This window comes from Methanobrevibacter sp., from assembly GCF_045112895.1.
GTDB lineage: Archaea > Methanobacteriota > Methanobacteria > Methanobacteriales > Methanobacteriaceae > Methanocatella.
In genome coordinates this window covers 1-56,434 of record NZ_JBGUIH010000004.1, presented here as the reverse complement: position 1 = coordinate 56,434, position 56,434 = coordinate 1, and the positions used below count along the sequence as shown (strand labels likewise).

At 36.2% G+C, this 56,434-nt stretch carries 62 protein-coding genes and 2 tRNA genes; 44 read left to right on the top strand and 20 right to left on the bottom strand.

Annotated elements, in window-relative coordinates; translation table 11 throughout:
• Positions 1-110 precede the first annotated feature (110 nt).
• The 3 genes from ACJMLD_RS00955 to ACJMLD_RS00945 are packed head-to-tail and all read left to right on the top strand — an operon-like array spanning position 111 to position 1,560.
• Positions 111-668 (top strand): 50S ribosomal protein L15e, encoded by a 558-nt coding sequence (locus ACJMLD_RS00955; protein ID WP_405267100.1) that lies wholly within the window; start codon positions 111-113, stop codon positions 666-668.
• 36 nt (positions 669-704) lie between these two features.
• Positions 705-1,127 (top strand): RNA-binding protein, encoded by a 423-nt coding sequence (locus ACJMLD_RS00950; protein ID WP_405267098.1) that lies wholly within the window; start codon positions 705-707, stop codon positions 1,125-1,127.
• Positions 1,128-1,170: 43 nt separating this feature from the next.
• The gene (locus tag ACJMLD_RS00945) at positions 1,171-1,560 is read left to right on the top strand and encodes a hypothetical protein (protein WP_405267095.1); all 390 of its coding nucleotides are present in this window, start codon (positions 1,171-1,173) and stop codon (positions 1,558-1,560) included.
• Positions 1,561-1,576: 16 nt separating this feature from the next.
• On the opposite strand, the gene ACJMLD_RS00940 is transcribed toward ACJMLD_RS00945, so the two are convergent.
• Positions 1,577-2,392 carry a transporter substrate-binding domain-containing protein gene (locus ACJMLD_RS00940; protein ID WP_405267093.1) on the bottom strand — a complete coding sequence of 272 codons (816 nt, stop codon included), beginning with the start codon at positions 2,390-2,392 and terminating at the stop codon, positions 1,577-1,579.
• A gap of 505 nt (positions 2,393-2,897) precedes the next feature.
• Between ACJMLD_RS00940 and ACJMLD_RS00935 the strand changes: the two genes are divergently transcribed.
• Together ACJMLD_RS00935 and ACJMLD_RS00930 are read left to right on the top strand one after the other, a co-directional pair.
• The gene (locus ACJMLD_RS00935) at positions 2,898-3,662 is read left to right on the top strand and encodes a CPBP family intramembrane glutamic endopeptidase (RefSeq protein ID WP_405267091.1); all 765 of its coding nucleotides are present in this window, start codon (positions 2,898-2,900) and stop codon (positions 3,660-3,662) included.
• Positions 3,663-3,747: 85 nt separating this feature from the next.
• Entirely contained in the window at positions 3,748-4,440 is a 693-nt protein-coding gene (locus tag ACJMLD_RS00930; RefSeq protein WP_405267089.1) for a hypothetical protein, read from the top strand.
• 75 nt (positions 4,441-4,515) lie between these two features.
• Here ACJMLD_RS00930 and ACJMLD_RS00925 read toward each other — a convergent pair.
• The 6 genes from ACJMLD_RS00925 to ACJMLD_RS00900 form a co-directional block, all read right to left on the bottom strand.
• Positions 4,516-4,589, bottom strand: a tRNA-Lys gene (locus ACJMLD_RS00925).
• 164 nt (positions 4,590-4,753) lie between these two features.
• The gene (locus ACJMLD_RS00920) at positions 4,754-5,086 is read right to left on the bottom strand and encodes a DMT family transporter (RefSeq protein ID WP_405267087.1); all 333 of its coding nucleotides are present in this window, start codon (positions 5,084-5,086) and stop codon (positions 4,754-4,756) included.
• An 84-nt stretch (positions 5,087-5,170) separates the two neighbouring features.
• Positions 5,171-5,305 (bottom strand): hypothetical protein, encoded by a 135-nt coding sequence (locus ACJMLD_RS00915; RefSeq protein ID WP_405267085.1) that lies wholly within the window; start codon positions 5,303-5,305, stop codon positions 5,171-5,173.
• Between the two features lie 167 nt (positions 5,306-5,472).
• Positions 5,473-5,634, bottom strand: coding sequence for a hypothetical protein (locus ACJMLD_RS00910; RefSeq protein WP_405267083.1), 162 nt, complete (start codon positions 5,632-5,634; stop codon positions 5,473-5,475).
• On the bottom strand, positions 5,634-5,807 hold the full coding sequence (locus ACJMLD_RS00905; protein ID WP_405267082.1) for a hypothetical protein: 174 nt from the start codon (positions 5,805-5,807) through the stop codon (positions 5,634-5,636). Before ACJMLD_RS00905 ends, ACJMLD_RS00910 begins: the two co-directional genes overlap by 1 nt.
• A gap of 344 nt (positions 5,808-6,151) precedes the next feature.
• A complete protein-coding gene (locus ACJMLD_RS00900) occupies positions 6,152-6,682 on the bottom strand; it encodes a YgjV family protein (RefSeq protein ID WP_405267080.1) in 531 nt (176 codons plus the stop codon).
• Between the two features lie 390 nt (positions 6,683-7,072).
• Here ACJMLD_RS00900 and ACJMLD_RS00895 point away from each other — a divergent pair, with 390 nt between their 5' ends.
• From ACJMLD_RS00895 to ACJMLD_RS00880, 4 genes are all read left to right on the top strand, one after another.
• A complete protein-coding gene (locus ACJMLD_RS00895) occupies positions 7,073-7,522 on the top strand; it encodes a MarR family winged helix-turn-helix transcriptional regulator (protein ID WP_405267078.1) in 450 nt (149 codons plus the stop codon).
• Between the two features lie 79 nt (positions 7,523-7,601).
• The gene (locus ACJMLD_RS00890) at positions 7,602-8,081 is read left to right on the top strand and encodes a bacterioferritin (RefSeq protein WP_405267076.1); all 480 of its coding nucleotides are present in this window, start codon (positions 7,602-7,604) and stop codon (positions 8,079-8,081) included.
• On the top strand, positions 8,071-8,847 hold the full coding sequence (locus ACJMLD_RS00885; protein ID WP_405267074.1) for an MBL fold metallo-hydrolase: 777 nt from the start codon (positions 8,071-8,073) through the stop codon (positions 8,845-8,847). Before ACJMLD_RS00890 ends, ACJMLD_RS00885 begins: the two co-directional genes overlap by 11 nt.
• A gap of 162 nt (positions 8,848-9,009) precedes the next feature.
• A complete protein-coding gene (locus tag ACJMLD_RS00880) occupies positions 9,010-9,360 on the top strand; it encodes a carboxymuconolactone decarboxylase family protein (protein ID WP_405267072.1) in 351 nt (116 codons plus the stop codon).
• 17 nt (positions 9,361-9,377) lie between these two features.
• Here the strand turns inward: ACJMLD_RS00880 and ACJMLD_RS00875 are convergent, their stop codons facing one another.
• A complete protein-coding gene (locus ACJMLD_RS00875; RefSeq protein WP_405267070.1) occupies positions 9,378-10,307 on the bottom strand; it encodes a CPBP family intramembrane glutamic endopeptidase in 930 nt (309 codons plus the stop codon).
• Between the two features lie 176 nt (positions 10,308-10,483).
• Here ACJMLD_RS00875 and ACJMLD_RS00870 point away from each other — a divergent pair, with 176 nt between their 5' ends.
• The 4 genes from ACJMLD_RS00870 to ACJMLD_RS00855 all read left to right on the top strand — a co-directional run bounded on the left by ACJMLD_RS00870 (position 10,484) and on the right by ACJMLD_RS00855 (position 14,518).
• On the top strand, positions 10,484-10,750 hold the full coding sequence (locus tag ACJMLD_RS00870; RefSeq protein WP_405267068.1) for a hypothetical protein: 267 nt from the start codon (positions 10,484-10,486) through the stop codon (positions 10,748-10,750).
• A 20-nt stretch (positions 10,751-10,770) separates the two neighbouring features.
• The gene (locus ACJMLD_RS00865; RefSeq protein ID WP_405267066.1) at positions 10,771-12,918 is read left to right on the top strand and encodes a heavy metal translocating P-type ATPase; all 2,148 of its coding nucleotides are present in this window, start codon (positions 10,771-10,773) and stop codon (positions 12,916-12,918) included.
• A gap of 89 nt (positions 12,919-13,007) precedes the next feature.
• The gene (locus tag ACJMLD_RS00860; protein WP_405267064.1) at positions 13,008-13,757 is read left to right on the top strand and encodes an ABC transporter permease; all 750 of its coding nucleotides are present in this window, start codon (positions 13,008-13,010) and stop codon (positions 13,755-13,757) included.
• 8 nt (positions 13,758-13,765) lie between these two features.
• The gene (locus ACJMLD_RS00855) at positions 13,766-14,518 is read left to right on the top strand and encodes an ABC transporter ATP-binding protein (RefSeq protein WP_405267062.1); all 753 of its coding nucleotides are present in this window, start codon (positions 13,766-13,768) and stop codon (positions 14,516-14,518) included.
• Here the strand turns inward: ACJMLD_RS00855 and thiD are convergent, their stop codons facing one another.
• The 3 genes from thiD to proS are packed head-to-tail and all read right to left on the bottom strand — an operon-like array spanning position 14,519 to position 17,340.
• Positions 14,519-15,253, bottom strand: coding sequence for a bifunctional hydroxymethylpyrimidine kinase/phosphomethylpyrimidine kinase (gene thiD / locus ACJMLD_RS00850; protein WP_405267061.1), 735 nt, complete (start codon positions 15,251-15,253; stop codon positions 14,519-14,521).
• Positions 15,254-15,928 (bottom strand): 2-phospho-L-lactate guanylyltransferase, encoded by a 675-nt coding sequence (cofC, locus tag ACJMLD_RS00845; protein ID WP_405267059.1) that lies wholly within the window; start codon positions 15,926-15,928, stop codon positions 15,254-15,256. It abuts the gene before it with no gap.
• 8 nt (positions 15,929-15,936) lie between these two features.
• Positions 15,937-17,340 carry a proline--tRNA ligase gene (gene proS, locus ACJMLD_RS00840; protein WP_405267057.1) on the bottom strand — a complete coding sequence of 468 codons (1,404 nt, stop codon included), beginning with the start codon at positions 17,338-17,340 and terminating at the stop codon, positions 15,937-15,939.
• A 125-nt stretch (positions 17,341-17,465) separates the two neighbouring features.
• Between proS and ACJMLD_RS00835 the strand changes: the two genes are divergently transcribed.
• Genes ACJMLD_RS00835 through ACJMLD_RS00820 form a run of 4 tightly spaced genes read left to right on the top strand, consistent with a single transcriptional unit; the run spans position 17,466 to position 19,866 of the window.
• Positions 17,466-18,509 (top strand): NAD(P)-dependent glycerol-1-phosphate dehydrogenase, encoded by a 1,044-nt coding sequence (locus ACJMLD_RS00835; protein WP_405267055.1) that lies wholly within the window; start codon positions 17,466-17,468, stop codon positions 18,507-18,509.
• A complete protein-coding gene (locus ACJMLD_RS00830; RefSeq protein ID WP_405267053.1) occupies positions 18,509-18,946 on the top strand; it encodes a UPF0179 family protein in 438 nt (145 codons plus the stop codon). Before ACJMLD_RS00835 ends, ACJMLD_RS00830 begins: the two co-directional genes overlap by 1 nt.
• Positions 18,947-19,633 (top strand): ribose-5-phosphate isomerase RpiA, encoded by a 687-nt coding sequence (gene rpiA / locus ACJMLD_RS00825; protein WP_405267051.1) that lies wholly within the window; start codon positions 18,947-18,949, stop codon positions 19,631-19,633.
• An 8-nt stretch (positions 19,634-19,641) separates the two neighbouring features.
• Positions 19,642-19,866, top strand: coding sequence for a hypothetical protein (locus ACJMLD_RS00820; RefSeq protein WP_405267049.1), 225 nt, complete (start codon positions 19,642-19,644; stop codon positions 19,864-19,866).
• A gap of 44 nt (positions 19,867-19,910) precedes the next feature.
• Here the strand turns inward: ACJMLD_RS00820 and ACJMLD_RS00815 are convergent, their stop codons facing one another.
• Entirely contained in the window at positions 19,911-22,907 is a 2,997-nt protein-coding gene (locus ACJMLD_RS00815; protein ID WP_405267047.1) for a NosD domain-containing protein, read from the bottom strand.
• Between the two features lie 331 nt (positions 22,908-23,238).
• Between ACJMLD_RS00815 and ACJMLD_RS00810 the strand changes: the two genes are divergently transcribed.
• The gene (locus ACJMLD_RS00810; protein WP_405267046.1) at positions 23,239-24,981 is read left to right on the top strand and encodes a right-handed parallel beta-helix repeat-containing protein; all 1,743 of its coding nucleotides are present in this window, start codon (positions 23,239-23,241) and stop codon (positions 24,979-24,981) included.
• Positions 24,982-25,039: 58 nt separating this feature from the next.
• Complete coding sequence (locus ACJMLD_RS00805; RefSeq protein WP_405267044.1) at positions 25,040-25,444, top strand: secondary thiamine-phosphate synthase enzyme YjbQ; 405 nt, start codon at positions 25,040-25,042, stop codon at positions 25,442-25,444.
• A 159-nt stretch (positions 25,445-25,603) separates the two neighbouring features.
• Here ACJMLD_RS00805 and pheT read toward each other — a convergent pair whose 3' ends face one another.
• Both pheT and ACJMLD_RS00795 read right to left on the bottom strand, forming a co-directional pair.
• Positions 25,604-27,262: a phenylalanine--tRNA ligase subunit beta gene (gene pheT, locus ACJMLD_RS00800; protein ID WP_405267042.1), complete on the bottom strand. Its 1,659-nt coding sequence runs from the start codon at positions 27,260-27,262 to the stop codon at positions 25,604-25,606.
• A 24-nt stretch (positions 27,263-27,286) separates the two neighbouring features.
• Positions 27,287-27,643, bottom strand: a complete 357-nt coding sequence (locus tag ACJMLD_RS00795) for a hypothetical protein (protein ID WP_405267040.1) — start codon at positions 27,641-27,643, stop codon at positions 27,287-27,289.
• A gap of 159 nt (positions 27,644-27,802) precedes the next feature.
• On the opposite strand from ACJMLD_RS00795, the gene ACJMLD_RS00790 reads away from it, so the two are divergent.
• The gene (locus ACJMLD_RS00790; RefSeq protein WP_405267038.1) at positions 27,803-30,517 is read left to right on the top strand and encodes a valine--tRNA ligase; all 2,715 of its coding nucleotides are present in this window, start codon (positions 27,803-27,805) and stop codon (positions 30,515-30,517) included.
• A 58-nt stretch (positions 30,518-30,575) separates the two neighbouring features.
• Here ACJMLD_RS00790 and ACJMLD_RS00785 read toward each other — a convergent pair whose 3' ends face one another.
• Genes ACJMLD_RS00785 through ACJMLD_RS00775 form a run of 3 tightly spaced genes read right to left on the bottom strand, consistent with a single transcriptional unit; the run spans position 30,576 to position 32,791 of the window.
• Positions 30,576-30,980, bottom strand: a complete 405-nt coding sequence (locus ACJMLD_RS00785) for a PH domain-containing protein (RefSeq protein ID WP_405267036.1) — start codon at positions 30,978-30,980, stop codon at positions 30,576-30,578.
• A gap of 23 nt (positions 30,981-31,003) precedes the next feature.
• A complete protein-coding gene (locus ACJMLD_RS00780; RefSeq protein ID WP_405267034.1) occupies positions 31,004-32,185 on the bottom strand; it encodes a tetratricopeptide repeat protein in 1,182 nt (393 codons plus the stop codon).
• A gap of 42 nt (positions 32,186-32,227) precedes the next feature.
• Complete coding sequence (locus ACJMLD_RS00775; RefSeq protein WP_405267032.1) at positions 32,228-32,791, bottom strand: sugar O-acetyltransferase; 564 nt, start codon at positions 32,789-32,791, stop codon at positions 32,228-32,230.
• Positions 32,792-32,890: 99 nt separating this feature from the next.
• Between ACJMLD_RS00775 and ACJMLD_RS00770 the strand changes: the two genes are divergently transcribed.
• From ACJMLD_RS00770 to ACJMLD_RS00695, 16 genes are all read left to right on the top strand, one after another.
• Positions 32,891-34,657: an FUSC family protein gene (locus tag ACJMLD_RS00770; RefSeq protein ID WP_405267030.1), complete on the top strand. Its 1,767-nt coding sequence runs from the start codon at positions 32,891-32,893 to the stop codon at positions 34,655-34,657.
• 151 nt (positions 34,658-34,808) lie between these two features.
• A complete protein-coding gene (gene aroA, locus ACJMLD_RS00765) occupies positions 34,809-36,128 on the top strand; it encodes a 3-phosphoshikimate 1-carboxyvinyltransferase (RefSeq protein ID WP_405267029.1) in 1,320 nt (439 codons plus the stop codon).
• Entirely contained in the window at positions 36,125-36,754 is a 630-nt protein-coding gene (gene nth / locus ACJMLD_RS00760; RefSeq protein ID WP_405267027.1) for an endonuclease III, read from the top strand. Before aroA ends, nth begins: the two co-directional genes overlap by 4 nt.
• A gap of 140 nt (positions 36,755-36,894) precedes the next feature.
• Complete coding sequence (gene cysK / locus ACJMLD_RS00755) at positions 36,895-37,842, top strand: cysteine synthase A (protein WP_405267025.1); 948 nt, start codon at positions 36,895-36,897, stop codon at positions 37,840-37,842.
• Positions 37,843-37,903: 61 nt separating this feature from the next.
• Positions 37,904-38,617, top strand: coding sequence for a serine O-acetyltransferase (gene cysE, locus ACJMLD_RS00750; RefSeq protein WP_405267024.1), 714 nt, complete (start codon positions 37,904-37,906; stop codon positions 38,615-38,617).
• Between the two features lies 1 nt (position 38,618).
• Entirely contained in the window at positions 38,619-38,993 is a 375-nt protein-coding gene (locus ACJMLD_RS00745) for a transcriptional regulator (RefSeq protein WP_405267022.1), read from the top strand.
• 73 nt (positions 38,994-39,066) lie between these two features.
• Positions 39,067-39,138 (top strand) — tRNA-Cys (locus ACJMLD_RS00740).
• A gap of 31 nt (positions 39,139-39,169) precedes the next feature.
• Positions 39,170-40,516, top strand: coding sequence for a cysteine--tRNA ligase (gene cysS, locus ACJMLD_RS00735; RefSeq protein ID WP_405267020.1), 1,347 nt, complete (start codon positions 39,170-39,172; stop codon positions 40,514-40,516).
• A gap of 231 nt (positions 40,517-40,747) precedes the next feature.
• Positions 40,748-42,046 (top strand): O-acetylhomoserine aminocarboxypropyltransferase/cysteine synthase family protein, encoded by a 1,299-nt coding sequence (locus tag ACJMLD_RS00730; RefSeq protein WP_405267018.1) that lies wholly within the window; start codon positions 40,748-40,750, stop codon positions 42,044-42,046.
• A 56-nt stretch (positions 42,047-42,102) separates the two neighbouring features.
• Positions 42,103-43,311, top strand: a complete 1,209-nt coding sequence (gene nifS / locus ACJMLD_RS00725) for a cysteine desulfurase NifS (protein ID WP_405267016.1) — start codon at positions 42,103-42,105, stop codon at positions 43,309-43,311.
• A 2-nt stretch (positions 43,312-43,313) separates the two neighbouring features.
• Positions 43,314-43,685: a Fe-S cluster assembly scaffold protein NifU gene (gene nifU, locus ACJMLD_RS00720; protein WP_405267014.1), complete on the top strand. Its 372-nt coding sequence runs from the start codon at positions 43,314-43,316 to the stop codon at positions 43,683-43,685.
• 54 nt (positions 43,686-43,739) lie between these two features.
• Positions 43,740-44,105: a desulfoferrodoxin family protein gene (locus ACJMLD_RS00715; protein ID WP_405267011.1), complete on the top strand. Its 366-nt coding sequence runs from the start codon at positions 43,740-43,742 to the stop codon at positions 44,103-44,105.
• Between the two features lie 86 nt (positions 44,106-44,191).
• Positions 44,192-44,707 carry a hypothetical protein gene (locus ACJMLD_RS00710; protein ID WP_405267009.1) on the top strand — a complete coding sequence of 172 codons (516 nt, stop codon included), beginning with the start codon at positions 44,192-44,194 and terminating at the stop codon, positions 44,705-44,707.
• A 14-nt stretch (positions 44,708-44,721) separates the two neighbouring features.
• Complete coding sequence (locus ACJMLD_RS00705; RefSeq protein ID WP_405267008.1) at positions 44,722-46,983, top strand: OB-fold nucleic acid binding domain-containing protein; 2,262 nt, start codon at positions 44,722-44,724, stop codon at positions 46,981-46,983.
• A 13-nt stretch (positions 46,984-46,996) separates the two neighbouring features.
• Positions 46,997-47,869: a double zinc ribbon domain-containing protein gene (locus ACJMLD_RS00700; RefSeq protein WP_405267006.1), complete on the top strand. Its 873-nt coding sequence runs from the start codon at positions 46,997-46,999 to the stop codon at positions 47,867-47,869.
• 14 nt (positions 47,870-47,883) lie between these two features.
• Positions 47,884-48,855 carry a zinc ribbon domain-containing protein gene (locus ACJMLD_RS00695; RefSeq protein WP_405267222.1) on the top strand — a complete coding sequence of 324 codons (972 nt, stop codon included), beginning with the start codon at positions 47,884-47,886 and terminating at the stop codon, positions 48,853-48,855.
• Here ACJMLD_RS00695 and ACJMLD_RS00690 read toward each other — a convergent pair.
• Positions 48,852-49,145 carry a winged helix-turn-helix domain-containing protein gene (locus ACJMLD_RS00690; RefSeq protein ID WP_405267004.1) on the bottom strand — a complete coding sequence of 98 codons (294 nt, stop codon included), beginning with the start codon at positions 49,143-49,145 and terminating at the stop codon, positions 48,852-48,854. The genes ACJMLD_RS00695 and ACJMLD_RS00690 overlap by 4 nt on opposite strands.
• Positions 49,146-49,307: 162 nt before the next feature.
• Between ACJMLD_RS00690 and ACJMLD_RS00685 the strand changes: the two genes are divergently transcribed.
• From ACJMLD_RS00685 to rrp42, 8 genes are all read left to right on the top strand, one after another.
• Positions 49,308-49,928, top strand: coding sequence for a zinc ribbon domain-containing protein (locus tag ACJMLD_RS00685; RefSeq protein WP_405267002.1), 621 nt, complete (start codon positions 49,308-49,310; stop codon positions 49,926-49,928).
• A gap of 48 nt (positions 49,929-49,976) precedes the next feature.
• On the top strand, positions 49,977-50,687 hold the full coding sequence (gene rnp3, locus ACJMLD_RS00680) for a ribonuclease P protein component 3 (protein ID WP_405267000.1): 711 nt from the start codon (positions 49,977-49,979) through the stop codon (positions 50,685-50,687).
• Positions 50,677-51,033, top strand: a complete 357-nt coding sequence (locus tag ACJMLD_RS00675; protein ID WP_405266998.1) for an Rpp14/Pop5 family protein — start codon at positions 50,677-50,679, stop codon at positions 51,031-51,033. The genes rnp3 and ACJMLD_RS00675 overlap by 11 nt, the downstream gene beginning before the upstream one ends.
• A 219-nt stretch (positions 51,034-51,252) precedes the next feature.
• Entirely contained in the window at positions 51,253-52,086 is an 834-nt protein-coding gene (gene psmA, locus ACJMLD_RS00670; protein WP_405266996.1) for an archaeal proteasome endopeptidase complex subunit alpha, read from the top strand.
• A gap of 33 nt (positions 52,087-52,119) precedes the next feature.
• Positions 52,120-52,821: a ribosome assembly factor SBDS gene (locus ACJMLD_RS00665; RefSeq protein ID WP_405266994.1), complete on the top strand. Its 702-nt coding sequence runs from the start codon at positions 52,120-52,122 to the stop codon at positions 52,819-52,821.
• Between the two features lie 19 nt (positions 52,822-52,840).
• Positions 52,841-53,755, top strand: coding sequence for an exosome complex RNA-binding protein Rrp4 (rrp4, locus tag ACJMLD_RS00660; protein ID WP_405266992.1), 915 nt, complete (start codon positions 52,841-52,843; stop codon positions 53,753-53,755).
• Between the two features lie 23 nt (positions 53,756-53,778).
• On the top strand, positions 53,779-54,474 hold the full coding sequence (gene rrp41 / locus ACJMLD_RS00655; protein WP_405266990.1) for an exosome complex exonuclease Rrp41: 696 nt from the start codon (positions 53,779-53,781) through the stop codon (positions 54,472-54,474).
• Positions 54,475-54,486: 12 nt separating this feature from the next.
• A complete protein-coding gene (rrp42, locus tag ACJMLD_RS00650) occupies positions 54,487-55,272 on the top strand; it encodes an exosome complex protein Rrp42 (protein WP_405266988.1) in 786 nt (261 codons plus the stop codon).
• Here the strand turns inward: rrp42 and ACJMLD_RS00645 are convergent.
• Complete coding sequence (locus ACJMLD_RS00645) at positions 55,269-55,898, bottom strand: molybdenum cofactor guanylyltransferase (protein ID WP_405266987.1); 630 nt, start codon at positions 55,896-55,898, stop codon at positions 55,269-55,271. The genes rrp42 and ACJMLD_RS00645 overlap by 4 nt on opposite strands.
• 16 nt (positions 55,899-55,914) lie before the next feature.
• The coding region (locus ACJMLD_RS00640; RefSeq protein WP_405266985.1) for a hypothetical protein at positions 55,915-56,434 on the bottom strand (520 nt) is incomplete at its 5' end.

Genomic DNA, 56,434 nt, shown 5'->3' with positions numbered 1-56,434 from the left:
ATAAAACAAATATTTGATTACTGTTATTTTTAACAGGCGATAAATTACTTTTTTTGGGATAAGTTCCCATATGGATGTGGCCTTCGTGGCTGAACAAAAAGGTGTTATTTATGTATAAATATATTAGAGACGCATGGAAAAACCCAGATGAGTCCTACGTACGTGAACTCATGTGGCAAAGAACTCCTAAATGGAGAAGACAAAAGGCAGTTCAAAGAATTGACAGACCAACCAGGCTCGACAGAGCTAGAAGCTTAGGTTACAGAGCTAAAAAAGGTTTCGTTTTAGTAAGAACCAGAGTAAGACGTGGTGGAAGAAGGAAAACCCGTCGTTTCAACGGTCGTAAACCTAAAAGAATGGGTGTAAACAAAATTACCCAAGCAAAATCCATTCAAAGAATTGCTGAAGAACGTGTGGCTAAAAAATACCCTAACTTAGAAGTATTGAACTCCTACTGGGTATGGTCAGACGGAAGATACAAATATTACGAAGTAATTTTAGTTGATCCAAACAGTCCTTCTATCATCAACGATGATAAAATCAATTGGATTTGCTCCAAAAAACACACTAACAGAGCTCTCAGAGGCTTGACCAGTGCTGGTAACAAAGGACGTGGAATCAAATCTAAAGGAAAAGGATCTGAACAAGCTAGAAGAAGAAAAATCTAATTCTTCTTTTATTTTTCTTTCCTTTTTTTGATTAAAATGATTCATAACATCAAATTCAGGGCTTTCGTTTATGAAAACGAAAGCATTGACGATATTTCTCAAGCTATTTTAAATCTACTTCCCGAAGCCGAAATAGAAGCTGAAGAGGCTGAAGGACTATTGGAAGATAAGATTATCATTTTATCAGGCATAGTATCTAAAAAACGATACACAAAGACTTTTTTTAACAAACTTCTAGGATCCGTTGATTTGGAAAAATTGAATGATGACTTAGAGCGCAAGATGGATGAAAAGGGTAACTGGTTTTTAAGATTTGATAAAGAGGACGCTCTGGATGAAAAATTAACTATTTTAGATAAAGGCGATGCAATTCATCTCAAAATTAAGATTGCTGCTTTTCCTGCTAAAAAACAGATTGCAGTTGATAAGGTAAGGGAAGCAATTTCCAATATTCAGTAAAATTTATTTTAAATTTAATCCAATATACAATTAAGGTGATTAAATGGAAAAGCAAAGCTATTATTTAATAATCTTGTTAGTTGCCTTGGTAATCTGTTTTGGGGTGTTCTGGTTCCAGTTCAACAATGATGTGGCAACATTCATGATTGTCAATGAAACTGAAGTTCATGAAAACGGTTCGTTTTCAGGAATGCTGATGGATGCATATAGTTATGGCGTTCCAAACCAAACAATTACTTTCCACAAGCCAGGATATGAAATGGGTACTCTTGTTGATGTGGTTACCGATGAAAATGGTGAATTCACGATTGAAAATGCAGAGTATCTTCCCGATGCCGGCAAGGACAATTACTATGGTGATTTTACGTTTGCTGGCAATGGCAAATATCAGGGATGCACCTATGAGGGCAATGTTACCGTAGTTCCTAATTAAAATAAAAAAAATGAGATTAAGGATATATCAATTGTTCGGATATCCCATAATCACTGTAATTTTGAGCTATCTTATCGACAGTTCCGTCTTCAAACATTTCATCCAATGTTTTCTGGACTTGATCTTTTAGCTCATCGTTTCCTTTTTTAAATGCAACACCATATTTTTCATATTTTAAAGGCGGATTCAGGATTTTAAAAGAGTCGTCTGAGTATTTATTTGTAATATGGTATTTTGCACATCCCATATCAACAATCAGCGCATCACAAATCCCGGAATCTAAATCCATAAATCCTGTTTCATAATCAGCTATTTCGTTTATTTCTCCAAATGTTTCTTTCAATGTTTTATTTTCGTCGAGTGTATCCAAAGCGCTGCTTGTAGATTCGACTTCAAGGGTTTTTCCCTTCAAATCATCAAGTGAGTTTATATTGGAATCTGATTTTACGACAACTACTTCGGAATTGTTGAAATAAGGGTCAGACCAGGTAAAATCATTTTCCCTTCCGTCAATGGTAAATTCGCTCCAGATGCAATCAACAGAATTGGAATTGAGTTCAACTTCCTTGGTATCCCATGAGATTATTGGCTGAGCTTTAAATGTCCAGTTGTTTCTTTTTGCAACTTCCTTTGCAAGGTCCAAATCAAAGCCGGCATATTGCCCATTTTCTGCCTTATATCCGAATGGCGGAAACTTATCACTGAATCCTACAACAAAGGTCTCATCATCGTTTTCGTCTGCATTGGCATCGCCCCAAAAATCAAAGGCGCTTACAGCACCAATCATTAAAAAGATGGTTAATGTTAAAACAAATATTGCTTTTTTATTCATTGCAATCTCCCTTTCAATAAATGAATTATTATATTTCAGAATAATTATTAAATCTATGTATAATGGTTTATGGCTCGATTTATTTATAGATTAGTGTATTGTAAATCAGACACTATAAAGGAAATGTTACCTCAATTCATGATTAACGGTTGTCTTTTGATATTTGTAAAAATATAACTCAATATTTAACAGCAAATGAAAATCCTGGTATAAACAAATAATTCAAAAATTATTTGCATTTAAGAGTCTTTAAAATTTTATTGGTGTTTTTCAAATTATTTTTTTTCATTTGTAAGAAATATTAGACCTCATTAAGGCAAATGCTTGCAGATTAATGCAAATGTTATATATGACTAATTTGTAACATATAATTATGACAATGAATGATAGAATATCTGATTATATCACGTTTCCGAAAACCTTTGAGAACTATAGGTGGTACAAACCGATACTTGTTTTTATTGTAAGTCTCATAATAATGCTCATACTTAGTGCAGTAATATTAGTGGTTTTTTACCTACTGGTTGGATTTGATTTTGTAAGGTTAGTTTTCCAGGGAGGATATGAAGCATTAACCTCTCCACTGGCGATACTCTTTACTGATTTGCTTATTATTATATTTATCCCTGCATTATATCTTGCATCAAAAGTTGTTAAGGATAGGCCGTTTTCTTCCTATTCCTCTTCACGTGGGGGATGGAATTTCAAACTTTATTTCAAGGCATTGGTAATTCCGGTAATATTGTACATAATATATATGGGCGCATATACTGCCATTACAGGACCAGAAGGCACATATAATTTCTCAATAGCGTTTCTTGCTGTAATCTTGATTTCTGTACCTCTTCAATCTATTGCGGAAGAATATATATTTCGTGGATTGATTATGCAGACATTGGGTTCATGGTTTAGAATTCCTGTTTTGGTGATAGTTCTTCAGGCCATAATATTTGCACTGGGCCATGGATATAATAGCATAGGTGTTTTTGAAACATTAATTTCAGGTCTTGGTTTTGGATTTTTTGCCTGGAAAACAAATGGTATAGAAGTAAGTTCAGCACTTCACACAGCAAATAATTTTTCCGTTGGCTTATTTGTCATGCTTGGACTACAGGCATCAACTTCCTCCCCGCAATTAGGGGAAGTTGCAGTAACAATCGTCTTTTTAATAATGCTATTCATCATAATGTATTATGTTGGCAAGAAAACCGACTGGTTTGGCGAAATCCCAGAAAACTCCCAAAATGTAGGATTATTCAATTATGAATAATCTTTCTTTTTATTTTAAAAATCCCTTACAGAATGGTTGAAAATAATTCAAAAATTATAAATATGTTCAAGCATTATCTAATAATATGATAGAAACAGACTGGTTTAAATTTGAAGACAGGGATTATGATTTCCCGTTCTATAACAAGAATCCATACATTCCCAAATGGGGTTGGATTGTTTTATTCTTTGTGTTTTTCATTGGATTTTTCTTGTCAATATCCGACAAGATTCACTTTTCAATATTGGGATGTATAGTGTTTATTGTTCCTGTATTGTATTTTTTGAAATGGGATTATAAGGCGATATTTAGAATGCCTTCCCGCAGAGATTTTGTTCTTATAGTGGCTCTTTTTGCCGGATATATGATATATGCATTGGTTGTCGGTTCAATATTGGAGCAAGTTGGAATAGTCAGCAGCGGAACCGTTGATCCAGAATCCATAGATGTCATGTCGCTATTTGCTTCAATATTTTCAATATTGGGTGAAGAATTCATTAAGTTCATTCCATTCATGTTTTTCTTGAGAGTGATTTACAAATATTCAAATAACCGTAAATTATCCGTAATCATTTCCGTTGCTTTAATAATGGTAATGTTTGCATCCATACATGCGTATGATCCTATCATGTTCATATTTGCACTCTTCATACAGGGCTTTGGCTCAATATTTGAGTTCTATGGATACATTAAGACTAAGAACATCATGGTTCCATATCTTACTCATTTATTAACGGATGAGTTTATTTTCATAATGTTATTGCTTGGATTTATCTAAAAATTATGGTATCGTAAAGAAATAGCATGTTAAAGTAATTCAGTTTATAAAGCTGAAGTTTTGAAAAACAAAAAATGGGCCCGACGGGAATTGAACCCGCGACGACAAGGTTAAGAGCCAAGCGCTCTGCCAGACTGAGCTACGGGCCCCATTGAAAAAATTTTTTACAAGAATACGATATTATTTATCATTTACTATATTTAACTATTTTGTTTTTATTTAAGTCCAACATCAGAATCCAAATCTAAAAAAATCATTGTTGTAACTATCAAAATCAACTACTAAATGAAAAGAAAAAAATATGTTAATGTTATTAGTGAATAGTCATATTTGAGAATAAATTCAGCACTCCCACTCCAATAATGATTAATAAAAGCCCAATGATTGCAGCCCAATCCGGTGTTTGTTTAAATGCAATAATGCCGACAAGTGTCACAAGCACTATTCCTAATGCTGACCAAATTGCATAAGCAATTCCAATTGGAACTGTTTTTAAGCAGTTGCTAAGGCAATAAAATGAAAGTATATATAGTATGATTGACGCTATGGTAGGTAAAAGTTTGCTAAAGCCATTAGAAACTTTTAATAGTGTTGTAGCGCTTGTTTCAAATAAAATGGCAAGTAAAAGAAAAATCATATTATTCATTTTAGATAACTCCTGTCCTATTAAATCTTTTTTCTATTAACAAATATAATTATGGTTTAAGCATCCATAAATTTCTTTTCAATGTTAAGTTTCTTCAATCACACCAATCAAAGGAAGATGTTCGAAAATCATTACTAAAGATTTCACCAAAAATAAGGAAATAGTCCTATCCGGAGTCGAACCGGAGTCACAAGTTCCAGAGACTCGTATGATTGCCATTACACCATAGGACTAGAAATTACATTAAGTTTTAGAATCCAATTCATCAAAAAATATCATAAATTTTGAATTCTATTAATTTGTATATTATTCATTGATATAAAATTTTTCTATTTTTTTTTGAAAGTAATGAAGAATTATGGAGACTTCAGGGGTTACATAATTAATCACAATTTATTTTTAATATCATCCAATTCTTGTTCTAATTTATCAACTTTATCCTTATATTCCTTTAATTCTTGTGACATTTCAATTATCCTATCAGTATTTATATCAATCATGTCACTATTGGTTGAGATTTTATCAGTGTTGTCATTAACCGTATACATTAGATTGGAAAAACTTTTCTTAAAGTAAAGCCCAATCCATACTCTAAAATTAAAAATGGAATTCCCTGACTAAAATTGCAGTAATGTATGGTGAAAAAAGATCCTCCACCATTGGAATAGAGCACATAGCTAAAACGCCAATTGTTTCCTATTTCAATTGTAAGACCAATCATAGCAAGAATGAAAGCAAATGTCGAACCCCATTTCGAATTTGATTCATTTATGTTCTCCTAGGTTTATTTGTAAAAATTACACTAAATGCAAGAACAACATCCATATAATGTTGGATATTGCAATCAGATGGAATAAAAGATGGTTCTCTCTTGGAGTATACCGCATAACTGAAACGTCAGATATTGCCTAATCCCCTGCTGCACCAACCATTGTGAGGATAAATGCAATATGGAATTCCTTTGTGTTTGCTTCACTATCTTTTTTTACCTATTATATTATGTTTTTTTTAATAAATAATTAATTAAAAATTGAGGAAATAGTTATATGTCAAAACTTAATAAACTTACGCATTAGCATAATTTAATTCACGTTCACGAACCAATTTGAAGTAAGAAATACATCCTATTGAAACAGTAATGAGTTGTATAATCACTGATGTGAAGTCAAATACGTACCAGAAATAGATTGCATAGAATGATTCGTTAATGATAAAGCTAAGCTTAATCCATTTAATGTCCTTGCATATGTAATTGCATATTGTAATTTGAATTGTTGCAACTATTGGAATCAAACCGATAATGCCCAGGTTATTTACTGCAAAACCAATTACTGTAGATATGATAACGAAAAATATTGCCCAATGAATGGTGAATTTATCTTTATAAACCATACATAACCTTATTGTAACTATTGTCATCACAACAACGCCAACGTATGAATTAAAGAAAAATGATGCAAATATCAAGATAAAAGTATTTAATATTTGATATTTGTATGCTTTTTTATCATCATTTACCCATAAACTAAATATTACAAAAATTCCGGCAAACAATGAAATAAGGTTACCTACAATAATGTTCCATGGCAAATACATGATTAATCACAATTAATTTTTAATATCACTCAATTTTCGCTCTAATTTATCACTTTATCCCTGTGTGGCATTCAATTGTTAATATATACTATTTTTTACCATATATATGTTTAATTTTTTTTTTACTTTTTAATAAACATAATCTTTTTATAGAACTTACAATGATTGAAGATTTTAATTAATTTAATAAAACAAAGCTTATTATGAAACTTTCATGGGGTGATATGTTGTTGACATTAATGCCGATGAGATTGAAAATCAAACTTGCTTCAACCTAGACATATAATAGCAGGGTTTTTCCAAAGCAATTATCATGTCCCAAATGGCTGATGTTATGCCACATTTTAAATTTATAAAATTCCAAATAGTTATATTGAGGTGGATTGAAAAATGGCAGACTTAAATTTTGATCATGAAAGAATAATGTTCACGCCTGCTTTGCTCTACATTGACTACATTAATTTGCATTTTAAGAACTATCTAAAAAAGAATTATGAGGATATCACTCCTTATGACCCTACGTATCTTGCTAATATTTTCTACAATCCGAACTGTTCTCAAAAGGATTTGGCTGAGTTATTGTTTGTAAGTGAATCAAATGTCGCCCAAATAATTAAGAGACTTGAAAGAAATGGATTGGTAAAACGGGAGGTTGATGAGAAAAACAAAAGCCGCAGAATTTTAAATTTAACAGAAAAAGGAAAGGAACTTCATTTCACATTACTAAAAGAAACTTACGAAGTCGAAGCCAAATTCTTTGAAAATTATTCTCCAGAAGATGTTGAAAAATTCAAAAAAATGCTATACGATTATTCTCAACTGGCTATTAATTCATACTAAACTTTTATATATTATTTCAGATAAACCTTAAAATCAAGACTTAAGACTCTTAAGTCATCAATGTTTTAGGTGATAAATCATGTCAGATAAAGAAAAAACAATTGAATTTTTACAATTTTTAGTAACTGGTCTTGCTGCAAATTCATTCGGACACAGAATCCAATCAAAAATATTTGCAGGCCTAGGCTTCCAGTCTCTTGGAGACAAATACACAGCACATGCAACAGAAGAGCTGGATTTCGTCGAACAGTTCATGGACCGCATCCTTGATTTAGGGGGCGAACTCAAACAGGAAGCTGCACCTGAAGCACCAGTATTCACAGACATTGTCGAATTCATTGAACATGACTACAATGTATCCGTTGAAGGAATTGCCTATTTAAATGAGGTAATGGAATCTGGAATATTGGATACAACAACATATGACCTGATGAAAATATATCTCAAAGATGAAGAGGAAGACATGTACTGGTCAGAACAGCAGCTTGAACTGTGCAAGATGATTGGAAAGCAGAATTATCTGACACAACTATTAATCAATGATCAAAATGGAAATTAAAGCTATCAAAACATATGAAAACGGTTTCATGAAACAGACCTTCGCATTCGGCGGAGAAGAAGGCATGGACAAATTCGATGCTTCAGTAAAATATCGCTCAAGCATCCAGAACTACCTGATTGACACTGGAGATGAGGTAATCCTTGTGGATACTGACATACCGAGTGAAACTCCGCAGATGGAAGTGGATGAAAACACCCCCTTGTCAATGGGAGAGAGAATCAGCGACTATCTTACAGCACTCAACAATCTGGGATATAAGCCAGAAGACATAACAAAGATTCTGATTACTCATAAACACACAGATCACACCGGCGAGTTAAGGCAGTTTCCAAATGCCAAAGTATACATTTCAAAAACAGAAGCCGAAGAGATGAATCTCACAGGAGACAACATTGTCCCTGTTGAGTTCAGGGACGGGTCATATCATAACTTTGGAAAATCAGAAAAGATTGTCGATGGAGTGTATTTTATTGAGGCCGTTGGACATACAACAGGCAATAGCATTGTCATTGCAGAAGATGACGGGCTGTTCTATATGATTCATGGCGATGTAACCTATACAGATGAGGCATTGTATGAAAACAAGCTGTCAGTTGCTTTTGAAGATCTTGCAAAGGCAAGGGAAACCTTAGACAATGTCAGGGAGTTCATTAAAAACAATCCTACAGTATACCTGTCCACACATACTCCATTAGGTCATGAAAACCTTGAAAATAAAAAAGTCATTGATTTGGAAAATCCTCCGGAAAGTATTAATCCATAAATACTTTCTTTTCTATTTTTAATATTGTCCAACTCTATATCCAAATCTAAAAATACTTGTTGTTAATGTAAAACCAACTGTTAAATGAAAAATAAAATCGATATTAATTATATATAACTTGAAATTTAAAATATTAATTAAGTATTATTTGGAGAGGATTATATGAAAGGAGAGGTATATTACGGAAAAGGTATCCGCGAGCTGGAAGACGAAAACGAAGATTTGTATAACCTTGTAACCGATATGAACAATGTTGTATGGAACGGCAAAGTATTGGATTACAAAACTCAAAAGCTAATTGCAATCGGCATTACCGCTTCCCGTGCTGACCCTAGGGCTACCAAAAAGCAAATCAGAAGCGCTATTGAAGTATTGGGCATTACTAAAGAGGAAATTGTGGATGTCTTGAGAGTTGTTCTATTGACTTCAGGTATGCCAGCATTTTCCAAATCACTTCAGATATTGAATAGTGTAACTGAAGCCATTGAAGAAGAAAGGGAAGACAAAGCTTAGGATTTCTCTTATTTTTTTTAGAGTATTAGTGTAGTATAGAGTACTAGAAGTATTGTAAATCCTATATAGCAAATCATTCCGGGATTTATGAATGCTGTTCTTAAAGGATTTGCCAATTCTATTTTTGGTTTTATTTTTGTCAAATCCGCTTTTTTATAATTGACAAGCCCCAGCAATCCGAAAAGCATCGCTGTAATAATCAATATTATATAAATCAGTATGATGCTTATGTCAAACCCTGCATATGTTCCCTGTGCGATTGCATTTGCGCTTTCCACTACAAATAGGCTGAAAACCGATCCTATCAGATTAAGGGATATGTGCAGTACGATTGTATAGATGATGTTTCCTGTTTTTATGTAGACATAGGCGAAGAATCCACCCAGCAGGAATGCATAAAAGAACTGATTTAAGTTTCCATGCATCAGTCCGAATAGTGTTGCGGACAGTATTATTGAAATTCTAGCCCCATATTTTATGGTTCTGTCAATTAGAAGTTTTCTAAACAGTATCTCTTCAAAGATAGGTCCGATAATGCTGATTATTATCAAATTCAGCAGGATGTCCGTTGAGTTTATTAGAGTCTGTATCGGGTTGGCGATATCGCTTTGAATTGCCTCTCCGATAGCAAATGTTATTGCGAGTCCAAGGACATTTCCTATTATCATTAATGTATAACTAATGCAAAAGTATAGCAGGAATGTCTTAGTGTTTAATGACTCTTTTTCTATGTTCTCGCTATCTAATTTTTTCATTAGGAATATCAAAATTGGAAATGGCAAAATATAATTGCAGATTGCGGACAATATGACTTTCATATTGTAATCATTGGCTATTTGCGCATTTCCCATAATCTTGAAAATAATAAATGGGAATGCGATTGTGCATATTGCGTATATCAGATAGTTGAACCCTATCTTTGAGAAGAATTTTTGATTTGAATTCAATATTTCACCATTGTTTTTTATATCAATATTGTCATGTTGGCATATTTAAGCGTTATATATTTTAGGTATTCCTAAACTTTATATAATGCTTTTTACAAAATATAATAACAGGATTAAAATATTTTTAGGTATACCTAAACTATTTTAATTGAAAATTGTATAAGGATTGTATTAAAATGAGACATGAAGAAATTTTTGACAAATGTGTTGAACATAAACACGCACTTCTTTTTGCAGCAGGAATAGCAACTGCAATTGTGGGTAAAAAAGTATTGGAATCTAAAACTGTAAAAGATGCAGCAACAAAAGGCATGGCTGATGTTATGGCAATCAGAAAAGATGCCGAAGAGTGTTTTGAAGACATGAAACAGAATGCAGAAGACATTGTTGAAGATGCTAATGCTGAAACCAAAAAAGAAATTTATGTCGAAGCTAGAGAATAATTTATTTTCAAGGTTAAAAAATGAAATATCAAGTAATGTATGACAACGGATCTCGTTTAAGGCTTCGTTCAGGCCAATGTGCGTTCACTAAAAAAGAGGGATATGGTCTGGCTTCATTACTTTTGAATCAAGGTTTTATACATGAGGTGCACACCTCCCATAGGAACGGAAGCATCCTGATATACTATGATGAGGGCATTGAAAACAAACAGAGGATATTCGAAATTTTAGACAACATTACATTGGATGATTTATTTGAAGCTGAACCGACACAAATACAGACTTCAAATGAGATAACCGGTAATTTTTATCTGAAATTGACTAAAATGATTTTTCACAGGGGAATCTATAAATTGTTCCTGCCGGTGCCTTTAAGAAATGCATTAACTATCTATCATGCCACAAAATATATCTGGAATGGTCTCGATAGCTTAACCAGCTTCAATGTTGATGTCGCTCTGCTTGATGGGGCGGCAGTTACAGGAGCATTATTGCATAAACATTATAAGCCGGCCAGTTCTATGATGTTCTTATTGTCTATCTCCGATGCATTGGAAGACTACACAATACAAAAGGCCAAAAGCACTCTTAAGGATAGTTTGGCTTTAAACATTGATACTGTATGGGTAGTAGGAGAAGACGGTGAGGAAAAGCAATGTCCTGCTGTTGATATTGACAAGGGGGATAGGATTAAAATCCATATGGGTGATGTGATACCTGTCGATGGAAAGGTAATCGAAGGAGAAGCAATGGTAAATGAGGCTTCAATGACTGGAGAGCCATTGGCTGTTCATAAAATGCCTGGCAAGACAGTTCATGCAGGAACTGTAATCGAAGAAGGCAATCTGATTGTTGAAGTCTATTCGATGAATAAGGAAACAAGACTAAATAAGATTATCGATTTGATTGAAAATTCAGAGGAGCTTAAGGCGGATACTCAAAGCAAGGCTGAAAAGCTTGCCGATTCAATCGTTCCATACAGTTTCATTGCTACGGCTCTCACATATTTAATTACAAGAAACCCAACGAAGGCATTGTCTGTGCTGATGGTTGACTTTTCATGCGCTATTAAGTTAACGACACCATTATCCATTATTTCTGCAATGCGCGAGGCATCCGATAATAAAATGATGGTCAAAGGCGGAAAATTCCTGGAGAATTATGCAAATGCAGACACAATTGTATTCGATAAGACAGGAACATTGACTAATGCAACTCCAAAGGTAGTTGATGTAATTCCGATGTCAAGAAGATACAAGCGTGATGACATCTTGAGGATGGCCGCATGCATTGAAGAGCATTTTGCACATAGCATTGCCACAGCTATTGTAAAACAGGCTAAAGAAGAAGGTCTCAAGCATGAAGAGGATCACAGTGAAGTCGAATACATTGTAGCTCATGGTATTGTAACTGAATATGAAGGAAAACGTGCAGTAATCGGATCAAAGCATTTCCTGTTTGATGATGAGAAGGTCAAGGTTACTAAAACACAAGAGAAAAAGATTGCCAAAAAGGCAGCCGAACACTCTGTAGTCTACTTGGGCATCGATGGAAAGCTTGAAGGTCTGATATGCATTGATGATCCTGTACGTGAAGAGGCAAAACATGTCATTGAAGAACTAAAGAGATTAGGCATTGAAAATGTCATAATGCTTACTGGAGACAGTGAAAGCGGTGCCCGTGCCGGTGCCAAAGCATTAGGCATTACAGAGTATCGCTCACAGGTGCTTCCTGAAGACAAATCAAAGATTGTTGAAGAACTTAAATCAGAAGGCAAAACCGTAATCATGGTTGGGGATGGAATTAATGATTCACCAGCACTCGCAGTAGCTGATGTATCCGTTTCAATGAAGCATTCATCAGATATAGCTCGCGAAGTGGCAGACATATCATTATTGTCCGATGATTTGTATGACCTTGTAACGCTTAGAAAACTGAGTGTTGGAATGCTTGACAAGATTAATAAGAACTACCATCATATTGTAGCGGTTAACGGTTCACTTCTTGTTTTAGGAGTTTTAGGTGTTATCCCTCCATCAACATCTTCAATGATACATAACCTGTCTACAATGTTGTTTGGTGCGATGAGCACTAAATCGGTATTAGACGATAAAGATTTTATGCATGGGATTGAAGTAGAAGCTATTGAAGTAGCTGATGCTTCATAATTTTTTTCTTTTTACTTGATTTTTTTTAAAGTTTTTATACTATTAAAGTAATAATTTATTATTGTATAAAATTTTTTATAAGTGATTTAATGTACGAGAATTATAGAAGCAAATTGATTTCATTAATTTTACCAATTGTCATAATTATTTTCTGGTATTTGATTACTGATGGATTTCATATAGTTAATCCATATATTTTACCAAGCCCTATTGAGGTCTGTAATTCAGCTTGGAATTTGATTTTATCAGGTAAGCTTCTAAAAAATACTATGGATTCATTGTTTAAGGTATTCGGCGGTCTGATTCTTGCAGCTATTGTTGCAATCCCGTTGGGAGTTTTGCTTGGATGGTACAAAACTCTGGAAGATTTATGCAGTTTTGTAATAAGTATCCTAAGGCCGATTCCTCCTATTGCATGGATTCCGTTTTCAATCTTATGGTTTGGTATTGGTACTCTTCCGGCAATATTCATCATTTTCATGGGTTGCGTTTTCCCGATTTTAGTCTATACACTAGATGGGGTAAAAAGAACGGACAAGGTTTTAATTGAATCTGCTCAGACTTTAGGTGCAAGTGACAGTAAAGTGCTTACACGTGTTGTGCTGCCGTCCGTTTTCCCAAATATTGTGTCCGGGCTTAAAGTGGGTGTTGGAATAGCATTGATGTGTACCATATCTGCAGAAATGATTGGTTCAAGTTCAGGTTTGGGATATATGATTCTCCAGGCTACAAGCCGTTTTGATCCTGGTACCACTGTTGTAGGTATGATTGTTATTGGTTTAATTGGTTTGATTTTAGATTATGTTTTCGGATTAGCTCAAAAGAGGATATTCTGGTAGGTGTTTGAATGGCAATCGAAATAAAAAATATTAACAAATCCTTTGAAGGCAAACATAAGAAAAATTTAGCTGTATTGAAGGATATTAACTTAACAATTAATGATGGTGAGTTAATCTGTCTTTTAGGTCCATCAGGATGCGGTAAAACAACCCTTTTAAGATTGATAGCTGGTCTTGAACATCCGACTTCAGGTGAAATCATTGCCAATGGAGAAGTTGTAAAGAAACCTTCAGGAGACAGAGCCGTTATCTTCCAGCAATACTCATTATTCCCATGGTTGACTGTGCTTCAGAATGTTACTTTTGGTTTGGAAATGACTAAAAAGGGAACAAAAGAAGAAAATGTTGCCGCTGCTGAAAGATATCTTGAAAGTGTAGGTTTGATTGACTTTAAGGATAGCTATCCTCATGAACTTTCCGGTGGTATGAAGCAAAGGGTTGCTATTATCAGGTCATTGCTCAATCATTCGCCGATTCTGCTTATGGATGAGCCGTTTTCTGCTGTGGATATGCAAACCAGACACAAGCTTCAGGAACAGCTGATTGGGGTTTGGAAAAGATTCGAAAACACCATAGTCTTTGTAACTCACGATGTTGATGAAGCAGTTTATCTGGCTGATAAAATCGTGATTCTTGATAAAAATCCTGGAAGAATTGCCAGAATTGTTGAGGTTGATATCGAAAGGCCTAGAAAAAGGGATTCAAAAGAATTTATAAAAGTTCAAGAATCTATTGTTAAAGATTTAGATATGGAGAAATAGTTAGAGTTTAGCTATTAATGTTCCATAATTTCCATTTTTTATTCCCTCATAAACATAATCGAGGGCTTTTAATATTGATGTGTTCAAATCGTTGTTTTTTGCAAGATAAGCTACAATGGCAGAGGATAAATTGCACCCTGTTCCGTGTAGGTTGTCTGTTTTTATTAATTCTTGTTTTACAATATTGACTTTGCCTTTGACAGTAATGGTGTTAATTCCATCCAAATGGCCGCCTGTTATAATGTTGTCGCAAATAATCTTTTTGGATGCTTCTATTGCATCTTCTTTAGTTTTTATTTCAATATTAGTTAATTTTTCCGCTTCTGAAATGTTGGGGGTTGTTAATATAGCCTGTGGTAGAAGATACTTGTTCATTGCATCTGCCAAATCTTCCCTTGTCAAATCTCCGCCGGATGTTGCAACCATAACCGGATCGACTACTGCCTTAAGGCCATATTCCCTAATCTTTTTTGAAACCAATTTGATTATATCAGGAGAGTACAGCATTCCTGTTTTTATGAATTTAACTTCATATGAATCAAGAACAGCATCAATCTGCTCTTCAATGTAATCTTCGCTAACTGGAAATGTTGAAAAGAATTTATATGGGTTTTGTGCAGTAAGGGCAGTCACAACACCAGTCCCGTAGACTCCTATTGCCTGGAATGTTTTCAAATCAGCGAAAACGCCTGCACCGCCTGACGGATCAACTCCTGCAATGGACATCACTATCATCTAATCATCTCTAGTTACTTTTAGTCTTTCACTGCCACGGAATGGCTCTACTGTCACTTTAAGCTCTTTCAGGTATTTTCTTGTGTGAGTATTCTTTCCATGAAGCATTATTTCACCCAAATCTTCAGCAGTATTCACGTCCAATGCCATAAAGAATGAATCATGGACTTGAGGATTTAATTTTTTCCTCTCGGCCGCTTTGATGTGCTCTTCGTAGCTGAATCCCTCAAATCTTGTGTGAATCGCCATAGGCTTCATGATTATCATATTGGTTCCGCCGCCTTTTGCCGGAACAATTATGAAATCCAAGCTTTTTGATGCTTCAATCAGCATTGCAATATTGGTCTTTCCAATCAATGGAATGTCGGAAGGGACGATGATGATTTTCTTTGTTTTTCCCTCACAATATTTCATCGCCTGTTTCAATGCTTTGTTCAGGTTGGAATTGTCATTTTCAAGTATGGTGGTCACGTTCAAGCTTTCGGCATATTTCAACACCTGTTCGTCCCTGCTGATGATAATGATCTTATCAACATGCTTTCTTAACGTATCGGTTACATCTCGAAGCATCGCTTTTAGGAGATTTTCCCTTTCATCCTCTGATAAAAATGGGGAAAGCCTGGTTTTGGCATTTTTGAACTTGGTAACCGGAATTATCGCATATATTTCATCCATAAAATCACTTAATAAGTTTTAGCTATTAAAGCAATATATTTGGCATCCTTTCCGCTGGCTATGCATTTGCCTTCAGAAACCTCTTCCTGAATACCTAAAACGTCATAACCTGTTTTTTCTTCAATCTCATGGCCGACATCCTCTTCTCCGCACCAGTAGAACTTGACGACATTGCCCGCTTCAACCAGGTCACTCACTTCATCCAAACTGTTTGCAAACTTGATGTGCTCTTCCTGGAAGCTCCATGCTGCAGTAGAAAGGTTTTCAGAAGTTTTGTCAAGCAGATCAATAACATTATCAGCCAAATTATCATCTAATGAGAGCTCTATCTTTTCGCCTTCGTCTCTTCTCATGGCTATTGTAATGTTGTTTTCCAGGTCACGTGGTCCAAGCTCGAGCTTGACCGGAGTTCCTTTCAGCTCCCAATCGAAGAATTTCTTGCCCGGCCGGATGTCCCTGTCATCAATGTTTACTCTCAAGCCTTTGGCTTCCAGTTGCTCTTTGATTTCACTGCATTTTGCTAAAACCTCTTCTCTTCCTTTTTTGAATAGGATTGGAATGATTGTGACTTGGTTAGGGGATACTTTAGGTGGAAGTCTAAGTCCTTTCTCTTCACCATGGACTGAAATGACAGAAGCTATTACCCTGTCGGATACTCCTGCACAGGTTTGATAGACATATTTGTGTTCTCCGTCCTTATCTTCAAAGGTAATGTCGAAAGTCTTTGCGAAAGTCTGGCCTAAGTTGTGGATTGTACCAATCTGCAGGGTTTTCCCGTTTGGCATGATGACGTCAAATGCCATTGTGTAGTCTGCACCGGGGAACTTGTCCCATTCCGGCCTTTTGGAAATCAGGTATGGGATTCCCAAATCATCAAAGAACTCTTTGTATATTTCAATGAAGTCTTGGATTTGTTCATCAGATTCTTCCTTTGTTGCATGAGCTGTATGAGCTTCTTTAAAGGTTGTAATTTCTCTCACACGTATTAATGGTCTTGTATGTTTGGTTTCATATCTGAATGTATTCACGATTTGATAGTATTTTATCGGAAGGTCAATGTGTGACCTGATCCATAGGGCATACATAGGATACATTGCGGTTTCGCTTGTAGGCCTTAAGGCCAGTTGTTCATTCAATTCGGTCTGGCCGCCTTTTGTAATCCAGTATACCTCATCTTCAAATCCTTTAACGTGTATTCCCTCTTTTGCAAGTTCGGTTTCAGGAATGAGCATTGGGAACAGTACCTCTTCATGGTCTTTATCCAATAAGTTTTTAATAATGTTCATTGTGTGTTTTCTTATCTGAAAACCGTATGGCATCCATATAGCCATTCCCTTGATAGGATATCTTGAATCAGTAATGTTTGCCTTTTCTAGAATATCATGAAACCATTCGTCAAAATTTTCCACCATATCACCTAATATTTTTTATAATATTAACTTATTTGTTTTTAATAAGTATTAAATTTAATTAAAAGAAAGTTTTTTAAATTATTTTATGCATATATATTAATGTTAATTTAGTTTTAGGGGATATTATGAGCAATAGAAAAATACAAATGCCGCGTGAAGTTTACATTGATCCAGGTATTATAAAAGATACTGGTGAAATATGCAAGTCTTTGCATTTGGATAACAAGATTTTGATTGTTACTGGGGCTCATACATATGATGTGGGTGCAAAACCAGTAATAGAAAGCCTTGAAAAGGATGGTATTGACTATGATGTCATTAAAGTCAACAATGCATCTGAAGAATCAATATCTGAAGTTGAAGAATTGATTACACCTGACACCACAGTTTTAGGCGTTGGCGGGGGAAAAGTAATTGATGTAGCCAAGTTATCTTCATTTAATCAGGGAGTCTATTTTGTATCCATGCCGACAACCGCTTCACACGATGGTATCGTATCTCCTATGGCATCAATAAAAAATCCCGATACTTCAATATCCGTTAGGGCTCACTCCCCGATAGCGGTCATTGCAGATTCTGAAATCCTGGCTCAATCTCCATTCAGGCTATTGGCTGCAGGATGCGCAGATTTGATGGCTAACTTTACGGCCATTAAAGATTGGGAACTGGCACACAGGCTGAAAAACGAATCATTCAGCGAATCGGCAGCTGCATTATCAATAATGTCTGCACACTTGATTACTGATAATATCGCCAATATCAAGCCTAATCTTGAACCTAGTGCCCGAATTGTCATGAAATCACTTTTCAGCGGAGGAATGGCAATCAGCATTGCAGGCTCATCACGCCCTGCAAGCGGATCTGAGCATCTGTTTTCTCATGCATTGGATAAAATCTTAGATAAACCCGCACTTCATGGTGAGCAATGCGGTATCGGTACAATAATGATGATGTATCTTCATGGCGGAGACTGGAAAGCCATTAAAAGTTCACTTGAAGCTGTTCAGGCTCCAACAAAAGCTTCTCAAATTGGCATTGCAGATGAAGACATTATTGATGCATTGGTCATGGCTCATCAAATCAGACCTGAAAGATATACAATTTTGGGAGACAATGGAATCTCAAAAGATGCTGCTTATGAATTAGCTTATAAAACAGAGGTGATTTAATGATAACATTAATCGGTAAGGATTTGGCAAAGAAAGGTCAGGAATTTGTTTTTTTAGGTCCCGCTCCGGAATGTGAAGACTGTAGGTTTAAATCATCCTGTGTCGGAAACCTTGAACTCAATAGGAAATATGTTGTAGTTGATGTTAAGGACAATGAACAGAAGTGCCAGATTCATGCAGAGGGCATTGTGGTTCCTGTTGAAGTAGATAGGGCTAAAATTGACATATTGACCACATCTAAAAATATTTTTGAAGGGTCAACATTCACATATAATGCTCTCGATTGTGATGAAAAATGTGATTTTCATGATTTATGTTTCCCTGATGGTTTGGCCGAAAACGATAAGTGCATAGTTTTGGAAAATAAAGGAAAACATAAGGAAAAATGTAAAAAAGGTTATAATCTCAATAAACTCAATTTAGGATTTGTGGTATAAATGAAAAATGCGAGTAGCAATGACTCCAGTAAAAAGAATGCAGGTTACAAGGCTGCCGAATATGTAGAAGACGGAATGGTTTTAGGACTTGGTACAGGTTCAACTACACATTATTTCATTGAAAAGGTAGGTATGAGAATCAGAGATGAGGGAATTAGCGTAAAGGGCATTCCAACTTCATTCCAATCATTGTTGATAGCCAAGCAATGGAACATTCCAATCACAACCTTGGAGGAAAATGATGTTGACTTGTCAGTTGACGGTGCTGATGAAGTGGACGGTGAATTTAACTTGATTAAAGGTGGAGGAGCGGCCCACACCAAAGAGAAGATTGTCGACTATGCCGCAAAGGAGTTCATTGTCATTGTGGATGAATCCAAAGTTGTGGAGGAGTTAGGCAGTTTCCCGGTTCCTGTTGAAGTGTTGCCTGATGCATCCCGTATGGTCATAAAGGAATTGGAGGATATGGGTGCCAAATGCGAAATAAGAATGGCGCAGAGAAAGGACGGGCCTGTAATAACCGACAACGGCAATTTCGTAATCGATGCAAAATTTGACAAGATTGAATCCCCACAACACTTGGAAATCGATTTGAATACAATTCCTGGAGTTGTTGAAAACGGTATTTTCTCACAGATGGTTGATAAGGTCATTGTAGGAACTCCCGAAGGAACCAAAGAATTATAGGTGATATTGTGCCAATTCGCGGCGGCATGCCATTTTATGATTTGAAGGATATCGGTTACAAGATGGCTTTTATATTCGGAGCTTTAATTGTAATCTATGGCGTTTTATGGTTGCTTGCAGAGTTAGGAGTAATTCCAGCAATAATATTTGCGATATTCCCACAAATAGTTCTTATTCTTATTGGAATATTCATAATGTATTTGGCATTAGATCATAAAAAGAAATATTATTAATTTTTTTAAAAAAAGAAAAATTAAAAGAGATTTTTCAATCTCTTCTATTTTTTAACGGTTATTTTTACTTTTTTACTGCTTGCAGTGTAGTATTTTGTTGCAGCAAATTTAACAGTTGCAGTGTATTTGCCTTTTTTAGTCAATTTGGTAATTTTGAAAGTAGCTTTACCATTTTTGTTGGTAGTTGCTTTTACTATTTTTTTACCTTTGATTTTAAGTGTGACTTTGGCTTTTGCAATTGCCTTACCGGATTTTGTTTTTAAAGTAATTGTGTACTTTTTGGTTTTGGTTTTAGCTTTGAAAGTCTTTTTAGCAGCTGTTATCTTTGTTGCTTGTTTGGTGACTTTGATTGTCACTGTTTTGCTGGTTGCTTTGTATTTATCATCGCCAGCAAATTTGATGGTTGCTTTTTTAGAGCCAGTTTTTGTAGCTTTTAATGTAACTTTAGCAACACCATTTGAATTGGTTGTTGCGGTATATTTTTTACCATTATAGGTTACAGTTATTTTTTTGCCGGCTATAGCTTTACCGTTTGCATCCTTGAGAGTCACGGAATATTTGTAACCTGAAACAATAGTTTTTAGATATACTGTTTTGCCGGATGCTGTAAACGCAGTTTTACTTCTGTCATCTTTTACAACAATGGTAGCTTCTGCATTTCCTGCTTTGTTATAGTAATCACTTGGTGTATGTACTGTTGCAGTGTAGTTTCCAGGTGTTAATGCTAAATCAACTGAAGCTACACCATTTGCATTGGTTGCAACGTTGTATACGTCATTGCCAATAGTAATAGTTGCAGTTTTATTTGCTATTGCTTTTCCTTTGCTGTCCTTCAATGCAATTTCAAAAGTGCCTTTCTTATATCCAACAGTCACGTTATTTGCAGTTAAGTCTACAGCTTGGGAGTCTTTGTAAACTCCTTGTACGCTTTCTGCATCACCATATCTGCTTTCGGATTGCACAACAAAGTATTCAAATGTAGGTGGGAATGGCAATTTGTCCGGTTTGAATGTATTCGCACCGATTGTTACATCATGATATCCTCCACCAAGCAGAATAGCAATTCTGCTTCCGCTTAAAGTATTGTTGAATATGGTTTCATTATAAGATCCGTAACAGGTGATTGAACTGATTTTTGAGTTTAGAATTGTATTTCCATAAACTTTGTGTCCGTAGGAGTGTAAAAGGTAAATTCCTTCTTTTGCACCGGATACGGTATTGTTGAATACGGTAACGCCAAATCCTGCTGGGAATCTTACATCAATTCCGTGGTTTTTAGCATTGGTTACAGTATTGTTGACAATAAGTGACTGTTTTGATCCGAAACATATTATACCAGTTGTGTATTGATTTTTAACAATATTGTTTGTAATTATTGAATTAGGACATCCTCTTTGTTGGTATCCTGCGAAAATACCCCATGATGCACCGTCAATGGTACATCCGGTAACAGTAAGGTTTTTGCTGTTTTCCGCATAGATACATGCACTGGTGTATCCGCGTTCCATAGGTTTATTATATCCTGGGTAGTTGCTAACAATATTCAAATCACTGATTACTGCACCGGTATTGTTAACTGAGTATAGTACGGCGGAGTATTGGATTGCGTATCCTCCAACTGTTGTGTTTTTAGTGATTTTTTCAGGGATAGCATCTAAGTCTAAAGTGCTTATACCTTTTAAGGTTGCATTATTACCGATAATTTTGATATTTTTATCTATATAAAGACAAATATCTTTAAATACCGCATTTTTCTCAAATACTAATGTATCCCCATCATTCATTTTATTAATTTTGTTTTGTATTTGTGAATTGGTCATTCCAGCAGATATTGTTACTTGTTTTCCGGTTGGTTTTAAAAGGTTTTTGTAGTCAACAACAACTTTTTCAGGGGTTTCAATTCCTGTGTATTCTACATAGGTTACATTTGTTAAGCTGCTGTCGCTGTAAGTTCCCATCATTGCGGAAGCGCTTGCGTAATCGCCTTTTGCTTCAGCAACATAGAATACAAATGATGGTGGCATTGGCAATGTATCCAATTTCCATTCGTTTTCACCGATTGTGATGTTGTTGTATCCGGTATAGGTACCGCCAACAGGAGCCCCTCCTCCTAAAAGGATTCCAATTCTTGAGTTTTGTAATTTGTTATTTTTGATTGTGATATGGCTTGCACCACAGCATGTTATTGAACTTAATGTACAGTTAATGATAGTATTTCCAGTAACAGTATGTTTTGCAGAGTGCAATAGGTAGATTCCTTCTTTAGATCCAATTACGGTATTGTTTAAAACTTTTACAGCTGGTCCAAGACCATGTCTTGCATCAATTCCGTGGTTTTTAGCATTAATTACAGTGTTGTTTCTTATTATAGTTCTTGGTGATTGGAAGTTGAAGATTCCAGTAATTCCTTGGTTTTGCACTTTACTATTTTCTATGATTCCATCCGCACAATTTTGGAACCAGATACCCCAGGAACACCCGTTGATTGTGATATTTGAGATTTTTGTATGATTGGACCAATAGTTATAGATTACACAGTTGCTGTATCTTGCATCCGCTCCTTTATCAGTTCCACTGTTTGCACCGGCAACGATATTAATGTCTTTTAAAACTAATCCGTCGGTTTTTAGGATATATAATGTTGCAAGGTTGGTAATGGCATATCCACCGTTTGTTGTTTTATCTTGAATTATAGGGGATATGGTGGCATTTGACAGTTTATCATAACCATATAATGTTGCACCATTACCATTAATTGTAACGCTCTTGTTTACATACAAGGAAATGTTTTTATATTCTCCCTTTTCGAAGTTTAAAACATCCCCATCTTTAAGGCTATTTATTTTTTCTTGAATTTGATTATTATCATCTGCCGTATTAATTGTAACTTCCTTTGCAGCTAATGAGTCAGTGTCTTCTACTGATAGAACATCACTTTCTGTAGTATCGTTATCTGCAATATCTTCTGCTGATACAACACTTGCACTTAAGAATACAATTAATATTAACGAGATAATTAATATTAAACTCTTCTTGTTCATAATTTTCCTCTTTGAATGATTTTTATCCAATTACTTAATTCTATAAATAAAAAAAATTTAATCGATAAGTAATTACTTTTATATTGATTTTCATATTATTTAAATTGAAATGTCTTAAAATCTTAATATAACATTGTTAACCATTCTTATTCTATGAAATTGTATTTATATCGTTGTTATTTTAGAATATAATGCCGTTATATAGGTTAGATTTATATATATTAGACATCAAAATTAATATCGTTAGTCAATAACATATATATGGATAATTTTTAGTTTACTAATAAAATTATTCCGATTTTAAAAAATAATAGTTGGGAAGTTTTTTAATATGGATAAAAATGCTTTTAATCTTTTTTTCATATCATTAATGTTCTTATTCTTGCTTTCTTCAGTTAGTGCTATGGATGTTCAGGATAGCAATATGACTATTGTTTCTAGTGGTGACAGTTATAATATAATCACATCCAATTTATCAAATGAAGATATCCAGCTGAAATTTGATAATGCAGACGATGGGGATACTTTTGAATTTACAGATGAGAAATATGATAATATTTCTTTAATTGTAGATAAAAAATTAAATGTCATTTCTAAAAATAATAGTCTTGTATATGCATCTAACCAAATAACTGATAGGGCAAAGGATTTGGGAATAGACAAAACTTTCGGATTTTATTTTACATCAAATAGCGCCGGCAGTGTATTGTCAGGAATAACAATTATCGCTTCCGATAGTGATTATGGCGTTGTTGTTGATAATGCAAGGAATATCAAAATTAAAGATAATAAAGTTGTTGGAGGAGCAAATAGTTTATTGATAAGGAATTCCAATGATTTCACTGTATCTAATAATGATTTTTCAAAAGCTAAGGAAGACGGTTTAAAACTTCAAAATGTCAAAAATAGCCTAATCGAAAATAATAATATTTCATATAATAAAAAATCAGGAATTGAGACCACAAATATGCATTATTGCAATATCACTAATAATACAATCCATCACAATGATCTAAATGGAATTACTGTGAATGGCATATCTTCACATAATTTGATTAATCGCAATGATGTTTATGAAAACACCAATGGTGTTTATATTAATTCCACATCAACCTATGATGAAGTCAAATCCAACTCAATGACAAGCAATAGGAAGGATCCCCGTTCCATTATGGGAGGATTTGAAACAGGTAACGGTTTTCTATTAGGAAGCGGATTTAAAAGTTCCGGAAAATCAATACTGAAAGTCGAATATAATTATTTGGCTCATAACGAATTTTTCCAGGCCAAAAACTATTGGGAAAATGAGAATTATGAAATGGGACAAAACTGGTATGATTCCAATGATCCGTCAAATACCTTTGTCTGCCCAAGGCTTTTGGCATCCCTAATGAAACTGGATACATTATCAATCAGCAATACCCTTTCACTTCAGTTAAAAGATTCTTCAGGCAAAGCCGTCAATGAATTTGCAACATTCCAAACAAAAGTTGAAGTTGATGGAAATCAGTATACCGTTACAGTCAATAACGGTCAGGCAACGGTCGTAAAAGACTTGGACCCTACTGTTGACCATGATGTTCAAGTTGAAATCGGCGGCCAATTCTATAAGTATGACTATAAGGCCTCTGGGGATAAAGGAGAATCCCAAGATTCAAAATCTTCTGATTCAACCGATGGCGAAAGGGGTTCTCAAAATTATAATGGGGACGGCGGAACTTCAGACATTAGTGGTGATTCCAATTATCATGGCAATTCCCAAGGCGGAAATTCCTCACAGTCACATATAGCAAATTCAGATAAGTCTGGCAATTACGGAACAAACAGTTCTGACATCCCATCTCAGGATACTTCTGATAATGGAGAAAATGCATTATCCAATGGAGATTTGGATGCAGGAGATACTGGAAGCGGAAGTGAATCTCAAGAAGGAAAATCATATGAACTTGTACCTCCTGTCACAACCGCTAAAGAGCTCACCAATACATCCGGACTTATAGTGCTTGCTATTTTATCTTTAATGGCTTGTCTTATCTATGGATATAGAAGCAAATATGATGAAGATGATTTCTGATTAACTTTTTTCTTTTTTTCTTTTATTTTTATTAACCCGTATTTACAGATTATTATTAATGACAGTCAAAACTCATTCTTTTAAAATTGATACAAATAAAAACTTTGAAATAATTGATATTACTTCAGAAGTTAATGGATTGATTGATATTGAAGAGGGCATTGTGTCTATCTTTTCAAGGCATTCCACTTCTGCTATCGTTGTCAATGAAAATGAAAGTGGGTTATTGAAGGATTTTGAATTTATGCTCGCCAATCTAATCACTGATGAATTCAGTTACCAACATGATAGAATTGACAATAATGCAAAATCACACTTGAAATCATTTTTGCTTTCATCAAGCGAATGCTTGCCGGTTAAAAATGGGAAATTGGATTTGGGCACATGGCAATCGCTATTTTTTGTCGAATTAGATGGGCCAAGACGCAACAGAACAGTAACTTTGACAATGGTTGGTGAATAATTGAAGAAATGGACAATAATCCTAATAGCTATTATAATTTTCTTGCTTATTTTGATAATAATCTTTAATAATTATGATGCCGCACCACAGTTGAGCAATTACTCTCAAACTGAAATACAAATGAGAAAACTGTGGTATTGAAAAAAAGAATTGTTGAGTTTAATTGTTCTTAAACTCAATTTCAAAAGCAATTACAGGATATTCCAAAGTGAAGTTTGTAATCACTTCAGGTGAAACTTCACCGAAGAACCCTTTGACTGTACCTTTTTCAGCTTCGCCGACAACATCAGCAGCCCTTCCTTCAATGAAAGTCTTGTTTTCGCTGTCGCTGATTTCCATTGAATAGCCCAAGTTTGATAGGACGCTGGTTACAATGGACTTGATTTCGGTAAAGTTGGCAGTTGAGTGACAGACCAATGCAGCCAGTTTTTTGGAAGCGACGGTCTTGTTTTCTTTTGTCTCATCAATGTATAAAACGTCTCCGATTTCAAATATCTTTTGAGGCAGGTCTTCATGCTTGTTGTCCTCTAAGAATTCCATCAAGGAGTTGATTAAGCTGGTTCTTATCATGGTCCTGTCGATTGTAATCGGCCTTGCGACCTGCACGTGAGGCTCTTCCGGTTGGTTCATCTTTTCGTAATGCGCTTCCTCGTTTGTAAGCATCAGGCTCATGACTTCCTGGAATCCAAGTGCAATCATCACTTCACGGATTATGCCTTCAGCCTTAAACCAGTCGTTTTCATAAGCGACGGTGTTGATGTCAGGCAGTTCAGCCACTACATCGTTAATGTGGTATTGAACGGCAATGTTTTCAACAACATCGACTTCGTGCAATATGTCTACCCTGTAAGCTGGAATAATGGCTTTGACTTCATTGTCATCAATGATTTCAGCATCAAAACGAGCTTTCAGCAATAGTCCTTTGATGTCCTCTGCTGTAAGGTCGGTTCCGCCAATCAATTCGTTTGCGGTATCAACATGAACGTTCATCTCTTGCGGAGTCAAGTCAGGGCTTACGATTGTTTTATCAGCATATCTTACTTCCATTGAACTAATTTGGCCTCCAACTTCAGCAAATGATGAGCAGATGATATTCAATGCCTGATTGACAGCCCTTTCGTCAGTACCGGTCACATCAACAATGATGTTTTTGGTGTCTTCCCTAAGTTTAGTCAACTCTCCGTTGATGATTGGAGGCATGGATAAAACATTATCATCTTTGTCTAGAATCAATGGATATTTATCAAATTTTTCAATTAAATGGGCATAAGCCTTACCTTTGTCATGTTCTGTTAATATTTCATCAGGAGTCATTTCGCTGTCCTTTTCCAAAGGAACAAATGCATTTGCATCCTTCGGTGTTGCAATGTATTTGAATGGTCCTTCAACAACATCTGCATTGTGGATACCGATAGCCACTTTTTTCCTGTCCCTTCCGATTACCCAGTGGAGGTTTTCCTGGAAATCCATAACGTATTTGAGTTTATCGCCGGTAAAGTCAACATTATCAATTTTTGCAAAGCCGATGAATGGCCTTATTTCCGCTACATCCTCATCTACAGTAACATACTCGCCGGATTCTTCAACCTTATAATCCGGAAAACCGATTTCTTGGCCAATAAATCCTTTAAAAGATCTAGCTACTCCTTCAACAGACAAGTTATCCGGTCTGTTAGGGAAGAATTCCACTTTGATTTCCTCATCGTCAAAGTCTTCGATATCGCTGGACATCATCGGTAAGGTGTCTATCAGTTCATCTTTATCCATATCTATTCCTAAATCTTTTAAATCCTGATATTTGAATGTTATAACTGGCATTTAATAACTCCATTTAATGTTTTTTTAAAATCCAAAGAGTAAAATGAAAAATAGAGATTCTACAACAAAGTGGAGAGCTCTATGTTCTAATTCACCCATATTGCGTATGAATACGGTATGGGTCACATCCACTACAAAATGAATCAGGGCCGCTAGAATTCCAATAGTCGGGTTTAGGAAAACTATTGTGAGGACTACAAAATGGAATCCTGCTTCCATTATTTCGTGCACTACCCATGTTTGCCATGTTGAGTGTGTGGATTGCTGGATTAGGCCACCTAACACAATGTAGAAGTTATTCAATACTTTCCACATGAGGGTGGTATGCAGTAAATCGCTTATAGCCAATACAATAGCAACATAAAACCATATCAGATTCATTTTTTTAACAGTCCTTTTTTTATTAATTGATAATATTAATAATTTGATTTTATTGTATAATATACTTATCTATATTTAATATTTTTACTTAATATTTTTAAATAATAAACTACATATTTAATAATATTATTTTTACTTAATTATTTTAGGAGAAAATACATGGCAAATAAAGAAATTCCTAAAGACTATGATTTTAAAAAAGAAAAAGAGTGGGAGCAAAAATGGGAAGATGAAAACGTCTACAAATACATTGGAGACGGATCTCGTCCTAGATATGTTATAGATACTCCCCCACCATACCCAACAGGAGCAATCCATTTAGGACATGTCCTGAATTGGGTCTATATGGATATGGATGCAAGATACAGAAGACAAAAAGGATATGATGTGCTGTTCCCGCAGGGATGGGACTGCCACGGTCTTCCAACTGAAGTGAAAGTTGAAGAAACTTATAATATTAAGAAAAATGATGTTTCAAGAGCACAGTTCAGACAATACTGTATTGATTTAACCGGCAAGAACATTGCAAGCATGAAAAAGGACATGAAAGCGATGGGCTATTCCCAAGATTGGACCCGCGAGTTTGTGACAATGACTCCGGAGTACATGAGAAAGACACAATATTCATTCCTGAAAATGTATGAAGACGGACTTATTTATCAAGGAAAACACCCTGTAAACTGGTGTCCTCGTTGTCAGACAGCTATCGCTTTTGCGGAAGTTGAATATGGTGATAATACTACCTTCTTAAATTACGTTAACTTCCCTCCTGCAGTAGAAGATTCATATGAGGATATCGCATCTTCACAGGAGTCAGGCAAACAGGCCGACCCTAAGGAGGAGGGCATTTTGATTGCAACAACCCGTCCTGAACTGATGTCTGCATGTGTGGCTGTTGTAATCCACCCTGAAGATGAAAGATACGCTCACCTTTTAGGCAAATATGTTGAAGTGCCACTCTCACATCAAAAAGTAAAAATCATTGCAGATGAAGAAGTGGATCCGGAATTCGGTACAGGTGCAGTAATGATTTGTACATTCGGGGACAAGACTGACGTAAGTTGGGTTCAGAAATATAATCTCGAAGTCATTGATGTCATGGATGATGCAGGCACATTGACCGCTGCTGCTGGAAGATATGAAGGAATGGACTTGCAAACCTGTAAAAAACAAACCATAGAAGATTTGGATGCTGAAGGATATCTGTTAAAACAGGAAGAGGTTGACCAAAATGTGGGACAATGTTGGAGATGCAAAACTCCTGTTGAAATTCTTCTTAAGGAACAATGGTTTGTAGCAGTCCGTGAGTTAATTGAAAAGACCAAAGTTGCAGCAGATGAAATGAGGTGGGTGCCAGAGCACATGAAATCCCGTATGGTAAACTGGGCGGATTCCATGGATTGGGACTGGTGTATCTCAAGGCAAAGGATATTTGCAACTCCAATTCCAGTATGGTACTGTAAGGACTGTGGAGCCGTAATTTTACCTGATGCTGAAGACTTGCCAATAGATCCAACAGTAGATAAACCTAAACATGCATGTGAATGCGGATGTGAAGAGTTTATCCCTGAAGTAGATGTACTTGATACATGGATGGATTCATCCATTTCACCACTATCCATTGCAGGATGGCCTGATGAAGATTATGTAAATCATTTTCCATCAAACCTCCGTCCGCAAGGACACGATATCATCCGTACATGGGCATTTTACACTACTTTAAGATGCATTGCATTGACCGGTCAAAAGCCGTTCAATGATATTGTAATCAACGGTATGGTATTCGGTGAAGACGGAAACAAGATGAGTAAGTCAAGGCCTGAATTTGTGGTTGGCCCTGAAGAGGTTATTGAAAAGTACGGTGCCGATCCTTTAAGGACTTGGGCGGCCAACAGCGTACCGGGTTCTGATGTAATCTTTGACTGGAAGGATATCAAGCATGGATACAGGTTCCTCAGAAAATTCTGGAATGCTTTCAGGTTCATCAGTATGCAAATCTTTGATGAAGAAGTGTCCTATGAAGACGTCAAGGACAATCTCGGACCGATTGACTTATGGATTTTGTCCAAACTCAACAACTTGAATATCATTGTAGACGAAGCATTTGCAGACTACAACTTTGCGGTGACAATCACTTCCATTGAAAGGTTCTTCTGGCATGATTTCTGTGATGAATACATTGAAGCCGTTAAATACAGATTATATACTGATGTTTCAGATGAATCAAGAAGGGCTGCAAAATACACATTAAGAACTGTTGTTGAGACTTCATTGAAATTAATGGCTCCGATTGCACCATTCTTCACTGAAGAGGTATACCAATACTTCTCCGATGAGTCAATTCACGCAACCTTATGGCCTGAAGTCCACGAGGAATTAATCAGCGAAGAGATGGAAGTCAAAGGTGAAACCACCATTGAGCTTATCGATGAAGTCAGAAGATTCAAGTCAGCTTCCAAGATTCCATTGAATGCGGAGCTTGCCGAAGTGAATGTATACACTTCAGACGATTCATTGGTTGAAATCTTCAACGAATTCGAAGACGACATCAAGGGCACATTGAAAATTAAGGATTTGGCAATCAGCCAAGGAAAACCTGAAGTTCATGAGAAGGTCATTGAAGTTGAACCTGACATGTCTCAAATCGGACCGACATTCAAGAAGGATGCCGGCAAAATCATAGGTTATCTGAAATCAACTGATGTTGAAGAAATAGGTTCCATTTTGGAAGAAAACAATGAACTCACAATCGGAGAGATTGTAGTTCCTGCAGACATGTTGAATGTCAAAAAGGAGATTGTTGGAGCATCCGGTAAAAAAGTGGATATCCTGCAATCCGAAAACTTGGATATGATTGTTGAAGTAATCAGATGATTGCTTCTCAAATTTTCTTTTTTTTAAAAAAATAAGTAAAAAGCTATTATAAAAATAGCTATTCAAGATAATGTTCTTTTACTAAATGTATAATTTGTTTTGCTTCTTCTGCTTGGTCTTTCGGAACTTTAAATTCGATTGGCATATTCATGGCACCGCCTTCAATTAAAGGTACTGGGTTGTTGCTTACACCAATCTTAATGTCCACATCAAGGTCAAAAGAACCGGCAGTTTCAAATGCAATTGTTTTTATTGTCTCTTTTGGATAAAACTTAACTTGCATCTTTTTACCGCTTAAACCCTGCACATCTATATCATAGATTCCTAAATTTGTCAATATAACTGCATCCCTTAGGAAATGAAATGACTGAATGATTTCTTCATCAGGTGCAAGGTATTCTTCTACGATTGCAGTGTCTCCGCCGACTTCTGCATGACCGACCATTTTGTCAAGTAATCCCATTTTATCACCATTAATATGTTGAATTAAAGGGTATTAATATTTACTGCATTCATCTTCACTTCATTTTTGGCCTTGTCAAATCCCTCTTCAAGATAGAAGCTGACACTTGTCATTTCATGGAATTCATCTTTAGGTCCTTTAAATTCATATTTCTTGAAGTAGTATGAGTTGCCATCTTCAGCTTGGATGAAACCTGCTTTTCCATGAGGCAAGATCTTGCTTATTATGCCGTATTGGACTTCCTGATTCTTGTATTTCAAATTATTCCAGAATCCTTTTAGCTCCTTTTCTATTTTCCAGTATTCAGTATTTTCAGTATCAAGGCCCGCATTCTCTATCTCTTCAGTCAGCCTGTCCTCAATTTTCCATCCCTTGTTGAGTCTAATGCTGTATTCCAGATATCTGTGCTTGAGTGCCTCTTCAGGATATTCATCCTCAATCAAATCAGCAATCAAAGAGTAGACATTGACTTTACTATCGCTTGGAGCAGGTGTCAGAACAGCATCAATTGCGTAGTCCAGTGAACTTTCAAAGTCTCCCTTGAAAAAATAGCTGTTGGCTATTTCAGCTTTCATGTACCAGTCAGGCTTTTTGGCAATCATCTTTTTGAGATACTCGATTGCCTCATCATACTCTCCGAGTTCGTTGGCGCATTTTGCCAATCTCCAATTGAACCATGTATCATCGGTCAGCTCTTCCAATTCAAGAGCCTCTTTTGACAGTTCGTAGCAGGTGTCAATGTCATCAAGCTTTAGGAGAGCCTTGGTCAATTGGCTGTAGTATTTCTCTTTGTTTGAAGGGTATTTTCTTCCATTGAAGTCGCTTGCTTTGGCGCTCAGATAATTAGGATTGATCATTTCAGACCACATCACGACTTCTTCAAAGTCATTGTTTTTGTTTAGCAATTCAAGAACCTTTAAAACGGTCAATGTGTATGGGCATGGATATTTGCTGTCTTTTGACTGGTTCTGCTGCTTTTTGACTTCTGTAATCAGCTCTGCATTATCCAGAATTTCCTCAAGATTTTCATTGTTTTTGACATATTTGTTGTATAGAATCCAGCTGAAGGTGGTCTTGTCGAATTCGGAGAATCCTTCCGGATTCTTATCCCAGAATTCCCTGTAGATTTCTTCCGCTTCGTCAATTCTGTTTTCCTTTTTGAATCTTTGCGCTAATTTCAATTTTTCTTTGGTAACGGCATCCATAGTAACACAACCTAGTTAATATATAATTTGTTGCTAACTTACTTATAAATCATTTTCAATCTCTTTTATGACTCTGGCAGGAACGCCTACTGCCAGTGAATTGTCCGGAATGTCCCTGTTTACAACGGCTCCGGCACCGATAATGACATTGTTTCCGATTGTAACGCCTGGAAGGACGGTAACGTTGGCTCCAAGCCATACGTCATTGCCGATTCTGATTTCGCTTGCCTGTGCCATGTGTTCACGGCGGCCTTTTGGAGAAATCGGATGGCCAACTGTTGTTATTGTAGTGTTAGGGCCGATCATCACATTATCGCCAATGTAGACTTCCTTGATATCTAAGATAGTCAGATTGAAGTTTCCAGTAAAGTTGTTGCCAATAAAAATGTTTTTTCCATTATCGAAGCAAAAGTGTTTAGCTATCCAGACATGTTCTCCTACAGAACCCAATATCTCGCACAAAACTTCATGCTGCTTGTCCAAATCTGAATTGTCGATTGAATCATATAATTTGCTGTTTTCAACCGCAGTCAATTTCATCAATGATACTTCTTCATCATCATAGCAGTATTCAAGTCCTGCCCTCATTTTGTCGATTTCCTTCATAGTTAAATATATTATTTATCCAAACTAAAAATATTATTATTTTTAATGGTGATTTTTTACTAATCGTATTTGGTTATTGAATGGATGTGGTGCAGTTAGATGGATAAGGGTCTAAAACGAAGAATATTCATGTTTTCAGCATTGATTGGAGCAATGCTTTTTTACATGATTTTTTTCGGAAGTAAAAATACTGCAGTAGGGATAATGATTATCATAGCCGCATTTATGAATCTAAATGAGGACCTATCATATAAGCCAGCTTTATCTTTTGTTAAGGTTTTGGGTTTATTGCTGATTATGGGAATTGTTTCATATCTGAACAGTCCGATAACGATTGTTGGTTGCATTTTGACATTTTTGGTTGTTTTTGGAACTACATTTTCCTCATATCATCTGTTTAGAAGCGACGTTTACATGCCGTATCTGCTGTGTTATTTCATCATGTCGGCAAATTCTGTGTCGCTTGAAAATTTGCCTTTAAGGCTCATGGCATTGGCTTGTGGAGCGGCATTCATCGTTGGCTTAAATGTCATCCTCAATAGGGATAAGCACCATAACCTATCAAAGGAAACATTGGATAATCTTGTCGGGGAGCTGAACAAGTCAATTGATTTGAAATTGGAGGGCAAGGATGTTTCTATGGACAGCTTTAAAATAGCAAAGGAGTTTTATTTATCCTTGTTTCATCGCTTTGAATATAAATACTTCCCAAGTCCAAAACAGCAATCCGTTCTCAATATTGTAAAAGCGTTCCAGTCAGTGGGATATCTCCTTTCTCTAAGTGACTTATCGGATGATGAATTAAGATATGTTAAAAAGGTCCTGTCCGAAATCAGGGAGATTAAAATCGAGGAAGTCTTTGATGGAGTCGAAATTAAGACAATGGAAATGAAGCATATTTTATTGAATCTCGAAATCATTGTCAATGAACTGAATAAGGATTTAAGCGATGAGTTTACAATTCCGTATAAAAAGACAATAACTCAATTATTCAAACCATTCAATAGAAGGCAGTTCAGTTTCCGTTCCGTCAAATTCGTATTCGCGTTTAAAATGGCAGTGATAATGTTGGTATGGGAAGTAGTAACAATGCTTTTCAATTTACCATTTACCAAATGGCTGTTTTTTGTAACCGTTTCAATGATGGTGCCATATATTGATGATATGGCATATACTGCTCGAAAACGTATTCAGGCAACATTTTTAGGGATTTTTATTTTTGCAATTCTCCTGATTGCCATGCCGGTTATTCCAATATCCCAGGGGGCTGTGATTTTTATTGTCGTAGTCATTTGTCTGTTTACCTTCGTTTGGAAACTTAAGGATAGGTTAATCAGGAATACGGCGACAACACTGATGTCTGTCACGACTTCATTATCGTATATTAATGCTCCAGAGGCCATTACATTAAAAATATTGTGGGTGGTTGTTGGGGTAGCTGCGGTTTCATTGTTCAACTTTAAGTTTTTACCCTATTCGGTTGAAAAAGAAACAAGAAACAATTTGGAAATTTGCTACCGCCTCAATGAGCGGGCAATTAATCTAATCAGGCAAAAATGTCAGGGAGGCAATGCCGAGAACAAAACAACTCTATTTGTCTCAGAAAGCATTGTCCGTGAAAACATTCAAGTGAATGATGATAATAGGGAATTATACAATCTGCAATTCATGATTTCAAATTTATGTAATTTTATCTTATCATATCTTGACGTAAATGGATGTTCTGATGAATTGAACAATAACTTATTGGATATAATAGATGAGGATGCTGATGCCAATGAGAATTTGGATTCAAAAGAGAGTGTATTGGCATGGTCAATGAGATATGCAATTGACATGTTTAAAAAGGAGAAGGAATTATTATGATATTGACCAGTTTTTATAGCATGTTGAATTATTTTTCAAATTTATGATTATGAACGATTTTCCAAAAATTTAATTAATTATTCCAAACAAACTTTATTGTAGAAAAGTTGGCAGAGAAACGATAAGTTTAATATCTTTTTTGTATGATAGAATGATTCTTAAGGTAAAAAATATTTCAGAAATCGGAGGAAGCGTAAAGGCACCGCCTTCCAAAAGCTATTCCCACAGGGCAGTCATTTTAGCCTCACTTGCAAAAGGCACTTCAAAGCTTTATGACATGCTGTATTCAGAAGATACTTTGGCATCCATAAGGGTATGCGAAGCGTTGGGGGCTAAAATCAATAGGACTGATGAATATTTGAAGGTCGTTGGAACCGGGGGAAAGCTGCACAATTCAAGTGAAGTTCCAATTGATTTGGCGAATTCGGGAACTACCTTAAGGCTGATGACTTCAGTTGCTGCCCTTAGCGACAATGAAGTTACATTGACCGGTGATGATTCGCTAAAGACAAGGCCTATGGGATTGCTGATGGGTGCGCTGCAGCCTTTGGGGGTCGATACAATATCATTAATGGATAATGACAAGGCACCGATACTGATCAAACCGGGTTATGTCGGTGGCGAGACCAATATTTATGGAAATGTGAGCTCACAGTTCATTTCATCAATTCTAATATCTTCACCGCTGTCTGAAAACGGAGTTACTCTATATGTTTTGCCTGAATTCAAGTCAAAGCCGTATGTCAACATGACTTTGGATATAATGAGGAAATTTGGTGTCAAAACTCTTAAAGGATATTATTTAAAGCATGAGAGTTGCGATAAGGAGCATCAAAGCTGCAGAATCGATGAGTTTAAAATCAAAAAGCAGGATTATGCTGCATGTGATTATACTGTTGAAGGGGACTATTCATCTGCCTCTTATCTTCTGGCATTGATAGCCATCAACGGAGGAAAGGCCAGAATCATGAATCTCTTTAGAAATTCAAAACAGGGCGATAAGGCAATTCTGGATATACTTCAGGCCATGGGGGCTGTTGTCGTCAGGGCTAATGATTATGTTGAAATCGCCTCTGACGGTAAGCTGAAGGCTATTGATGTCGATTTGTCAAATGCCCCAGATTTGCTGATTACTGTTGCCGTTTTGGCTGCAATGGCTGAAGGAACAACAAATATCACCGGTGTGGCACATGCCAGAGTGAAGGAAACCGATAGAATCGATACTACATGCAGGGAACTTGAAAAACTAGGCTGTAAATTAACTGAATATGAAGACGGAATGAGCATAACCGGAGGGGTCACATCAGGTCGTGTCGACTCACATGGAGATCACAGGTTGGCTATGGCATTTTCACTGATTGGCCTAAAGCATGACATTGAAATAACAAATGGGGAAGTGTTTGACGTGTCATTCCCGAATTTCATTGAGTCTATGGCAGAGTTAGGGTTTGAATTGGAGTTGGTAGAGTGAATAAGGAGGAACGTGTAATTAAGTTAATTGAAGATTTGGAAAACACTTTTGAGATTAGGACATTTTTGGACCATGACCCTTACAAAGTATTGGTCAGGACAATCTTATCCCAGAGGACCCGTGACGAGAATACAGATCAGGCTACCAATAACCTATTTTCCAAATATAAGGACATTTATGAGGTTGTAGATGCTCCAATTGATGATGTTAAGGAATTGATTAGGCCGGCAGGATTTTATAATGTTAAGGCAGGAAGAATTCAGGAAGTTTCACAGATTCTGATTGATCAATATGGTGGTGAAGTTCCGGATACTGTTGAAGAGCTTGTCAAGCTTCCAGGTGTCGGCAGAAAGACTGCAAATTGTGTCATGGTCTTTGCCTTTGAGCTTCCAGCTATTCCGGTTGACACTCATGTCCACAGGATTTCAAACAGGTTGGGATTGGTTGATACTAAAGACCCCGAAGAGACAGAAGTGGAGTTGTGCAAGATTGCTCCAAAGGATTTGTGGATTAAATTGAATGACCTAATGGTTCAGTTCGGTCAGAATATCTGCAAACCGATGTCTCCGCAATGTGAAATCTGTCCTTGCACTGAGATTTGTGATTATTTCAAGGACAATATCTAATTTTTTTTAGTCATACCAAAACATTTATAAACTAAAACATTGTTATATAACAATAGTTATAATAACATATGTTATGTAACTTTAAAATAACTTTTTTAATATATTATTAAAAACAGATTAACTATTAAGGAGATATGAATATGGCAAATATACCAGAATTAAAAAGAGGAGTATTGGAAAGCATTACAGATGCTATCGGAAACACTCCAATAGTAAGGCTAAACAATTTAACAGAAGGATTAGAGGCGGAAGTTGATGTCAAGATTGAATCATTCAACCCGACCGGTAGCGTAAAGGATCGTGTAGCGGTAGCGATGATTGAAGATGCAGAAGAGAAGGGCTTGCTCAAGCCGGGTGCTACAATCATTGAACCTACAAGCGGAAATACCGGTATCGGTCTTGCTTTTGCTGCAGCGGCCAAAGGCTACAAATTGATATTGACCATGCCTGAAACCATGTCCGTTGAAAGAAGGAAGTTCTTGAGCGTTTTAGGTGCCGAGCTTGTCCTCACCCCTGGTGCTGACGGAATGGGCGGAGCTATTGCAAAAGCTAATGAATTGAATGAGGAAACTCCGGATTCCATTATATTAGGTCAGTTCGACAACCCTGCAAATGTAAAGATTCATAAGGAAACCACCGCTCAGGAAATCTTAAGGGATACTGAAGGCAATGTCGACATTGTCGTATCAGCGGCAGGAACCGGCGGAACAGCTACAGGAATTGCTAAAGGATTAAAGGAAACCCTTCCGGATGTTAAGGTAGTTGTTGTCGAGCCAGAAGAATCCCAGACACTTGGAAAAGGTGAAAAGGGACCTCATAAAATCCAAGGTATAGGTGCAGGATTTGTCCCTTCAATATATGATGCTGAAGTAATTGATGAGATTTTCCCGGTTGCAAGCGAAGATGCTGGAAAAACCTTATTGGCCCTTGCTAAAAATGAAGGTATATTTACAGGCATATCCTCTGGTGCAGCTACTTTTGCGGCTTTGGAATTGGCTAAAAGAGAAGAAAATAAAGGCAAAAGGATAATAGCAATCTTACCTGATAATGGAGAAAGATATCTCTCTGTAGACTGGTTATTTGAATAAGATAAAGTATTTATACTATATGTTATATTATATTATAGTGTAAAAACTTTGGAGATTTTTAATGTTCGATGGTTTGAAAAGTGAGATAAACACTTTTAAGGAAAAGGACCCTGCGATGCGTTCATCAATAGAAATATTCCTATGCTATCCAGGGTTTTATGCATTATTGTTCCATAGAATCAGCCACTGGTTCTGGAACCATTCATTAAAATTGTTAGCTCGTATTCTATCAACCATCTCTCGTTTTCTCACAGGAATTGAAATCCACCCAGGCGCACAGTTCGGCAAAAATGTTTTTATAGATCATGGAATGGGAATTGTTGTTGGTGAAACAACAATTGTCGGAGATGACGTATTGATTTATCAGGGTGTTGTGCTTGGGGGTACTACAACCAGCAAAGGCAAAAGGCACCCTACTATAGAAAAAGGAGTTATCATTGGTGCCGGAGCCAAGGTGATGGGTAACATTACCATTGGCGAATATGCCAAAATAGGTACTGGAGCTGTTGTGCTGAAGGATGTTCCTCCTGAATCCACTTGTGTTGGTGTTCCAGGAAGGATTGTTAAATGCAAAAACCAAAGTCATGTTGTTGATTTGGAGCACAATAAACTGCCGGACCCTGTTGCAGCAGCAATAAGATCTTTAGAAAAGCAAGTTGAGGAAAATGAGAAGCTCATTCAAATTTTGCTTGATAAGAATGGAATTTGTTTAGCTGAAGAAAAAATCGATGATGAATCTAAATTTGGAGACTTATTTAAAGAGAATAGTGATTAAAATGAAACCACCTTGTGAAATCGTAGTTTGGTATGTAATACCAGCTATTAGGTCAGAATTAGCTAAAGAGCTTTTGAACTTAGGCATGAAACAGAAAGATGTTTCTGAACTTATGGATATCACTCAACCTGCAGTATCACAGTATATTACTGACAAACGTGGAAGTGGAATCAAGCTCGACGATGATGTTCGTGAAATGATTAAAACATTTGCCCGTGAGTTATCTGAAGGTGAAGCTACCAAAGCAGATTTGATTTCAAGAACATGCAAAATCTGTCATAATGTCGAAATATCTGATGTGTTGGAACAGCTCAACATTGACAAATCAGAACTTGGTGAAGACTGTCAATCCTGTTTGGGTTCTGAAGTAAATTAGGAAAATATTGGATTTTATAGTAAAGTATTTAAACTATCAATAACCAATATTTTATTATACTTTAATTTTAAGTGGCAAGTTTACCGAGTGGCTTAGGTGTGTGGCTGCAGACCATAATACGGGGGTTCAAATCCCTCACTTGCCTTTTACAATTACTATTTTTTGAGGTTATTTTTATGGACGTCTATTCAACTTTAACTCGTAGTAAAGAGAATTTTGTGACTATTAATAAAAACAGAGTTAACTTATTTGTTTGTGGTCCGACTGTTTATGATGATGCTCATATTGGACATGGAAGAACATACATCTCCTTTGATACAATAAAGAGATACTTGGAATACAAGGGATATGCAGTATTCTATATTCAAAACATTACTGATATTGATGATAAAATCATTAACAGGTCCAAGGAAAGTGGAATTCCGGCAAACGAATTGGCTAGAAAATTCGAAAAAAGATACATCGAAGACATGAACAAACTTAATGTAAACGGAGTCAATCTGTTTGCAAGGGCAACCGATCATGTTGATGAGATTTTGGACCAGATTCAAAGGCTGATCGATAAGGGCTTTGCCTATGAAACTGAAGACGGTGTCTACTTTGAAATCGACAAGTTCCCTGAATTCGGTAAATTGTCCAACAGAAATGTTGAAGAGCTTGAATCTCATAGGGATTTGGCCGATACAACCAAGAAAAATCCGCAGGACTTTGCGCTTTGGAAGAAACGTTCTGGTGTGGATGAACCGACCTGGCCATCCCCATGGGGTGACGGAAGGCCTGGATGGCATATTGAAGATACTGCTATTACAGAGTACTACTTCGGACCGCAGTATGACGCTCACGGCGGTGGGCTTGACTTGATTTTCCCTCACCACGAAGCGGAAATCACCCAGATGGAAGCGGTTTCTGGAAAGGCTCCAATGGTCAAGTTCTGGTTGCACACAGGATTCTTAAACGTGAATGGGGAAAAAATGTCAAAATCCTTAAACAACTTCATCACTATCCGTGAACTGCTTGAGGATTATGCTGCCGAAACATTCAGATTCTTTGTGCTTTCAACTCACTACAGAAGTCCGATTGACTTTTCTAAAGATTCACTTCACCAATCCGAAAAAAGCTTAGACAGAATCAGAAAATATTATGAGCTTTTGGATGTTGAAGTTGGTGAGGATATTTATGAAAGCGATGTGTTGGCTCCTCACAAAAAGGAATTCTTTGACAGCATGGACGACGACTTCAACACTCCTAAGGCTATTGCGGCAATATTCGGATTGATTAATGATACCAAAAATGACTTGGATTCCATTTCTGATGAAGATAAGAAAGCCATCAAAGCGTTCTTGGATGATGTGGCTCATATTTTAGGAGTCAGCTTTGAAGTTGAAGAAGTCAATGCAGGTTCAGATGATTTGCTTGATTTGATTTCTGAAGTAAGATCCGAGCTAAGAGCTAACAAACAATATGATTTGTCTGATAAAATAAGAGCTAGCCTACAAGATTTAGGTTATGAGATAAACGATTAGGAGTTATTCTCCTCTTTTTTTTAATTTTTGAACTTTCTTTCATTAAGGAATAATAATCTTTATATACTAAAAATAACATATGTTATGTTTGTATAACATAAGTTATAATCTATTTTTTTCATAAATATTTAGGTTTTCCAAAACATTTATATAGGAATAATAACAATTGTTATATAGTGAATATAACACGTGATATATTTTACTCAAATCAATTTATAAAGGTGATAATTAATGACAAATAAGAATTATGGATTAGCAACATTAGGCGTACGTGCAGGACAAACTCCAGACCCCGCAACCGGGGCGCAGGCGGTTCCGATTTATCAAACTACTTCATATGTATTTAAAGACTCAGATGAGGCTGCAAGAAGATTCGCCCTTCAAGAATTTGGACAAATTTACTCCAGATTAACTAACCCTACCAGTGATGTATTTGAAGCAAGAATTGCTGCTATCGAAGGCGGTAACTCAGGCATTTCAACATCAAGTGGTCTTGCAGCAATTTCATATGCAATATTAAATGTAACAGAACCTGGAGACAATATAGTTTCAGCAGACAACCTCTACGGCGGAACATACCAATTGTTCAACTACACTTTCAAGGATCTCGCAAGGGACGTCAAGTTCGTCGATTCCCAGGACTTGCAGGCATTTGAAGATGCAATCGATGAAAAGACAAAGGCAATCTATGTGGAATCCATTGGAAATCCTAAATTGGATGTGCCTGACTTTGAAAAATTGGCAGAAATCGCACATTCACATGACATTCCATTGATTGTGGACAACACCGTTGGTGTAGGATTGGTAAGGCCATTGGAACATGGCGCTGATGTCATTGCAGCATCAGCAACCAAATATGTCGGAGGCCACGGTACTGCTGTTGGAGGATACATTGTTGATTCAGGAAAATTCAATTGGGGAAACGGCAAATTTGCAAACTTCACCAGTCCAGATCCAAGTTATCATGGAATCGTATTTTGGGATTCATTCGGAGATGTCCCTGAACTTGGAAACATTGCATTTACAGTAAGAATAAGGGCAAGACTCTTAAGGGATTTGGGAGCTACTTTAGCACCAGTACACAGTTTCTTGTTCCTGCAAGGACTCGAAAGCCTTGACGTTAGAGTAAAAAGACATTCTGAAAATGCTTTAAAAGTAGCAAAATTCTTGGAAGCTCATCCTAAAGTCAAATGGGTTAATTATCCTGGATTGGAATCACATCCAACCTATGAAATCAATAAGAAATACCTCAAGGATAACTTTGCAGGCATCCTAGGATTCGGTGTTGAAGGCGGTGAAGAGGCAGGAAGAAAAGTAATCGAAAAATTAGAATTATTCTCAATTCTTGCAAACATCGGGGATGCAAAAAGCCTTGCGATTCACCCTGCAAGTACAACACATCAACAATTAACCCCTGAAGAGCAAGAAGCAACTGGAGTCACACCTGACTTTATCAGGTTGTCCATTGGTTTGGAAGATGTTAATGATTTAATTGACGATTTAAGTCAAGCGCTTGACAGCCTTGATTAAATTTACATTTTTGTTACTTAAGACATATATTAAAAAGACAATTGGGAGATAGTGAAATGTATTTAGATAATTCAGCAACTACACAAGTTAGCGAAGAAGTTTTTGAAGAAATGAAACCATATTTTAGAGAAGAGTTCGGAAACCCTTCAACTCTTTACAAATATGGTCGTGAATCTAAAAAAGCATTAGATTTGGCTCGTCAAAGAGTAGCTGATGCAATCAATGCTAAACCAGAAGAAATAATCTTCACAAGCGGGGGATCAGAATCAGATAATCTGGCTATTAAAGGTATTGCCTTTAAATATCTCAATCAAGGCAAACATATTATTACTACTGAAATAGAGCATCCTGCAGTAAAGGATACTTTAAAATTCTTAGAGGATTTTGACTTTAAAGTAACTTACTTGCCGGTTTATGAAAACGGCATAATCAAAGTTGAAGATTTGGAAGATGCTATAACCGATGACACAATTTTAATTACCATCATGCATGGTAACAATGAAATTGGAACCATTCAGCCAATTGAGGAAATCGGTAAAATCGCTCGTGAAAAGGGAATCAAATTCCACACCGATGCAGTGCAAACTTTTGGTAAAATTGAAGTGGATGTTGAGAAACTGAATGTAGATTTACTATCTTTATCCTCCCATAAAATTAATGGTCCAAAAGGTGTTGGAGCAATATATATCAAAAAAGGGACTCGTCTCGTACCGCTCATTCATGGCGGAGGTCAGGAAAGAGGAATCAGATCAGGAACTGAGAATGTTCCTGGAATCGTAGGATTTGGAAAAGCATGCGAATTAGCTGCAAATCAATTGGAAGAACACCAAGAAAAATTATCCTCAATCAGAGATGAATTGATGGATAAAGTTTTAACTACAATTCCTGAAGCATATGTTAATGGGGACAGGGAAAACAGGTTACCTAACCTTGTCAACTTCAGATTCAAGGCAATTGAAGGTGAATCCTTGATTCTTTTACTTGATGCAAAAGGTTATCAGGCTTCAACTGGTTCCGCTTGTTCATCAAATAAGCTGGAAGCTTCACCTGTTCTAACTGCATTAGGGTTAGACCCAGTAGATGTCCATGGTTCCTTAAGAATTTCTTTAGCGCCTGAAAGCGACAATTTTGATGTTGATGAATTTGTAAGCACTATCGATGAATCCGTTTCAAGATTAAGGGAAATGTCTCCTTTATGGAATCAGGAATTGGATTATGATGGCGTAATGTGTAAAAAACACGGTGATGACTGTAGGATGTGTTAATTATGGATTATTCAGAAAAGGTAATGGATCACTTTGCAAACCCAAGAAACTGCAGAAAGATGGAAGATGCAAACGGTGTCGGGACCGTCGGAAACCCAACATGCGGGGATTTGATGACAATCTATATCAAGGTTGAAGATGATGTAATTCAGGATATCTCATTCCAGACCTTCGGTTGCGGAGCAGCTATTGCAACAAGCAGCATGATTACTGAAATCGCTGTTGGAAAAACCATAGACGAAGCGTTGCAAATCTCCAGAAACGATGTTGCCGACGAATTGGATGGCCTTCCACCAATAAAGATGCACTGTTCAAACCTTGCGGCAGACGGGCTTCAGGCAGCCATTGAAAACTATCAGGAAAACAATCAATAATAATAAATACTTTGATAAATATAATATCCTTAACTAAATAAGGAGATGTTTTAAATGGTAAAAATTTTAAAATGTGATGATTGCGGAAGCATTGTACAACTTTTAGCTAAAGGCGATGAAAAAGTATGTTCTGACCACATGCTTGCATTCCCTATACAAACTGAAGGTGAAAAGTCACCTAAACACAAACCTGTAGTCGAAATCGATGGCAATGACATCACCGTTAAAGTCGGTGAAGCAGCTCATCCAATGGATGATGATCACTACATTCAATTTGTGCTTGTTGAATCAAATTGTGAACAATACATCAAACACTTTAAACCTGGTGACGCTCCAGAAGCAACTTTCACTATAAACTGCACTAAAGATTTGACCGTATTAGCATTCTGTAACCAACACGGTCTCTGGTCCGCAGAATAAGTTTAAAATTCATTTTTAAACTTTCTTTTTTTATTTATTCTTTTTCATGAAAAATTTTAATAACATCTTTTTACACAAATATTATCGTGTCTAGTTATAGTAAATTAATAATTTTTGTTTTATCTTTACTGATTATTTCAGCAGCCATTGTTTTCATTGACAGTTCTGTAGATAATATAAATAAAACCATGCCGGAAATTAGCGATGCAATCGTTAATGGAGACAATGATTATAATGAGGCTGTTATATTGGTCAATGATAGAAGCTTTGATGAATCAATGAATAAGGCAGTATCTGCAGGCGATAATTATAATAGTAGTTTGGAAAAGCTGAGAAACATTAAAAGCAATTTTTCATCAGATATAAATGAAATCCAAAATGATTATATTGATACTGTTATTCGCGAATTAGAGTTGAAAATCCAAGCTGTTGATAAATTAAAAGAATCCATTGAGTGCTTTAGAGTTTATTCAAATTACACAGGAACAAATTATGCTTCAGAAGCTAATGATTTAATTTATCAGGCAAAACAATATCAAGATCAGCGTGATGAAATAGTTAAAGAAAATCCAAAATTGTTTAAGGATAATTTCATTATATAGTAAGGGGTTTTAAATTGAAGACAAAATGTCCAAAATGTATGGGAATAGGTTCAGTTGTTGTGGACTACAAAGAATGTGAGGCTTGCGGAGGAACAGGCTTTGAAGAAGATGCCTTTGATATAAGCGGTCATTTTAAAGGGGTTAACAGCAATGCAAGAGCAAAATTTGACTTGGGCGGAGAAGAGGATATTCCATGTGAAGTATGTAATGGGAAAGGCCAAGTTGAAGTTTATGAAGAATGCCCTCATTGTCATGGAACCGGTCAGATTAATGTATGTAGGGACTGCGGCAAGTCAATCAGTGAAAAGCATGATTTATGCGCAGAATGTGAAGAAAAAAGAAAAGCTGAAAAAGAAAAATATGATGAATTTGAGGCTAGAAGAAGAGCCACTCGCGATGTATATGTTTTAGATTCAATGTGTCAGATGAAGGACATTGATAAGGACAAGTTATACAAGGGAAAGATTACCAGAATAGAAAGATACGGTGCATTCGTTTCATTGAACAACAATGTTTGGGGACTTATGAGGGGAGAAGTCGACCATTATCATGTCGGCGATGAGATTATTGTATTCATCACATCTATAAAATCAAGGGAAGGAAAAATAGATTTCGCAGCGGCCCATGTTGAAGAGTACAATCTTAAAAGAATGACAATTTCCCTTCCAAGAACTTTGATAAATAAGCTTGAAGAGAAAAAGGGAAACATTGTTAGAATCGATGGTGAAGTGCAGCAGATACAGCAGACTTCAGGCCCGACCATCTTCATAATCAGTGATGAAACCGGAACAGCTGAAATCGCAGCATTCGACAAGGCTGGCGAGAGGTCATATCCGGAAATTGAACTTGGTGATGCCGTGCAGGTTGTGGGTGAAGTCAACGAACACGGCGGAAAGACACAAATCGAGTCATCTTCAATGATGAAACTTGGCGAGGAAAATTCAATCAAGCTGCATAAGTTAATTGATGATGCATTAAACAAGAAAGCCGAGCCTCAACATGTCGATTTCTTGGTCAAGAGTGATGTTTTAAACAGACTCAAGCCAAAGATGAGGGAAGCTGCACAAAAAATCAGAAGGGCAATACTTGACGGAAGAACAATTCTGCTTAGACATCACAATGATGCCGATGGAATCTGTTCAGGCGTTGCAATGGAAAAGGCAATTATCCCATTAATTGAAAGTGCAAACCCAAGCAATGATGCTCAATATTATTATTTCAAAAGATCTCCAAGCAAAGCGCCATTTTATGAACTTGAAGATGTTGTTAAAGATTTGTCATTTGCCCTGGAAGACCAGGAAAGGCACGGTCAGAAACTGCCTCTGATTGTCCTTTTGGACAATGGTTCTACTGAAGAGGATATCGTTGCCTTGATGCAAGCTAAAATCTATGATATTGAAGTCGTTGTAATAGACCACCACTCTCCTGGTGAATTAATTACTAAAGAGGTTATAGACGGTGAAATCTATGGGGCAACAGTTGCGGTTGACGAATATGTCGATACCCATGTCAACCCCTATCTGGTTGGCGGAGATTCACAATTGACTGCAGGCGCGCTTGCAACGGAAGTGGCCCATCTCATCAATCCTAATGTGAAGGAGCTAATCAAACACCTTCCTGCTGTTGCAGCATTAGGTGACCGCGCCCAATGCGGCGAGGTCTACCAATACCTTGAAATTGCAGCTGAAAAAGGATTCAGCAAAGAACATTTGGCAAAAATAGCTGAATGTGTTGATTTTGAAGCTTATTTCTTGAGATTTATGAATGGAAGGGGAATAATGGATACCATTTTGGCTGTCGATAACTTGGATAAGCATCAGAAGATGATTGATGCATTATATAAAGAGTATCAAAAGCGTGTCGATACCCAGCTTAAGGCGACCCTTCCTAATATTAAAAGAACACAACTCGCAAATGGCATTTACTTCAACCTTATAGATGTTGAAAAATATGCGCATAAGTTCACATTCCCCGCTCCCGGCAAAACCTGCGGCTTTGTCCATGACAAGATTATTAAAGAGCTAGGTGAAGATAAACCGATTGTGACATTAGGCCACGGCCCTGACTTTGGAGTATTTAGGGCGACTGATGCCGTCAATGAGCAGTACGGTTTTAATGTAAATGAAATAGTCGCCACCATGATTGAAAGGGTGCCTCAGGCAGGTATTGACGGCGGAGGTCATGAATGCGCAGGATCTATCAAGTTCATTGAGGGGCTTGGTGAAGAGGTTTTATATAAGGTTGTAGAAGAAGTCCAGTCCTTATCTAAAAAGTAGCTTTTGATTTAAAATGTTTTTAGAGAATTATTGTAGAAAGTGCGGTCATAGAATACTTCCGAATGAGCCCTATTGTCCGGGATGCGGATGCAAGACAATGTATCGTGCAACAGATGATGACAGTGTATTCATACCGCCAATACACAATATAGGATTTTTCAATTTTGACATTGACTTTTCACCATATATCCTATCGAAGCGGGAGGCTTTCAAATATGAGATATGTTCCTGTGGATATCTTAATCATGTTGACAATGATTATTGTTATATGTGCGGAGCTAAAAGGTCTCAAAGTAAGCTTTCTAAAATCTTGAAAAGCAAATCCAAGCCTCAATTTTCAATAGATAACATTTTATGCGAATGCGGCGCTGTTAATCCTAAGGAAAATATCTTTTGTGAGATGTGCGGTAAAAGATTGCGTCTGGAAAATGAAAGTGGCGATAATTATAGCAATTTCAGTTTGGAATTCAAGGATTCAAAATTCTGCTTTTGCGGAGAGGAAAATGAGAAAAATGCAGGTTTCTGCCGCAATTGCGGTCTGCCTTTAAAGAACTATGGTCGCTTGAATGACAGCGCTATACTGTGCACTTGCTCCAAGTTAAATGAAATCACTTCTTCTTTTTGTATAGAATGCGGAGCTAATCTGAACAATGAGAATTCACTGATTGTTTGCGTTTGCGGCCATAAAAATCCAATGACCTCAAAATTCTGCCAGAATTGCGAAAGGCCATTAAACCCCCAAAGGATTATCAAATCAAAAATCGTCTGTTCCTGCGGCGAAATCCTGGATTGGAATACTGAATTCTGCCCTAACTGCGGGAATAACATGAAAAATAAAAAATTATTAAGAAAATCAGTTAAAAGCCTTAAAAACATGCTTAGGTAGTGATTAGATTGAAAATGTGTGATGTTTGTGGAACATTCAACCTTAAGGAAAATAATTATTGCACCCATTGCGGCAACAAGCTCATAACCGAACACATATGCTCTTTCTGTGGTGAGGTTAATCCTGATTATTCCACACATTGTACCCATTGCCTAAAGCAGATAAATCCGATTACTATCGATGATTTTGATATACTTTTCAGTGAATATAATGAGAATCTATTATTGGATGCGAAAATTAGCGATTATGAATATAATGAATTGCTCTCCAATATTTTTTTAAGAGCGGATTATGTTGATGTCTATGGGGATACGACAAAAAGTAAGATATTTAGCTTGGCAAGCGTATTTGCCCCATGCAAACCCAAATCAAGAGGATATGAACGAGGATATATCTTTTTTGGAAATTGCATTTATTATGATGATAGGCTGGATGATTCAGTCCAAATTGCTACTGTCATCCATGAATTGGCCCATTATATTCTGTTCAATATTATCGAATCATTATTATGTGATATTTTTAAAGTTAATACCTCATCAACATTACAGAGCTTTGTCTGGTATTTCCTAACCCTTCCGAAATTTAAAATCATGAATGAATATTGTGCTCACACTGTCGAAGGCAGATTCATTCCTTATGGCTATCAGAACTACGGATCTTTCAATTATTTGGTTGAAAATACTAGTCTGGACGATGAATCATTAAAAAGCATGATGATGTTCGGAAACAATTTTGCTAATGAGATTATAGTCTATTTAGAAAAATACATTGATGAAGACTTGCGCCAGGAAATAAAGCTGCAATATAAAATGGATTTGAAATCTCCGAATTATGATTCAATTTTCATCGAAACAAGTGAAATGTTCCCGTTAAATGCTAAAAATAGTGCGATTATAAATAGTTTGTATGATGTTTTAAAAGAAGCGTCAGATTCAGAAACTCGAAAGGAGTTAGAATTTATAAAAGAGGGTATTGAGATTAGCTAATCACTTTCTTTTTCCTCTTTATCTTTAATTGTTTCCAATACTTCTTTTCCAGTATCGGTTAATCTGTATAGTCTTCCTTTACGAGCTTCTTCATTTATACATTCGACAATCTCTTTACTTTTCAATTCGCTTAAAACTTTTGAAATGTGGTTTGTTCTGATTCCACTGTCTTTTGCGATATTTGTTGGTATTTTAACTTCATCTCCAATTGATTTTAATGTTTTTTCTCTGTACTTGGAAATTTGAACATAGGAAGTTAACTTCAAAAGCTCATCATTTCTTTTAGACATAATACAATATTATGTTCTTAATACTATAAAATGTTTTATAACATATTATTAGTTTGTTAATATTAAGTTATACACTTGTTAAATCATTTTAGTTTTTCTTAATAATTTATTTATACTATTATTGTAAAATATTAATTATATAAGATTTAATTTTATGATAATATGAAATGCAGACAATGTGGGTTTGAAAATAAGAAGGGTGCAAAATTCTGCACTAAATGTGGCGGGTCTCTGTCTCATGCACCTGTGGAAACTTCCGAAAAGTCAAACAGCACAAAATATATAATTATAGCTTTGATTGCAGTAATTATTTTGCTTGTTGGCGTTATTGGGTATTTTGCATTGGCCGGAGACGATAGTTCTAGTTCTGCCGATGAAGCTTCACAGGAGGCCGATGTTTCCCAGGCAGTAGATTCCGTTGAAAGCGATGATTCGGATGATGATGTTCAAACACAGGTTGTCTCTTCAAATCAGGAAAGCGAGGCTAAATCATGGGTTTCAATTGGAAGCTATTCCGGTGAGGGTTCAGGTTCCAAGACTGTTGTTGTTCCTAGCGGTAAGATAATGGTAAAGCTTTCAGCATATCCTATCAAAAACTATGCTACAAACCATTTATATGTTTCAGGTTCTAACGGTGAGTCTGGAGGTGTGGATTGGGGCTCTAAAAGTGCAGTTGAAACAAGATCAGATTCCTTTACTTATACCTCTTCATCAGATGAGACATTCACAATTGATTACTATGAAACAGTAAGCTGGAATGTTGAATTCTACAGATACCAATAATCTGCTTTTTAAAAAATTATTAATATAAAAAATAATAAAGTATCTACTATGTTTTTTGATTTAAATGTTAAGGGGGCTGGATTAGAAAATAATATTGCATTAGCCAGCGAGGCTTCCAGGTATGGATGGAAGCATATCAATTTTTCATATAACCAGAACGAGTTCCAGGAGGGGCTTGATTTAAAGGAGAATCTGGAAAACAATTTGGCAGATGTAATTGATTTTGACTATACCCTGGAGATTAAGTCAACAAACATCAATGAAATCAGAAAAGTGACTAATAAATTTAGAAACAAGGCTTCATGCATTTCAGTTGTAGGCGGAGATTTAAAGGTCAATAGGGCTGCCGTTGAAAACGTTAAGGTTGATGTTCTCTCAAGACCGTATCTAAAGAGATTTGATTCTGGCTTGAATCACGTGCTTGCAAAGGAGGCCCTAAACAATAATGTCGCGATTGAATTATGTTTTAAGGATGTTTTAAGAAGTTACTTGTCTCACAGAGCTAAGGTAATCTCTAATTTTAAGGATATTTATGTGCTGTATAGAAAATTTGAGTTTCCATTGATTTTATCTTCAAGGGCAGAGTCTGTTTTCGATATCAGAACCACTCATGATTTCATTGCTTTTTTTAAACAAACAGGTCTTTCCAATGATGAAATCAATAAATCATTCGAAACTTCCGGTCAGATTCTGGAATTCAATAGGAATAGAGATCAAATGATTTTCAGCGGTGTTAGGAGGATCATCGATGAAGCTTAGGGTTTTGCCGCCTACACTTAGGAAGAATAACAGATATCTTACTGTTGATGTCAAATCGGCATCACCCATTACCAAGGATGATCTGGTTGCAATTGTATGGGACGCCTGCATCCGTTTTCAGGGCGAAGCCAATTCATCTAACTTTAACTTATGGGTTATGAGATTCTTTGAAATGGAAAAAAGTGAAGATTATTACCATTATAAGGCCATTGTCAGATGCCAAAGGGATTTTGTTGATGAAGTCCGCTCTTCACTTGCTTTGGCCAATAAGTATAACGGCAATAGAATTGCAGTTACAACCATCGCTTTGTCCGGCACAATTAAGGCCTCTCAGAAATACATTTAATTACTTTTTGTTAGTTTAAAATAGAAAACTTTATAAATAATTTATTAATATAAATATCAATTGAATTTATGGAAAAAAGAATAAAAAAATATTTTAATTTACTACAATCCAGTAATTAAAATTAAAATTTGCCTTTTCATGGAAGATTTGGTTTTATTTTTTTATGTAGTCGAATTTAAAATTTATAAAAAATATTTATAAAAATGTGAGGTATTATTTATGCAACCTTTACAAAACGCAGGATATGATAGGGCTATTACTGTATTTAGCCCAGACGGAAGGCTTTTCCAAGTAGAATATGCAAGAGAAGCCGTTAAAAGAGGAACTACATCTATCGGTGTAAAAAGTTCTGAAGGTATTGTTTTAGCCGTGGACAAGAGAACCACTTCTAAATTAGTTGAAGCGTCATCTATCGAGAAAATATTTAAGATAGATGAACATATAGGAGCAGCTACTTCAGGTCTTGTTGCAGATGCAAGGGCTTTGGTCGAAAGAGCAAGAGTTGAAGCGCAAATAAACAAAATCACCTATAGCGAACCTATTCGTGTAACTAGCTTATCTAAAAAGTTATGTGATATGCTACAGTTATACACCCAGAATGGTGGAGTAAGGCCGTTTGGTTCTGCTTTAATCATTGGTGGAGTATACAACGGCGAATGCAAATTGTTCGAAACCGACCCTAGTGGTGCATTAATAGAATACAAGGCAACCGCTATCGGTTCAGGCAGGTCAGCTGCTATGGAAATATTTGAAGAAAAATACGAAGATGATTTAACATTAGAAGGAGCTATTGAGTTAGCAATAACCGCTATCAGTCAAGCTACAGATCATGAAACCACTTCAAACAATGTTGAAATAGCCGTTATCAAAATTGAAGATGAAAAATATGTAAAACTCTCTAAAGACGTAGTGCAGAAATACATTGATGAAGTGCTCGTCGAAGAAGAAGAGGAAGAAAAGAAAGAGGAATCTGAAGAGGAATCTGAGGAAGTTGTAGAAGAAGATTCTGAAAAAGATTCTGAAGAGGATTCTGAAGAAGACAAGGAAGAATAATTTTATTTCTATAATTAGTTAGGGGATGTTTCAATGGTAAATGTTGATGAAGCTATTATCGCTAAATATGAATATAGTGGTGAACACTTTGAAATATTGGTTGACCCTGATTTAGCAGCAGATTTTCGTAATCCTGATGGTCCAGATGTTGCCATTGAAGATCTTTTAGCTGTTGAAGAAATTTTTAAAGACTCCAAAAAGGGAGATAAGGCTTCTGATGAAGCTATGATGAAGATATTTGAAACTACAGATCCTATCGAAGTTTCCAGAATCATCCTTGAAAAGGGTACAGTCCAATTGACTGCAGAGCAAAAAAGGAAAATGCAGGAGGATAAAAGAAAACTGGTTATTAACAAGATAGCCAAAGAAGCTATCAATCCTCAAAATGGCTTACCTCATCCGGTTCAAAGAATTGAAAATGCCTGTGATGAGGCAAAAGTCAAGTTCGAACCGTTCACTTCTGTTGACCAACAGGTGCAAATGGCATTAAAAGCCATAAAGCCACTTATTCCAATCAGATTTGAGAAGGTCAAAGTTGCTGTCAGGCTTCCGGGCTCTGCTGCAGGAGGCGCTTATTCTGTAATTCATGGATTTGGTCAAATTGTAAATGAGGAATGGCAACAGGACGGCTCATGGATTGGAATTATTGAAATGCCGGGAGGTCTTCAAAATTCCTTCGCTGCAAAGATGGCTGAGATTTCAAATGGTGAAGCGGAAACTCGTACTATAAAATGATTAAGTTTATGGGATTATTATGATATATGTGGAAAATAAAGATTTAGTTATTCCTGGTCAGATATTGGCTGACGATGAATACTATTCAGGAAGAGGTACCTTTAAAGAGAATGGTAAAGTTTGTTCTTCTTTAATGGGACTTGTTTCTTTGAGGAATAAAAAGCTTAGAGTTATTCCTCTTAAAAGCAAATATGTTCCTAAAAAAGGAGATGTTGTAATAGGTAAAATTAATGATGTCAGATTCTCAATGTGGGATGTAGACATTAATTCACCTTATTCTGGAATTTTACCTGCTTTTGAAGTGTTTGGTCGTGAGAAAAAAGAGCTCAACAAAGTTTATGATGTTGGGGATGTTCTATTTTTAAGAGTTGTCGAAGTAGATGAAATCAAAAAGGCAAAACTCGGTTTGAAAGGAAGAGGAATGGGCAAGTTCAAAGGCGGAATCATTGTCGATATTGCTCCAACCAAAGTTCCTAGGTTAATTGGTAAAAAAGGTTCAATGATCAACATGATTAAGGACAAAACCAATTGTAAGATTGTCGTTGGTCAAAATGGTCTTGTCTGGGTAAAAGGTGACGAGGACATGGAACAGCTTACCAAAAACATAATTCATTTGATTGAAGCTGAAGCTCATACTTCCGGTTTGACTAATAAAATCAAGAATAAACTATACTTGGCTATCGATGGTGAATTGCCACCTGAAGAAGTTGAGGAAGCTGAAGAAGAATTTGTTTTAGAAAAACCTAAACTTCAAAATTTTAAAGAAGAATTAGAACAAGAAGAAAGAGAAGAAGAAGAGAAAAAAGAAAAAGAAGATAAACCTAACATAGCTGAGGTTATTGAAGAATTAAAAAGAAAAAACAAAAACAAGAAAGATAACTCATTATCTTATGGTGATAACTCAAACAATTCTTTTATATTGAATAATAAATAATTCTTCGCGATTAAGAGGTTGATATGATGTCAGAATTTATTAGAAAGGATGGAAGAAAATTTGATGAATTACGTCCTATTAAAATTGAAGCAGGAGTGCTTGAACGTGCAGACGGTTCAGCTTACTTAGAAGTTGGTGGAAATAAAATTTTAGTAGCTGTATATGGTCCTAGAGAATCATATATCAGAAGATTACTTGAGCCAAATACCGGTGTAATTAGATGCAGATATAATATGGCTCCGTTTTCAGTAGATGACAGGAAAAGACCAGGGCCTGACAGAAGATCTTCTGAAATATCTAAAATTACAGCTGATGCTTTAAGACCGGCTTTAATGTTAGAAAATTACCCTCGTTCAATGATTGATATTTATATAGAAGTAATAGAAGCTGAAGGCGGTACCCGTTGTGCAGGTATTACAGCAGCTGCTGTTGCACTTGTTGATGCAGGAGTTCCTATGAAAGATATTGTCGTAGGATGCGCTGCAGGTAAAGTTAATGATGAAATCGTACTTGATTTATCTGAATATGAAGATAAAGAAGGACAGGCTGATGTTCCAATAGCTATGATGCCAAGAACCGGTGAAATCACATTATTACAAAGTGACGGTAATTTGACCGAAGAAGAATTTGCAAAAGCAATCGATTTAGCTATGGAAGGATGTCGTCAAGTAAGCGAGCTTCAAAAGGAAGCTTTAATGAAAAAATATGCTACAGAATAGTGGGTGGATAATATGGATATAGTACCAGAAATTACAAGACAAAGTATTACTAACCTTGTCAAAAACGATAAAAGAGAAGATGGCAGGGGATTAACCGAGTATAGGGATATTACTATTGAAACTAATGTTATTTCTAAAGCCGAAGGTTCTGCTCGCGTAAAGCTTGGTGGAACTCAAGTGATGGTTGGTATTAAACCACAACTTGGAAGCCCATTTCCAGACACTCCGGATTTAGGGGTATTAATGACCAACTGTGAAATGTTGCCAATGGCTGATCCTACTTTTGAACCGGGACCACCTAGCGACGATTCAATTGAACTTGCACGTGTAGTTGACAGGGGTATTCGTGAAAGCGAATTAGTGGAATTGGATAAGCTATGTGTTGAAGAAGGAAAACACGTTTGGATGCTATTCATTGATTTGCACATTATAGACAACTGCGGAAACCTTTTCGATGCATGTGAATTGGCAGTAATGGCAGCACTCAAATCCACAAAATTGCCTGTTGCAACCATTGTGGATGAAGAAGTAGTCATTAGTGAAGATGAAACATTTGACTTGCCAATTAACAATGAATTGGCTTTATGCACTTTTGTTAAAATTGGTGATAAAATGATCATTGACCCAACATTAGATGAAGAAAGGGTAGCTAGCGCTCGCTTGAATGTTGGTGTTACAAAAGATGGCCACATCTGTTCCATGCAAAAAGGTGGAAAAGAGCCATTGACTAAAGATGATATTCTTTACTGCGTAAACACTGCAGTAGACAAAGTTAAAGAGTTAATTGAAAATCTTTAAATGTCCTCTGGACGATTTAGATTTTTAAATTCTTTTTCTTCTATTTTTTTATTATCTATTAAAACAAATTTTGTATCTATTTTTTCTATCAGTCCTTTGATATGCAAAACATCCTTATTGACCAGTTCTTCAATTTCAGGAATAACGCTTTTATTATAAATTGAATGGAGAGGTTCTGATGTTTTTAGTTTGTTGTTTTCATCATGGTAGGGAACAACAGCCTGATAATTTTCATCTATCTCAGAAAAAATAGCATTAATGTAGTCTTTAGAAACATATGGGCTATCACAAGGCAGTATTAGAGCATATTCGCTTTTGATTTGTGAAAGTCCAGTCATGATTCCAGGCATAGGTCCTTTATCTTTAATAATATCTTCTAAAAATGTGACGGTGTAAGTGTATTCTTGGGGATCAATAAATTCTTTATATCTGTCAATCCTATCTTCGTCATTTAAAACAATTATGACTTCATTAATTTGATGGTTTAAAGTAGAAAGAACATGTTTAATCATTGGTTTGTCCTGAATAATCATAGAACCTTTGTCACGACCCATTCTTCTACTTTGCCCTCCACATAAAATTATGCAAGATTTAATACTTTCACTGTTTTTCTTTCCGCTACTCATATTAAATCTCTCCGAATCACTCTTTTACATAGACGTCAGCATCTTTGTCAAATGGGTTTGTACGTATGACCAATGCAATCATGTAAGGGTAATTCTTATGCAGATATTTCAGGTAGTAAACCCATTCATGTATAAGTTTATCATATACCCTTTGCATATCTCCATTCAGATGTCCGAAATCGGTTTCATTTACTAAGGCCAAATCTTTCCTGTGTTCCAATTCTTCATCCAAGTGGAGAATCGCATTAATCAAACCGGTAAATTCTTCTTTTTCAAGCAAGTTAGGGTTGTTAATTAGGTTTATGATAAATTCCCTTTTATCGACAAGCAATGTCCTTAGGTTTTCCAGGAATTCCTCCCTTTCTTCCGGAGGGATGTCTGCTCTAAAATCAACGCTTGTATCTTTAAGCTCAGCCAACTTATTGTCAAAATCTTTTTGGTCCCAGTCTTTAATTGATTTTAAGTTTTCAGTATTTGCTTTGTATTTATTAGCAGCACTTAACTGGCTGATTAACTCATTTCCGACTTCAGAAAAG

Bases quoted from the DNA above. Each gene is read 5' to 3' on its own strand.
- ACJMLD_RS00865 (WP_405267066.1), top strand. From the start codon at position 10,771: ATGAAATATCAAGTAATGTATGACAACGGATCTCGTTTAAGGCTTCGT.
- ACJMLD_RS00860 (WP_405267064.1), top strand. From the start codon at position 13,008: ATGTACGAGAATTATAGAAGCAAATTGATTTCATTAATTTTACCAATT.
- ACJMLD_RS00880 (WP_405267072.1), top strand. From the start codon at position 9,010: ATGAAAGGAGAGGTATATTACGGAAAAGGTATCCGCGAGCTGGAAGAC.
- ACJMLD_RS00930 (WP_405267089.1), top strand. From the start codon at position 3,748: ATGATAGAAACAGACTGGTTTAAATTTGAAGACAGGGATTATGATTTC.
- cofC (WP_405267059.1), bottom strand. From the start codon at position 15,928: ATGGATGAAATATATGCGATAATTCCGGTTACCAAGTTCAAAAATGCC.
- ACJMLD_RS00685 (WP_405267002.1), top strand. From the start codon at position 49,308: ATGAAATGCAGACAATGTGGGTTTGAAAATAAGAAGGGTGCAAAATTC.
- ACJMLD_RS00830 (WP_405267053.1), top strand. From the start codon at position 18,509: ATGATAACATTAATCGGTAAGGATTTGGCAAAGAAAGGTCAGGAATTT.
- rrp4 (WP_405266992.1), top strand. From the start codon at position 52,841: ATGATATATGTGGAAAATAAAGATTTAGTTATTCCTGGTCAGATATTG.
- cysK (WP_405267025.1), top strand. From the start codon at position 36,895: ATGGCAAATATACCAGAATTAAAAAGAGGAGTATTGGAAAGCATTACA.
- cysS (WP_405267020.1), top strand. From the start codon at position 39,170: ATGGACGTCTATTCAACTTTAACTCGTAGTAAAGAGAATTTTGTGACT.
- ACJMLD_RS00900 (WP_405267080.1), bottom strand. From the start codon at position 6,682: ATGTATTTGCCATGGAACATTATTGTAGGTAACCTTATTTCATTGTTT.
- ACJMLD_RS00665 (WP_405266994.1), top strand. From the start codon at position 52,120: ATGGTAAATGTTGATGAAGCTATTATCGCTAAATATGAATATAGTGGT.
- ACJMLD_RS00695 (WP_405267222.1), top strand. From the start codon at position 47,884: ATGTGTGATGTTTGTGGAACATTCAACCTTAAGGAAAATAATTATTGC.
- ACJMLD_RS00945 (WP_405267095.1), top strand. From the start codon at position 1,171: ATGGAAAAGCAAAGCTATTATTTAATAATCTTGTTAGTTGCCTTGGTA.
- ACJMLD_RS00835 (WP_405267055.1), top strand. From the start codon at position 17,466: ATGAGCAATAGAAAAATACAAATGCCGCGTGAAGTTTACATTGATCCA.
- ACJMLD_RS00920 (WP_405267087.1), bottom strand. From the start codon at position 5,086: ATGAATAATATGATTTTTCTTTTACTTGCCATTTTATTTGAAACAAGC.
- ACJMLD_RS00775 (WP_405267032.1), bottom strand. From the start codon at position 32,791: ATGAAGGAAATCGACAAAATGAGGGCAGGACTTGAATACTGCTATGAT.
- ACJMLD_RS00790 (WP_405267038.1), top strand. From the start codon at position 27,803: ATGGCAAATAAAGAAATTCCTAAAGACTATGATTTTAAAAAAGAAAAA.
- ACJMLD_RS00780 (WP_405267034.1), bottom strand. From the start codon at position 32,185: ATGGATGCCGTTACCAAAGAAAAATTGAAATTAGCGCAAAGATTCAAA.
- ACJMLD_RS00770 (WP_405267030.1), top strand. From the start codon at position 32,891: ATGGATAAGGGTCTAAAACGAAGAATATTCATGTTTTCAGCATTGATT.
- rrp41 (WP_405266990.1), top strand. From the start codon at position 53,779: ATGATGTCAGAATTTATTAGAAAGGATGGAAGAAAATTTGATGAATTA.
- ACJMLD_RS00730 (WP_405267018.1), top strand. From the start codon at position 40,748: ATGACAAATAAGAATTATGGATTAGCAACATTAGGCGTACGTGCAGGA.
- ACJMLD_RS00855 (WP_405267062.1), top strand. From the start codon at position 13,766: ATGGCAATCGAAATAAAAAATATTAACAAATCCTTTGAAGGCAAACAT.
- rpiA (WP_405267051.1), top strand. From the start codon at position 18,947: ATGAAAAATGCGAGTAGCAATGACTCCAGTAAAAAGAATGCAGGTTAC.
- nifU (WP_405267014.1), top strand. From the start codon at position 43,314: ATGGATTATTCAGAAAAGGTAATGGATCACTTTGCAAACCCAAGAAAC.
- ACJMLD_RS00715 (WP_405267011.1), top strand. From the start codon at position 43,740: ATGGTAAAAATTTTAAAATGTGATGATTGCGGAAGCATTGTACAACTT.
- ACJMLD_RS00870 (WP_405267068.1), top strand. From the start codon at position 10,484: ATGAGACATGAAGAAATTTTTGACAAATGTGTTGAACATAAACACGCA.
- ACJMLD_RS00910 (WP_405267083.1), bottom strand. From the start codon at position 5,634: ATGTATACGGTTAATGACAACACTGATAAAATCTCAACCAATAGTGAC.
- ACJMLD_RS00700 (WP_405267006.1), top strand. From the start codon at position 46,997: ATGTTTTTAGAGAATTATTGTAGAAAGTGCGGTCATAGAATACTTCCG.
- ACJMLD_RS00795 (WP_405267040.1), bottom strand. From the start codon at position 27,643: ATGAATCTGATATGGTTTTATGTTGCTATTGTATTGGCTATAAGCGAT.
- ACJMLD_RS00890 (WP_405267076.1), top strand. From the start codon at position 7,602: ATGTCAGATAAAGAAAAAACAATTGAATTTTTACAATTTTTAGTAACT.
- ACJMLD_RS00885 (WP_405267074.1), top strand. From the start codon at position 8,071: ATGGAAATTAAAGCTATCAAAACATATGAAAACGGTTTCATGAAACAG.
- nifS (WP_405267016.1), top strand. From the start codon at position 42,103: ATGTATTTAGATAATTCAGCAACTACACAAGTTAGCGAAGAAGTTTTT.
- cysE (WP_405267024.1), top strand. From the start codon at position 37,904: ATGTTCGATGGTTTGAAAAGTGAGATAAACACTTTTAAGGAAAAGGAC.
- thiD (WP_405267061.1), bottom strand. From the start codon at position 15,253: ATGATAGTGATGTCCATTGCAGGAGTTGATCCGTCAGGCGGTGCAGGC.
- ACJMLD_RS00690 (WP_405267004.1), bottom strand. From the start codon at position 49,145: ATGTCTAAAAGAAATGATGAGCTTTTGAAGTTAACTTCCTATGTTCAA.
- ACJMLD_RS00645 (WP_405266987.1), bottom strand. From the start codon at position 55,898: ATGAGTAGCGGAAAGAAAAACAGTGAAAGTATTAAATCTTGCATAATT.
- ACJMLD_RS00805 (WP_405267044.1), top strand. From the start codon at position 25,040: ATGACAGTCAAAACTCATTCTTTTAAAATTGATACAAATAAAAACTTT.
- ACJMLD_RS00785 (WP_405267036.1), bottom strand. From the start codon at position 30,980: ATGGGATTACTTGACAAAATGGTCGGTCATGCAGAAGTCGGCGGAGAC.
- ACJMLD_RS00745 (WP_405267022.1), top strand. From the start codon at position 38,619: ATGAAACCACCTTGTGAAATCGTAGTTTGGTATGTAATACCAGCTATT.
- ACJMLD_RS00940 (WP_405267093.1), bottom strand. From the start codon at position 2,392: ATGAATAAAAAAGCAATATTTGTTTTAACATTAACCATCTTTTTAATG.
- ACJMLD_RS00905 (WP_405267082.1), bottom strand. From the start codon at position 5,807: ATGATTGGTCTTACAATTGAAATAGGAAACAATTGGCGTTTTAGCTAT.
- rnp3 (WP_405267000.1), top strand. From the start codon at position 49,977: ATGTTTTTTGATTTAAATGTTAAGGGGGCTGGATTAGAAAATAATATT.
- ACJMLD_RS00810 (WP_405267046.1), top strand. From the start codon at position 23,239: ATGGATAAAAATGCTTTTAATCTTTTTTTCATATCATTAATGTTCTTA.
- ACJMLD_RS00675 (WP_405266998.1), top strand. From the start codon at position 50,677: ATGAAGCTTAGGGTTTTGCCGCCTACACTTAGGAAGAATAACAGATAT.
- psmA (WP_405266996.1), top strand. From the start codon at position 51,253: ATGCAACCTTTACAAAACGCAGGATATGATAGGGCTATTACTGTATTT.
- ACJMLD_RS00915 (WP_405267085.1), bottom strand. From the start codon at position 5,305: ATGGCAATCATACGAGTCTCTGGAACTTGTGACTCCGGTTCGACTCCG.
- ACJMLD_RS00895 (WP_405267078.1), top strand. From the start codon at position 7,073: ATGGCAGACTTAAATTTTGATCATGAAAGAATAATGTTCACGCCTGCT.
- pheT (WP_405267042.1), bottom strand. From the start codon at position 27,262: ATGCCAGTTATAACATTCAAATATCAGGATTTAAAAGATTTAGGAATA.
- proS (WP_405267057.1), bottom strand. From the start codon at position 17,340: ATGGTGGAAAATTTTGACGAATGGTTTCATGATATTCTAGAAAAGGCA.
- rrp42 (WP_405266988.1), top strand. From the start codon at position 54,487: ATGGATATAGTACCAGAAATTACAAGACAAAGTATTACTAACCTTGTC.
- ACJMLD_RS00815 (WP_405267047.1), bottom strand. From the start codon at position 22,907: ATGAACAAGAAGAGTTTAATATTAATTATCTCGTTAATATTAATTGTA.
- ACJMLD_RS00950 (WP_405267098.1), top strand. From the start codon at position 705: ATGATTCATAACATCAAATTCAGGGCTTTCGTTTATGAAAACGAAAGC.
- aroA (WP_405267029.1), top strand. From the start codon at position 34,809: ATGATTCTTAAGGTAAAAAATATTTCAGAAATCGGAGGAAGCGTAAAG.
- ACJMLD_RS00955 (WP_405267100.1), top strand. From the start codon at position 111: ATGTATAAATATATTAGAGACGCATGGAAAAACCCAGATGAGTCCTAC.